The 57,671-nt window shown below is 67.4% G+C and carries 45 protein-coding genes; 25 read left to right on the top strand and 20 right to left on the bottom strand.

Annotated features, from left to right (window positions below):
* Positions 1 to 53 precede the first annotated feature (53 nt).
* From R1L06_RS04085 to R1L06_RS04070, 4 genes are all read right to left on the bottom strand, one after another.
* Entirely contained in the window at positions 54 to 4,760 is a 4,707-nt protein-coding gene (locus tag R1L06_RS04085; protein ID WP_317216975.1) for an RHS repeat-associated core domain-containing protein, read from the bottom strand.
* A gap of 337 nt (positions 4,761 to 5,097) precedes the next feature.
* On the bottom strand, positions 5,098 to 6,453 hold the full coding sequence (locus tag R1L06_RS04080) for a Gfo/Idh/MocA family protein (protein ID WP_317216974.1): 1,356 nt from the start codon (positions 6,451 to 6,453) through the stop codon (positions 5,098 to 5,100).
* 65 nt (positions 6,454 to 6,518) lie between these two features.
* Entirely contained in the window at positions 6,519 to 9,494 is a 2,976-nt protein-coding gene (locus R1L06_RS04075; RefSeq protein ID WP_317216973.1) for a TonB-dependent receptor domain-containing protein, read from the bottom strand.
* 133 nt (positions 9,495 to 9,627) lie between these two features.
* The gene (locus R1L06_RS04070) at positions 9,628 to 12,987 is read right to left on the bottom strand and encodes a TIM-barrel domain-containing protein (RefSeq protein ID WP_317216972.1); all 3,360 of its coding nucleotides are present in this window, start codon (positions 12,985 to 12,987) and stop codon (positions 9,628 to 9,630) included.
* A gap of 322 nt (positions 12,988 to 13,309) precedes the next feature.
* Between R1L06_RS04070 and R1L06_RS04065 the strand changes: the two genes are divergently transcribed.
* The 6 genes from R1L06_RS04065 to R1L06_RS04040 all read left to right on the top strand — a co-directional run bounded on the left by R1L06_RS04065 (position 13,310) and on the right by R1L06_RS04040 (position 20,664).
* Positions 13,310 to 14,464 carry an SIS domain-containing protein gene (locus tag R1L06_RS04065; RefSeq protein WP_125895461.1) on the top strand — a complete coding sequence of 385 codons (1,155 nt, stop codon included), beginning with the start codon at positions 13,310 to 13,312 and terminating at the stop codon, positions 14,462 to 14,464.
* Positions 14,457 to 15,395, top strand: a complete 939-nt coding sequence (locus tag R1L06_RS04060) for an ROK family protein (protein ID WP_317216971.1) — start codon at positions 14,457 to 14,459, stop codon at positions 15,393 to 15,395. Before R1L06_RS04065 ends, R1L06_RS04060 begins: the two co-directional genes overlap by 8 nt.
* A 16-nt stretch (positions 15,396 to 15,411) precedes the next feature.
* Entirely contained in the window at positions 15,412 to 16,746 is a 1,335-nt protein-coding gene (locus R1L06_RS04055) for a D-tagatose-bisphosphate aldolase, class II, non-catalytic subunit (protein ID WP_317216970.1), read from the top strand.
* A 33-nt stretch (positions 16,747 to 16,779) separates the two neighbouring features.
* The gene (locus tag R1L06_RS04050) at positions 16,780 to 17,556 is read left to right on the top strand and encodes a DeoR family transcriptional regulator (RefSeq protein WP_014038836.1); all 777 of its coding nucleotides are present in this window, start codon (positions 16,780 to 16,782) and stop codon (positions 17,554 to 17,556) included.
* A complete protein-coding gene (gene nagA / locus R1L06_RS04045) occupies positions 17,553 to 18,668 on the top strand; it encodes an N-acetylglucosamine-6-phosphate deacetylase (RefSeq protein ID WP_317216969.1) in 1,116 nt (371 codons plus the stop codon). Before R1L06_RS04050 ends, nagA begins: the two co-directional genes overlap by 4 nt.
* Positions 18,669 to 18,861: 193 nt before the next feature.
* On the top strand, positions 18,862 to 20,664 hold the full coding sequence (locus R1L06_RS04040) for an MFS transporter (RefSeq protein WP_317216968.1): 1,803 nt from the start codon (positions 18,862 to 18,864) through the stop codon (positions 20,662 to 20,664).
* 51 nt (positions 20,665 to 20,715) lie between these two features.
* Here the strand turns inward: R1L06_RS04040 and R1L06_RS04035 are convergent, their stop codons facing one another.
* The 5 genes from R1L06_RS04035 to R1L06_RS04015 form a co-directional block, all read right to left on the bottom strand.
* Positions 20,716 to 21,186 (bottom strand): SecDF P1 head subdomain-containing protein, encoded by a 471-nt coding sequence (locus tag R1L06_RS04035; RefSeq protein ID WP_049422588.1) that lies wholly within the window; start codon positions 21,184 to 21,186, stop codon positions 20,716 to 20,718.
* Positions 21,183 to 21,734, bottom strand: coding sequence for an HdeD family acid-resistance protein (locus R1L06_RS04030; RefSeq protein WP_006399985.1), 552 nt, complete (start codon positions 21,732 to 21,734; stop codon positions 21,183 to 21,185). The genes R1L06_RS04035 and R1L06_RS04030 overlap by 4 nt, the downstream gene beginning before the upstream one ends.
* Positions 21,735 to 21,792: 58 nt before the next feature.
* Complete coding sequence (locus tag R1L06_RS04025) at positions 21,793 to 22,482, bottom strand: ComF family protein (RefSeq protein ID WP_317216967.1); 690 nt, start codon at positions 22,480 to 22,482, stop codon at positions 21,793 to 21,795.
* A gap of 96 nt (positions 22,483 to 22,578) precedes the next feature.
* On the bottom strand, positions 22,579 to 23,748 hold the full coding sequence (locus R1L06_RS04020) for an L-dopachrome tautomerase-related protein (protein ID WP_317216966.1): 1,170 nt from the start codon (positions 23,746 to 23,748) through the stop codon (positions 22,579 to 22,581).
* 147 nt (positions 23,749 to 23,895) lie between these two features.
* A complete protein-coding gene (locus tag R1L06_RS04015; RefSeq protein ID WP_317216965.1) occupies positions 23,896 to 25,221 on the bottom strand; it encodes a chloride channel protein in 1,326 nt (441 codons plus the stop codon).
* 341 nt (positions 25,222 to 25,562) lie between these two features.
* Here R1L06_RS04015 and R1L06_RS04010 point away from each other — a divergent pair, with 341 nt between their 5' ends.
* The 6 genes from R1L06_RS04010 (at position 25,563) to bioC (ending at position 31,965) form a co-directional block, all read left to right on the top strand.
* Complete coding sequence (locus R1L06_RS04010; RefSeq protein WP_317216964.1) at positions 25,563 to 26,969, top strand: hypothetical protein; 1,407 nt, start codon at positions 25,563 to 25,565, stop codon at positions 26,967 to 26,969.
* A 158-nt stretch (positions 26,970 to 27,127) separates the two neighbouring features.
* Entirely contained in the window at positions 27,128 to 28,171 is a 1,044-nt protein-coding gene (gene bioB / locus R1L06_RS04005) for a biotin synthase BioB (RefSeq protein WP_317216963.1), read from the top strand.
* 67 nt (positions 28,172 to 28,238) lie between these two features.
* Positions 28,239 to 29,462, top strand: a complete 1,224-nt coding sequence (gene bioF, locus R1L06_RS04000) for an 8-amino-7-oxononanoate synthase (RefSeq protein ID WP_317216962.1) — start codon at positions 28,239 to 28,241, stop codon at positions 29,460 to 29,462.
* A gap of 17 nt (positions 29,463 to 29,479) precedes the next feature.
* Complete coding sequence (gene bioH, locus R1L06_RS03995; protein WP_317216961.1) at positions 29,480 to 30,259, top strand: pimeloyl-ACP methyl ester esterase BioH; 780 nt, start codon at positions 29,480 to 29,482, stop codon at positions 30,257 to 30,259.
* 29 nt (positions 30,260 to 30,288) lie between these two features.
* Positions 30,289 to 31,068, top strand: coding sequence for an SDR family oxidoreductase (locus R1L06_RS03990; protein WP_317216960.1), 780 nt, complete (start codon positions 30,289 to 30,291; stop codon positions 31,066 to 31,068).
* Positions 31,069 to 31,080: 12 nt separating this feature from the next.
* A complete protein-coding gene (bioC, locus tag R1L06_RS03985; protein ID WP_049400863.1) occupies positions 31,081 to 31,965 on the top strand; it encodes a malonyl-ACP O-methyltransferase BioC in 885 nt (294 codons plus the stop codon).
* Between the two features lie 256 nt (positions 31,966 to 32,221).
* Here bioC and R1L06_RS03980 read toward each other — a convergent pair whose 3' ends face one another.
* Positions 32,222 to 32,866 (bottom strand): YdcF family protein, encoded by a 645-nt coding sequence (locus R1L06_RS03980; RefSeq protein WP_032127185.1) that lies wholly within the window; start codon positions 32,864 to 32,866, stop codon positions 32,222 to 32,224.
* The gene (locus R1L06_RS03975; protein WP_317216959.1) at positions 32,851 to 33,813 is read right to left on the bottom strand and encodes a pyridoxal-phosphate dependent enzyme; all 963 of its coding nucleotides are present in this window, start codon (positions 33,811 to 33,813) and stop codon (positions 32,851 to 32,853) included. The genes R1L06_RS03980 and R1L06_RS03975 overlap by 16 nt, the downstream gene beginning before the upstream one ends.
* A 159-nt stretch (positions 33,814 to 33,972) precedes the next feature.
* Between R1L06_RS03975 and R1L06_RS03970 the strand changes: the two genes are divergently transcribed.
* The 9 genes from R1L06_RS03970 to R1L06_RS03930 all read left to right on the top strand — a co-directional run bounded on the left by R1L06_RS03970 (position 33,973) and on the right by R1L06_RS03930 (position 44,551).
* Complete coding sequence (locus R1L06_RS03970; RefSeq protein WP_019337023.1) at positions 33,973 to 34,458, top strand: hypothetical protein; 486 nt, start codon at positions 33,973 to 33,975, stop codon at positions 34,456 to 34,458.
* A gap of 550 nt (positions 34,459 to 35,008) precedes the next feature.
* Positions 35,009 to 36,898 (top strand): tRNA uridine-5-carboxymethylaminomethyl(34) synthesis enzyme MnmG, encoded by a 1,890-nt coding sequence (gene mnmG, locus R1L06_RS03965; protein ID WP_049400865.1) that lies wholly within the window; start codon positions 35,009 to 35,011, stop codon positions 36,896 to 36,898.
* A gap of 255 nt (positions 36,899 to 37,153) precedes the next feature.
* Positions 37,154 to 37,684, top strand: a complete 531-nt coding sequence (locus R1L06_RS03960) for a gamma carbonic anhydrase family protein (RefSeq protein WP_032129113.1) — start codon at positions 37,154 to 37,156, stop codon at positions 37,682 to 37,684.
* Between the two features lie 123 nt (positions 37,685 to 37,807).
* Positions 37,808 to 38,497 (top strand): RDD family protein, encoded by a 690-nt coding sequence (locus tag R1L06_RS03955; protein ID WP_049400866.1) that lies wholly within the window; start codon positions 37,808 to 37,810, stop codon positions 38,495 to 38,497.
* Positions 38,494 to 39,486, top strand: a complete 993-nt coding sequence (locus tag R1L06_RS03950) for a stage II sporulation protein M (protein WP_032129115.1) — start codon at positions 38,494 to 38,496, stop codon at positions 39,484 to 39,486. The genes R1L06_RS03955 and R1L06_RS03950 overlap by 4 nt, the downstream gene beginning before the upstream one ends.
* The gene (locus R1L06_RS03945; RefSeq protein WP_317216958.1) at positions 39,476 to 41,092 is read left to right on the top strand and encodes a DUF4129 domain-containing protein; all 1,617 of its coding nucleotides are present in this window, start codon (positions 39,476 to 39,478) and stop codon (positions 41,090 to 41,092) included. Before R1L06_RS03950 ends, R1L06_RS03945 begins: the two co-directional genes overlap by 11 nt.
* Positions 41,089 to 42,273 carry a DUF4350 domain-containing protein gene (locus tag R1L06_RS03940; RefSeq protein WP_317216957.1) on the top strand — a complete coding sequence of 395 codons (1,185 nt, stop codon included), beginning with the start codon at positions 41,089 to 41,091 and terminating at the stop codon, positions 42,271 to 42,273. The genes R1L06_RS03945 and R1L06_RS03940 overlap by 4 nt, the downstream gene beginning before the upstream one ends.
* Positions 42,270 to 43,256 (top strand): AAA family ATPase, encoded by a 987-nt coding sequence (locus R1L06_RS03935; RefSeq protein ID WP_005411535.1) that lies wholly within the window; start codon positions 42,270 to 42,272, stop codon positions 43,254 to 43,256. Before R1L06_RS03940 ends, R1L06_RS03935 begins: the two co-directional genes overlap by 4 nt.
* Entirely contained in the window at positions 43,253 to 44,551 is a 1,299-nt protein-coding gene (locus tag R1L06_RS03930) for a DUF58 domain-containing protein (RefSeq protein ID WP_317216956.1), read from the top strand. Before R1L06_RS03935 ends, R1L06_RS03930 begins: the two co-directional genes overlap by 4 nt.
* 561 nt (positions 44,552 to 45,112) lie before the next feature.
* Here R1L06_RS03930 and R1L06_RS03925 read toward each other — a convergent pair.
* Positions 45,113 to 46,291, bottom strand: coding sequence for a glutathionylspermidine synthase family protein (locus R1L06_RS03925; protein ID WP_317216955.1), 1,179 nt, complete (start codon positions 46,289 to 46,291; stop codon positions 45,113 to 45,115).
* A 7-nt stretch (positions 46,292 to 46,298) separates the two neighbouring features.
* Positions 46,299 to 46,871, bottom strand: a complete 573-nt coding sequence (locus R1L06_RS03920; protein WP_014038869.1) for a DUF1190 domain-containing protein — start codon at positions 46,869 to 46,871, stop codon at positions 46,299 to 46,301.
* A 312-nt stretch (positions 46,872 to 47,183) separates the two neighbouring features.
* Here R1L06_RS03920 and ilvD point away from each other — a divergent pair, with 312 nt between their 5' ends.
* Both ilvD and R1L06_RS03910 read left to right on the top strand, forming a co-directional pair.
* A complete protein-coding gene (gene ilvD / locus R1L06_RS03915; RefSeq protein ID WP_049424111.1) occupies positions 47,184 to 49,022 on the top strand; it encodes a dihydroxy-acid dehydratase in 1,839 nt (612 codons plus the stop codon).
* A 138-nt stretch (positions 49,023 to 49,160) separates the two neighbouring features.
* Positions 49,161 to 49,772 (top strand): hypothetical protein, encoded by a 612-nt coding sequence (locus R1L06_RS03910; protein ID WP_317216954.1) that lies wholly within the window; start codon positions 49,161 to 49,163, stop codon positions 49,770 to 49,772.
* A gap of 57 nt (positions 49,773 to 49,829) precedes the next feature.
* On the opposite strand, the gene dinG is transcribed toward R1L06_RS03910, so the two are convergent.
* The 3 genes from dinG to aroE all read right to left on the bottom strand — a co-directional run bounded on the left by dinG (position 49,830) and on the right by aroE (position 53,302).
* Entirely contained in the window at positions 49,830 to 51,932 is a 2,103-nt protein-coding gene (gene dinG / locus R1L06_RS03905) for an ATP-dependent DNA helicase DinG (protein WP_317216953.1), read from the bottom strand.
* Positions 51,933 to 52,099: 167 nt separating this feature from the next.
* Complete coding sequence (locus tag R1L06_RS03900) at positions 52,100 to 52,453, bottom strand: hypothetical protein (protein WP_049400872.1); 354 nt, start codon at positions 52,451 to 52,453, stop codon at positions 52,100 to 52,102.
* Between the two features lie 3 nt (positions 52,454 to 52,456).
* Positions 52,457 to 53,302: a shikimate dehydrogenase gene (gene aroE / locus R1L06_RS03895; protein ID WP_071228545.1), complete on the bottom strand. Its 846-nt coding sequence runs from the start codon at positions 53,300 to 53,302 to the stop codon at positions 52,457 to 52,459.
* A 48-nt stretch (positions 53,303 to 53,350) separates the two neighbouring features.
* Here aroE and R1L06_RS03890 point away from each other — a divergent pair, with 48 nt between their 5' ends.
* Positions 53,351 to 54,223, top strand: coding sequence for a TolB family protein (locus tag R1L06_RS03890; RefSeq protein WP_317216952.1), 873 nt, complete (start codon positions 53,351 to 53,353; stop codon positions 54,221 to 54,223).
* Positions 54,224 to 54,373: 150 nt separating this feature from the next.
* Here the strand turns inward: R1L06_RS03890 and R1L06_RS03885 are convergent, their stop codons facing one another.
* From R1L06_RS03885 to R1L06_RS03870, 4 genes are all read right to left on the bottom strand, one after another.
* Positions 54,374 to 54,643 (bottom strand): hypothetical protein, encoded by a 270-nt coding sequence (locus tag R1L06_RS03885; RefSeq protein ID WP_049400875.1) that lies wholly within the window; start codon positions 54,641 to 54,643, stop codon positions 54,374 to 54,376.
* Between the two features lie 32 nt (positions 54,644 to 54,675).
* Positions 54,676 to 55,665: a porphobilinogen synthase gene (gene hemB / locus R1L06_RS03880; RefSeq protein WP_032129123.1), complete on the bottom strand. Its 990-nt coding sequence runs from the start codon at positions 55,663 to 55,665 to the stop codon at positions 54,676 to 54,678.
* A gap of 19 nt (positions 55,666 to 55,684) precedes the next feature.
* Positions 55,685 to 56,602: a bestrophin family protein gene (locus tag R1L06_RS03875; RefSeq protein WP_010482217.1), complete on the bottom strand. Its 918-nt coding sequence runs from the start codon at positions 56,600 to 56,602 to the stop codon at positions 55,685 to 55,687.
* 122 nt (positions 56,603 to 56,724) lie between these two features.
* Entirely contained in the window at positions 56,725 to 56,973 is a 249-nt protein-coding gene (locus tag R1L06_RS03870; protein ID WP_006475755.1) for a hypothetical protein, read from the bottom strand.
* A gap of 184 nt (positions 56,974 to 57,157) precedes the next feature.
* Here R1L06_RS03870 and R1L06_RS03865 point away from each other — a divergent pair, with 184 nt between their 5' ends.
* On the top strand, positions 57,158 to 57,622 hold the full coding sequence (locus R1L06_RS03865; RefSeq protein ID WP_014038879.1) for a hypothetical protein: 465 nt from the start codon (positions 57,158 to 57,160) through the stop codon (positions 57,620 to 57,622).
* The last annotated feature ends 49 nt before the right edge of the window (positions 57,623 to 57,671 follow it).

Raw genomic sequence — 57,671 nt, 5'->3', positions numbered from 1 at the left:
GCTACAGCCTCCTAGCAATGGAAGAAGGAGCGCAGCCACGCGTAGATTCCCTATCATTTGCACCTCAATCTCTTCTTGATAGCGTCCCGAACCCTATCGTCTGGAACGCCCAGATGCTCTGCCATGATGTTCCCCTCCCACCCCGGAACGGGCTTAGTAGAACGAGAGGGCGCCTGTGACACCACATCGTACATATCAAAACGACCATCGTACTTGAATTTCATCAAATGCCCTGCCTCGTGCGCAGCTGTCCACTCAGTGTTTCCTGCATACCATTTACCGACACTGCCTCCGGTTACAGTCGATACCCCCTTCCCCAGCGGAACCTCAACACGGTTTAACCGCCCTTTCTCCGGCTGGCTAACAGTGACTGTAAATCCGGGCGCAGACCAGGTCGATTCAATTGCATTTATCATTTTACTCAGAGTCTCAGGAGTAGCTCCCTCACCACTGAAACGAATAGGGATGTCGATCTGAACTCCGCCGTCCACACAAGTGCAATTGGCCAGCAGTCCGAGCGGATCAGCTGCCCGCACTGGATCAGCTGATACATAGGAGAAGGTGGACACTCCCCCATCCAACCCAATCGGATCACTCTGCGAATAACGGCCCACCGCCGGGTCGTATTCCCGCTGGTAGTTGTAGAACAACCCACTCGCATCCGTCGCCTGCTGGCCCGGGAATCGCAGAGCCAGCTCGAACACCACACCATCGGCATCCGGGTCGGCACTTGGTATCTGGTTGCCGAACACTTCGCTCTTGTTGTTCCACTCCCAGATCGCGACATTGCGCACCGGGTCGATCACCACGCGCGGTGTGCCCAGATGATCCGGCTGGACGTGGGCCAACTCCGGCACGCCGGTACCCGGCACATTGATCAGCGCCACCGGGTAGTTGTCCAGCCAGATGGCCTGCTGCTGCGCTTGGCCCGTGGCCGAGTAGTTGCCCAGCCACTGTCCTGCCTCGTCGTACAGCGTGATCTGCGCCGCGCCACCGGCCGGGGTGCGCAGCACGCGCTCTCCACGATGGTTGTAGCCATAGGTTTCCAGCACCGCATTGCCCTGCTTCACCGCGTTCATGCGGTTGGCATCGTTGTAGGTGAACGTCTTGCTGCCGATGCTGGTGGTGTTACCCACCGCGTCATGGGTGCGCGCTTCGCCATCCACCGCAGTCAGGCGATGGCTGGTTGCGGGATAGGTGTAGCTGGCGGTGCCTACCGACGTGGTCAGCGCGGTCCGATTACCGGTGGCGTCGTAGGCATAGGTTTCGATCGGCGTGCCGGTCGTGCCGTCCTGGGTCTGGGTCAGGCGGCCCAGCGTGTCGTAGGCGTACTTGGCGAGTACCGTTGAGCCTGTGCCGTTCTTCAGCTCGGTGATCGAACCGACCGGGTCGTAGCCATAGCCCAGCGACAGGCCACCTGCGGCCGGGTCGTGTACCGCCTGCGGGCGATAGTCCAGGTCCAGCGGACGCTGCAGCTGTCGGCCATTGCCATAGGTCCAGCCCGTCGCCGGGCCGAAGGCCGCATAGGTCACGTTGTTCACCACGATCTGGCGTGCCTGGCCGGGCCGGGTCAGGCCGATCTGGCTGATGCGGCCCTGGGTGTCGCGTACGTAGTCGGCCACGCTGCCGTCGGGGTAGGTCAACGCGGTCAGGCGGCCCGACTTGCTATAGGCGTAGCGCAGCGTGCTGGCAACGCCGTTGACGGTCTGTACCTTGCGGGTGACCTGGCCGAAACGGTCATAGCAGTACTGGGTACTGCCATTGGCGTGCAGCACCTGCCCCAGCCGTCCCTTAGCGAAGCGCTCGTCGGCGGCACAGGCGGCAGGCGCCACGTCATAGCTGTAGCCCGCGTCCAGATTGGGATCCGGGTAGGCGATGCCGATCAGGCGGTTGAGTGCATCGTAGTGATAGGTGGCGGTGACGCCACGCGCATCGGTAGCGGTCTTGCGATTGCCGGCCGCGTCCACGGTGTAGCTGCTGGCACTGCTGTCCGGGCTGACTTGCCCGGTCAGATCACCGAAACCGTTATAGGCATAAGTAGTGTGCAGACCCTTCGGGTCGGTGACCTGGGTGACCTGATCCAGCGCGTTGTACTGGCTGCGGATCTCCGCGGCCACGCCGCCGACGTCCTGCAGGGTCTGCGCCAAGCGGTTCAGCGGGTCGTACTGCTGGCTGGTCACGCGCTGCAGTGCGTCGGTGATCGTCTGCGGGTTGCCGTTGGCATCGTAGGCAAAGCCGGTGGCGTGGTTGCCTGCGTCCTTCAATGCGGTCAGCTGACCAAGCGTGTTGAAGGTGCGTGCCAAGGTGCGACGAAGGGTGCCAGCAGCATCCAGCGTGTCCTCCCTGAGGCGGTTGCCGGCGTTGTCCAGCGCATAGTGAATGGTGTTGCCCGCACTGTCCGCGATGTCCGTCAGCCGCTGGGCGGCGTCGTAGAGATAGGTAACGCTGCTGCCGTCAGGCTCGGTGATCTGTTGCACCTGGCCGGTCGGCCAGTAGCTGATCTGGGTTACCCGGTGCTCGGCTGTGGTGGCACCGCGCACGGTGACCGAGGTCGGCCAGCCGCGCGCATGGTAGGTGTAACCAGTGACCACGCCGTTGGCGTCCTTGACCGACAACGGCCGCCCGAACGCGTCGTAGGCCAAGGTCTCGACCGTCTGGCCCAGCGCATTGGTCACGCTGCGCAGGTCGCCCTTGCGATAACTGCAGGCGCCATTGGCCGTGCATCCCGCGTCGTCCGCGGTGTAGTAGGCATAGGTGGAGACATCCGCCACATCACTGCGCGGGCCATCCACGCTTCGCAGCAGTCCCACCAGCGGACACTCCGGCCCTTCGGCCTCACAGTAGGCCTGCGTGGTGACGCGGGTGTCACCGGTCACCATGTCGCGCACGGTAATGGTGGTTGGCTGGAGGCGCGCATTGCGTGTGATGCGGATCTCACGGTTACCGACGGTCTGCTGCACCAGCCGATTGCTGTCCATGGCCACGCGCGTTTCGCTGACGCGCTGGTCCGGAGTACCGGCCGCTTCGGTGGTGGTGGTCACGCTGACAGCACCTGCGGCAGCGTCGCTGGCCTCCGCATAGGCGTAGTTGGTGACGACGCCACGGCGGTCGGTCACCGACTGCAGCCGGCGCCGGAAATCGGTGCCCTCGGGCAGATAGGTGCGGCTTATGCTGCCGTTGCTCTCGGTGATGCCATTGACCTTGCGCGGAAGACCACTGGAGCCGATGGCGGTCAAGGCGTAGGTGCTCTGCTTGCCCAGTGCGTCGGTGACGATGGTGGTTCCTGCCAGGGTGTACTCCAGGCGCACGCCATCAATGCCCACGTCGGCCTGACTGCAGTCGCCGGAGTGACGGCTGCAGGTGACCCGCCCCTTGGCGTCGTAGCCGAACCAGCTGTAGCGCCGGGTGTCTTCGGCGGTCACGCCGGTCAGGTAACCCGGGAAGCGGGTGTCCTCATAGTGATAGGCGCGGCTGGCGCCGTCTGCATAAGTCGCTCTGATCAGTTCGCCGACCGGTGAATAGGCGTAGCTCACCACAGGCTGGCCGGCGACCACCAGCGCAGAAATCAGTGAATCGTCGCCCGACACCAGGTACTGGACATCCACGCGCCGACCGGTCGAATGGGTGATACTGAGCAGGCGGCCGCGGCCGTCGTGTGCATAGGTCAGCGACGTTCCGTCTTCGAAATCGCGGCGCTGCATCAGGCCGGTGGCATCGAACTGAATGCGCTCCCCGGCACGTGAAAGCTGCCAGCTGGCGCCCTGCTGGACAGCACGATCGCCGCTTCCGTCCATGGCTTCGTAGCCTGCTCCCACCTTCTGGAATGCCGTCTGCCCGCCATCGGCGCCGATCAGCCCAACTTTCAGTTCAGGGCTGGGAGGGAAGGTGGCGTCGTCTACGCCTGCGGTAAGCCGCAGATTGTGGGAATGGGTCCAGCCCGTACCCAACGCGCCGCCCGCCGTGCTTGTCAGGGAGTGATAGTGGCGTTGGAAGCTCACCCATCCAATGTTGAAGTCAGGCTCAGGCTGGGATTTGTCGCCAGTGGTCGGGTCGCACGGGTTGCCCACAGGGCACTGCTGCGGCGGCAGCGGCGTGCTGGTATAGGACAGCATGGGCGCCATGTGCGGTTCGTCCTGCTGGGCCAGGGAGCACATCTGCAGGCCCTCATTCCACGTCAGGGACGGACGATTCGGACAAAGCGCCGTTCTGGCCCGGCGCACATGCTCCCACCCCACTATCGACGAGCATTCTTGAGTGCTCTGGTGATAGAAGTTCAAGGTGTAATGGAAATCCTTCTCCTCGTTGGTGACGCTACCGTCGTCGCCCCTGCCAAGTCCAAGGAGCTCCACCCAAGGATCCTCCGTGAGTGAAGTCGCCGGGCACTGCGGGTCGCTGACGCGGGTAGCGAGGATCACGCTACGAATCTGATCTTCGGTTGAGTACTCCTGCCCTGAGTGGGTGTAGACCCAGTCAGTAGTAACGATCTTCTCGGGTCTCACCCGGTAATCGTAGATGACCTTCTTTCCAAGGACGCGTTGGCGTTTGACATGCCAATCGAAGGGTTTGTCCTTTTCGTACTGGGAAAAGAGCGACTTGATGTCCTTCTGCACCGCCGCTTCGGTGGCTCGCGGCTGGCCCATCGACAGGTAGCTCTCCCACTTCTTCTGCACCTCCTGCGCCTGCGCAACCCAGGGAGCCAAGCTCCCCAGCGCGATTATCGCCAGTGCGGCACACGAAATGGTCTTCAGTCGCTCCAACATCCCTGTTCTCCTTCCTGGACGAACACAGCACCGGCGGGAACGAGAACGTGGGGCCAATGCCTCACCACGTCATGTTTCGGATCGTCCCTGTTCCGGAATGCGGGCTGACCGCACGGGGAACGTTATCTCCGATGTGGTTTACACATTCAAGTCAGAAACTGTGGAATAGGTCGGATTTCAGAGTTTTCCGATAATCGAAGGCCATCGTCTGCAGAAGGCCAGCCGAGCATGGCTCGGCTCTACAGGCGACCGCACGCCGCCACAAACAGCAACGCCGGGCATGGCCCGGCGTTGTGTTCAAACCAGTCGAGCATGGCTCGACTCTACACAGAGCAGATCAGTACTTGCCGTCAAACGCAAAAATCGGCTTGCGCTGCTTCCACGCACCAGCGGTGAAGTCCGGGAACTCCAGCGTCTGGAAGCTGTTGGCGATCGACTGCTCGCTCAGCGGGGTGATCGCGCTCCACGTCACTGCGTCGTAGATGTCGATCGGCATCGGCGCCTTGGCCTTCAGCGCTTCCACGAACGCATGGATCACGAACCAGTCCATGCCGCCATGGCCGGCGCTGGCAGCGGTGTCGGCATTCTGCTTCCACAGCGGATGTTCGTATTCGTCCTGGTACTTCTTGAACTCTTCCCACTGGTGCGGTGGGCTGCGGCCTTCGATATGGATTGAATGGTTCACGTCCATCCACAGGCCCTTGGTGCCCTGCACGCGGAAGCCCATCGAGTACGGGCGCGGCAGCGAGGTATCGTGCTGCAGCAGGATGGTCTCGCCGTTCTCGCAGGCCAGCGTGGTGGTCACGATGTCGCCCAGCTTGAACTTCACCTTGGTACTGGGATGCGTGGTGCCGCCACTCTTGGCCACGGTGTATTCGTGCAGGCCGCGCGCCTTGGTCGCGAAGGCGTTGATGTGGGTGAAGCGGTTGCCGCGATTGATGCCGGTGTACATCGCGCACGGGCCGATGCCGTGGCTGGGGTAGAGCTCACCATTGCGCTCCACCGAATGCTCGGTGCGCCAGCGTGCTTCGCTCCAGCCCTTGGGGCCGAATTCCACGCCACTGTCGTAGGGTTGGTTCGGGTCGCCGGAGTTGAACTTCACGCCGCGCAGGTCGTGCTGGTAGCCGGCCTGCAGGTGCACCAGCTCGCCGAACAGGCCCTGGCGCACCATCTGCAGCGCGGCCATCACGTCGCGGCGGTAGCAGACGTTCTCCAGCAGCATGTACGGGGTGCCGGTGCTCAACTGGGTCTTCAACACGTCCCAGTGGTCCTGCAGGGTGATGCCGGCCACCACTTCGCAGCCCACGGCCACGCCAGCCTGCATTGCGGCAATCGCCATCGGCGCGTGGTACTCCCACGGCGTGGCAATGATCACGCCATCGATGCCCTTCTGTTCCAGCAAGCGCTTCCAGGCATTGGTGTCACGGTCCTGGCCATAGGTCTTCGGTGCCGGCTTTCCGGCCTTTCTGACCATCTCCACGGCGCGGCCAAGCATGATCGGCTCGATGTCGCACAGGGCGACCACCTCGACATCGTCGCGGCGCACCAGCTCCTTCAGCAGCACCAGGCCACGCATGCCGGTACCGATCATGGCCAGGCGCACCTTGCGCCCACGTGCCCAGGCCGGGGTCTGCGGCAGCAGGCTGCTGGCGGCGACAGCGGCACTGGCCGCAATGAATTCCCTACGCTTCATGGCAAACATCTCTCCTCTTGGCAGCGTGCCGGCCGCAGCCGCCACGCCAGGTCACGCAAACGGAATTACTTGAACCGGTAACCGACAGTCACACTGTAACCACGACCGAAGATGGTCGCGTAGTCACTGGAGTCACCCAGGAAGCTGTTCGGGTCGTAGAACGGCAGGCGATTGAACAGGTTCTTGACCGTGAAGCTCAGGTTCCACGCATCATCCGGGCGCCAGGTGACGCTCATGTTGGCGGTCCACCACGACGGTGCACCATCGCACTTGCTCTTCTGCAGGGCCAGGTAGCCGCCGGTGCAGGTTTCCTTGTTGTTGCTCTTTTCGTCGATCTGGTCGGTGGCCCACTTGGTACCGCCCACGTAGTTGACGAACATGCTGGTGGTGACCTGCTTGTAGGTCCAGTCGGCATTGAGCGTGGCACGCAGGCGCGGGTTGTTGTAGTAGCCCACCACGTCGCCGTAGTACCAGCCGTTGGCTTCATCCATGTAGAAACGGTTGCGGTTGGCGATGGTGGCAGCCAGGCCGATGTTCAGATTGCCCCAGTCCCCCAGCGAGAAGCGGCTGCGCGCATCGATATCGAAGCCGTCGATCAGGGTCTTGCCACGGTTCTTGTACTGGCCCACCACGCTGGCCACATTGCCGGCGGAGTAGCCCGGCAGCACCGACGGGCAGCTCACGCCGCTGGCTGGGTCGGCACACATCGCCGCCAGCTGCGCCAGGTTGGCGCGGTCGCTGTCGGTGATCGGCGAGCGCGACGAGGAGATGATGTCTTCCATGCGGCGGTAGTCCGGCGCGACGATTTCATTGTCGCGGTAGATGAACCAGTAGTCGGCCGACACCGACAGCCAGGTTGCCGGCTCGTAGACGAAGCCGAGGGTGGCGATCTTCGCCTTCTCCGGCTTCAGGTCCTTGTTCGGCTGGGTCATGCGTGCCACGGTGCGGCTGCAATCGACGTTCAGCATGGTCTTGCCCAGATCGACATCACCCGGCCGCTGCGACTTCAGCAGCAGGTTGGCAATGGCGTTGGTCTCGTTGCAGCGCAGCTCGTCACGGTAGCCGCCCAGCTGCGCGAACACGCCGCCGTTGCCGGATTCGGCCAGGCTCGGTGCACGGAAACCGGTCGAATAGGTGCCGCGCAGCATCAGCTGGTCGAACGCCTGGTACTTGAAGCCGATCTTCGGCGCGACGTTGGCGCTGAAGTTCGGGTACTTGTCCACGCGCACCGCCGCATCCAGTTCCAGCTTGTCGGTGATCGGCGCCACGGTCTCGGCGAACAGCGCGTAGGTGTTGCGCTTGCCATCGAACCAGGAACCACCCTGCTGGGTGATCAGGCCGTTGGCCGCATCGGCGTTGCCCGGGGTATAGAAGGTCTCACGGCTGGCGTTGAAGCCAAACGCGGCGCGCATCTCACCGGCCGGCAGCTGGAACAGCGGGCCTTCGATCTTGCCGTCCAGGGTGTGCAGGCGGGTCCACGACTGGATGTCGAAGGTCGGGAACGCTTCACGGATCAACGCAGCGTTGGCTTCGCTGATTTCGCCGAATTTGTACGCCGGGTGATCGGAGATGATCACGCGGCCGGTACCTGGATCGATCGTGTACGGACCGAAGGCCTTCTCGAAACCCTTGGTGTTGACGTTGATCGTCTGGTACGTGGTGGAGTGGGTACCGGCGCTGGCGAACGCAGTCTCCCAGCTCCAGTCACCCCGGTTGCCACGCGCACCGGCCAGCACGCGGTAGCTCTTGTCGGTGTTGCGCTGGCCGAAGTAGTTCGGGCCAGCATCCTGCAGCAGGTAGTTCAGGCCGACCACACCGCCCATCATCGCCTTCATTTCCGGGCTGGCGTGGTTGTACTCGTTGTTCGGGCCCAGGAACGGGTACAGGAACTGGTTGACGTTGTTGCCGGTGTTGCGCGAGAACCAGCTGGTCGGGTTGCCGGTGGTGGTGCCGTAGGTGCGCGGCGTACCGCCGTTGGCGCGCAGGTCGATGTCGGTGTAGGTCGCCTCGGCGAAGATCTCGGTGCTGTCGCCCACCAGGAAGGTGCCGTTGAGGTAGGCAGTGTTGCGCTCGGACTTGGCGCCGGCATCGATCTCGTTGTTCATCCAGGTTTCCCAGACACAACGCGGACCGGCCGCTTCACTGGTCAGCACGTTCTTGCAGCCCGGCGCAGCTTCCTGCACACGACGGCCGGTGACCGGATCGAAGGCGAAATAGCTGCCCGGGTTGAACTCGCCCGGCCTGCTGCCCACGCCCAGGCGCAGGTTGTTGAGGTAGTTCGGATTGTTGACGTAGTACTGGTCGGGGCGCTTGTCGTAGAAATCGCTCAGCGGGATCGCGTCGCGGCGGTACATGTTCACCGCGCCGTAGATGTTGAAGCGGTTCTCGGTCAGGTCACCGAAGCCGGCGGTGATGCTGGCCTGGCGCTCGCCGTAGGAATCGATGCGTGAGGAGGTGTCGTTGGTGAAGCTGACCTCGGCACCCTGGAAGTTGCGCTTGGTGATCACGTTGATCACGCCGGCCACTGCGTCGGTGCCGTACACCGCCGAGGCGCCGTCGGTCAGCACTTCCATGCGCTCGATGGCTGCAGCCGGGATCGCATCGATGTTGACGAACTGGGTCTGGAAGCCGGCCGGTGCGCCGTAGTACGACAGGCGACGGCCGTTCAGCAGCACCAGCGTGCCCTGGGCACCCAGGCCGCGCAGATTGGCCTGCGAAGCACCGTCGGAACCGGTGAACAGCGAGCGCGCATCCTGCTGCGCCGGGCGTGCGGCCGGCAGGTTGTCGAGCACCTGCAGCAGCGTGCGTGCACCCATGTTCTGGATGTCCTGCTTGCTGATCACCTGCACCGGCGAGGCGGTTTCAACGTCGGTGCGGCGGATGTTGGAGCCGGTGACCTCGATGCGGGCCAGGTCGGTGGCCTTGTCCTTGCTCTCCTGGGCGAAGGCAGGAACGGCGACCGACAGCAGCACGCCGGCGATGGCCAGCGTCAGCGGAGCGATCGAACGACAGGGGGGGCGGTGGTGGCGGGCGGGCAACATCGGGGTTCTCTCCTGGCAGGGGTGCGGCGCAAAAAGTGAGCGCGTGGGCGTTCGGCGGGCAAAACGCTCCCGGGCCACGGCCATGAGGGCCGTAGTCGGAATGGGCGGGGGGAGGAGCGGTGTTACGTAGGGGTCATGGGGCGACGATGCTGGCGGAGTCGCCCTCCTGGCCGATCAGCACGGCGTTGGCCCAGTTGGCACAGACCTGGGCGGGTTGGCTGCCCTGGGCACCCAGCGTGCGCAGGCTCAGGGTGGAAAGGCCACGGATGTCCAGCTCCGGCTTGACCACGCCGGGCGCCTTCACCAGGCCGCTGTCGTACAGCAGGCGGTTGTCACCCCAGACCTGGAACTGCAGGCCACCGGCAGTGCGGCAGGCGTCGTCGATGCCGAGGTCGGCACGCAGCAGGTGCCAGCCTCCCTGCAGGCGCAGGTCGATACGGCTGTTGGCGCTGACGCCCAGGCCACGGCGGAACTGCAGGCCGTTCATACGCATGCCGGCGTCGCCACGGAACGACTGGTCGGTGCGTACCTGGCTGGCCAGCGCGGCCGGCACCGGCAGCTCGGAGAGATAGCGCTGCCGGGCCGGTCGCTCCGGTTCCTGGTGTTCAAGAATGTGGAAGGTGGACAAGGCGATCGGGCCGACATCGCGCGGCTGCAATGCATCGAAGGCGCGGGCGCTGCCCTGTGCGGCGGTCACCATCGGGTCGGTGCTGCTGGCGCCGTCGCCTTCGGGGTTCTGCACGCTCAGCACGCGGAAACGCAGCAGGCGGCCGGCGTGGGCCGGGAAGTCGATGCGCTGCACGCCTTCCTTCAGCTGCAGGCGGCCGCGGGCGATCGGCTCGCCCCACTCGCCATTGCTGTCGCCCAGGTACACCTCGTAGTCGCGTACCTGGCCGTGCTTCCAGTTCTTGTCGTTGCGCGGCGCGATGTCGATGCCGTCGATCATCCTGCGCTCGCCGAAGCCGATCACCCACTCGTGCGCACCGGTGCGGACGGCCTGGTTGCGCACGCTGCGGAACCAGGTGCCCGGATCATCATCGAAGGCATTCTCCAGCGCATGGCCGGGTTCTTCGGCCGGGCGATTGACCACCAGCAGGCTGTCGGCCGGCAGTTCGCGGCCCAGCACCGGTGCGGCCGGATAGGTATCGTCGGCGGCTGCAGCAGCCACGGCAAAATCCAGCTGCAGCTGCAGCGGTTGGCGGATGTCCTGCGCGGCGGTGCGCACATGCACGGTGCCGCGGCGTTCACTGGCATCGAAGTACCAGCCCTCGCTGGCGCCGTTGAAGGCGGCGGCATCGGCCAGTACCGGCAGCGCGCGACCACCGGCCTGCACCGCACGCGGCGCCTGGCGGCTGAGCACGCGCAGGCCATAGCGACGCTGCGCCAGCTGGCCGTTGTACTGGCCCTGCACGGCATCAATCTGCACCTGCACCGGGCCACTGCCCTGCGCCGGCGCCTGCACGCGGATCTGCTGCGTGCTCGATTCGCCCTGCTGGTAGCGGCGGGTGTTGCCGTCGTCTTCGTACAGCGTGTACTGCGACTCGCCCTGCGGGTACAGGTCGAACGTCACTTCATCGAGAGGCTTCTCGCCATCGAACAGCATCGACGGGTACATCGGCAGGATCGCACCGGCACGCACGAACACCGGCAGCGTGGCCAGGTCCACCTGGCGGTCGAGCTGGCGGCCATCGGCGGCGGCCTGCACGCGGCGGCCATCCCAGTAGTCGATCCAGCCGCCGGCCGGCAGATGGATGTCGCGGCGCCAGCCACGGCTGGCGGCCTGGCTGCGGTACACCGGCGCCACCAGCAGGTCGCGGCCGAGCAGGAACTGGTACTTGTAGGTTTCATCCTGCGCATGCGGATCGCGCGGGTTGTCCCACATCAGGCCACGCACCGGCGGTGCGCCGGTCTGCGCAGCCTCGTGCACCAGCCCGTACATGTACGGGGTCAGGCGCATCTTCAACTTCAGGTAATCGCGGTTGATGCTGCGGTAGGGCTCGTCGTACCACCACGGGTGCTTGCGCGCGTTCGACGACCAGCCGCTCATGCCCATCAGCACCGGGGTGAACGCCTTCCACTGCAGGTCGCGGGTGAAGGTCTCGGCGCTGCCGCCGAAGATCGCATCGACGTCGCCACTGGCGTAGGCCATGCCGGACAGGCCCGAACCGACCAGGGTCGGTACGTGCCAGCGGATGTAGTCCCAGCTGCTGCTCTGGTCGCCGGTCCATGCCACCGCATAGCGCTGGATGCCGGCCCAGCCCATCACCGTCCACAGGAACGGGCGCGAATCGGAATTGTCGAGGATGCCGTTGAAGGCCTGGCGGTTGGCGTCCATCGCGAACTGGTAGCCCTTGCCGGTCCAGGCCACGTCCAGCTTCTGCACGCGGCTGCCGGCCTTGCCCACTTCCCAGGCGATCTTGTCGACGCCGTTCTCCGTCCACAGACCGGTGCGGAAACCGTACTTGGCCAAGCCCTTCACCGTTTCCGGCAACTGCTTGTAACCGCAGCCGTAACCATCATTGGGCAGGATCCAGCCACCGGGCATGTCGTGGGCGCGGTACTGCTTGGCCACGCTGTCGATCACATCCGGGGTGGTGCCGGTCGGGCCGTCGCTCCAGCCTTCGGGCACGGTGCCGGGCTTCTTGCTGTTGTCGCCGTCGTTGTAGCAATCGGCATCGCCGTAGGACAGCGCCCAGCGCGCGACCATGTTCGGGCGGCCGGTCAGCTGGGTGTAGCGCTCGATCAGCTTCGGCAGATCGGCGCCGACGAAGTAGTACGCATCGAAGCGGTCTTCGCGGTGCAGCAGCGTGGCCTGGTCAGCCTCGCGCAGGTCGTAGCTGCCATCGCTCCACGTGTTGCGCAGCATGCCCCAGCCGCGGCTGCTCAGCAGCATCGGTGCCGGGCTGGGGCGGTCGCCCTCTTCCCAGCCGCCGGAATAGGACACTTCCAGCTCGCGGCCCTTGAACTGGTAACGGCCATTCTGCTGGCCACCACCGTAGTAGCCTTCATCGGCCTGCGAGGACAGCACCTGCACGCTCTGCGTGGCATCCAGGTCCAGCGGCTGCAGTTCCTGCCACAGCGTGGTGGGCTGACCGTTGTCCAAGCGCTCCAGGCGCAGGCGCAGCGGTTGCCGCTGCACATGCAGCACCAGCGCATCGGTGCGTACGCGGATTTCCTGCGCGTCTTCTTCCAGCTGCGCCTGCACGTTCGCCTTGGGCTGCGGCAGCACGATCGGCGCGGCCTTGTCGCCTGCACCGGTGAGCTTGCCGTTGCGGCCGGCCTGCACGCGGATGATGTCGGTGGCCGGCAGTTCGATGCGGATGCGCGCGCCCTTGTCGGTCTGCAGATCCCAGCCCTGCACGCCGTCGCGGCTGGCGCTGGCGCTGACCGAACGCAGGTTGCCGACGGGCTCGGCCCGGGCCGGCATGGACGCCAGCATCAATGCCGGCAACAGGGCCAGCATCAGCGGCGAGCGACGAACGCAGATTTCCACGCGGACTCCCAACCCGTTCACCGGGCGTTTCGAAAGCGATTGGGCCGACTCTAGGGCAGCGATTCGAAAGATGTCAACAAATTGAAAGGAAAAAGGAAGATATATTCCATTGAAACGAAAGTTGTTGCGCCGCAACACTTTGTGTAAGCGCTTGCAGGCGCCTGTTAAGTATTGTGCGATACGGCATTCGGCTCGTTCTTTCGTTTTTCGGAGCACTCCACGGCGGGAAAAGTCATCCCCCCATTTTCTTTCTTTTTACTTTCGCTATTTGACATTTCGAAAGAAAACACAGATGGTGCGCTGGCCCAACTGGAACCTCCGAATGGACGTCACCCTGCTTTCCGATGTGTCCGCCTGGCAGCGCCTTGGCGGAGCCGATACCGCTACCGAAATCGCCCAGCAGCCTGCGCTGTGGGACGCCCTCGCACAGGACCTGTCGCGTGCCCGCGACCGCCTGCAGGCCTTCCTCGGCGACAGCCTCAACGATCCCAACCAGCGCGTGCTGTTCACCGGCGCCGGCAGCTCCGGTTTCATTGCCGAAATGGTGGCCGATGCCATCAACGCGCAATGGCCGGCCGATGTGCGCGTGGTGCATACCACCAGCCTGCTGACCCACCCGGCGCTGTACCTGCAGCGCGAGCGCCCGACCCTGCTGGTCTCGTTCGGCCGCAGCGGCTCCAGCCCGGAAAGCGTGGCGGCGGTGGACCGCGTGCGCAGCGACGTGGATGACGCGCGCTTCCTCGACATCACCTGCAATGCCGATGGCGAACTGGCCCGTCGTGGCGCCGGCCGTGCCGATACCTGCACCCTGCTGATGCCGTCGGCCAGCTGCGACCGCGCCTTCGCCATGACCAGCAGCCTGACCTGCATGCTGCTGGCCGCACTGACCGTGTTCGACCGCTCGCCGTGGGATGCGCGTGTGGCGCGCCTGAAGCAGATCGCCGCGCTGGCCCGCGAAGGCCAGGCGCAGTGGGATGCACCGGTGGCGGCGCTGGCACAGCGCCCGTTCAACCGCATCATCTACCTCGGCAGCGGCCCGCTGGAAGCGCTGGCACGCGAGTGCGCGCTGAAGGTGCTGGAACTGACCGCCGGCCGCGTGCTGGCGCTGGCCAACACCCCGCTGGGCTTCCGTCATGGTCCGAAGTCGACGCTGGATGGCAACACCCTGGTGGTGGTGCTGCGCAGCGTGCAGCCACTGGCGCGCCGCTACGAACAGGACCTGCTGGAAGAACTGCGCCGCGATGGCGTGGCCGGCCAGGTGCTGGCAATCGGCCCGCATTCGGACATCGGCGCCGACGACGAGTACACCCTCACCGTACCGGCACTGGATGATCCCTGGCTGGCACCGGTGTGGCTGGGCTTCGCGCAGCTGTTCGCGCTGCAGCGCTCGGCTGCGCTGGGCCTGACCCCGGACAACCCGTTCCCGGATGGCACCGTCAACCGCGTCGTCAAGGGCGTCACCATCCACCATGGCTGAGCTGATCGCCCACGCCTGCTACGGCATCGACATCGGCGGCACCAAGATCGAGCTGGTGGCGTGCGATGCGGCGATGCAGGTCACCTGGCGCCGCCGCGTGGCCACGCCGCAGGGCGACTACGACGGTTTCCTGCAGGCGGTGGTGACCCTGGTCGCCGAGGCCGATGCCGCGCTGGGCCGCAGTGATGCGGCGATCGGCATCGCCCTGCCCGGCGTGCGCGACCGCCGCAGCGGCCGCCAGCTCAGCGCGAACGTGCCGGCGTTGACCGGCCACAGCGTGGCGGCCGACCTGCAGGCGCGCCTGCAGCGGCCGCTGCATTTCGGTAACGACCTGCAGTGTTTTGCCCTGTCGGAAGCACACGGCGGTGCCGCCGACGGCTATCCCAGCATGTTCGGCGCCATCCTCGGCACAGGCGCGGGTGGTGGCTTCTGCCTGCACGGCCGCCTGCTGTCCGGTTTCAACGGGCTGGCCGGCGAATGGGGCCACTGGAGCGTGCCCGGTCATCTGCTGCAGCGCCACGGCCTGTCGCTGATCGACTGCGCCTGCGGCCTGCAGGGCTGCGTGGAGCGCTATGTGTCCGGCAGTGGCGTGGCGATGATCGAGCGTCACCTCGGTGGCAGCGCCGCCGACGCCAGCGCGGTGATCGCGCTGGCCGAAGCCGGCGATGCGCGCGCGCGCAAGGCGCTGGACATCCATCGCGACCTGCTCGGCCACAGCCTGGCGGCGCTGGTGCTGGCGCTGGACCCGCACGTGATCGTGCTCGGCGGCGGCCTTTCGCAGTACGCGCCGCTGTACGAGCACCTGCCCGCCGCCATCGCCGCCCATCTGTTCAAGGGTGTGCAGGTGCCACCGATCGTGCCGCCACGCTTCGGCGATGCCGGTGGCGCACGTGGTGCTGCCCTGCTCGCCTGCCAACCCTCGTTTTCCTGATGTCCGGAGCCTGACCATGTCCCCGTTGCAGACCCTGCTTGCCTCCCACCGCGCCGGTGCCAACGTCGGCCTGTACAGCGTCTGCTGCAGCAACGAGCAGGTGCTGCGCGCGGCCATGCACGTGGCGCTGGCACACGGCACCGTGCTGCTGATCGAGGCCACCTCCAACCAGGTCGACCAGTTCGGCGGCTACACCGGCATGACCCCGCCGCAGTACCGCGATTACGTGGGCACGCTGGCCGATGAGGAAGGCTTCCCGCGAGAACGGCTGATCCTGGGCGGTGACCACCTCGGCCCGAATGCCTGGCAGAAGCGCCCGGCCGCCGAAGCGATGACCCACGCGCGCGTGCTGATCGAGGCCTACGTCGCCGCCGGCTTCCACAAGATCCACCTGGACTGCAGCATGTCCTGCGCCGATGACCCGGTGCCGCTGCCCGATGCCATCGTCGCCGCGCGTTCGGCCGAGCTGGCCGAGATCGCCGAGCGCACCGCCGCCGAGCACAGCCTGCCGCCGCCGGTCTACGTGATCGGTACCGAAGTGCCGATTCCCGGTGGCGAAGCCTCGCTGGCCGAAGGCCTGCAGGTGACCACGCCGGCCGCCGCCGCGCAGACCCTGGCCATCCACCAGCAGGCGTTCGACACGCCGCAGCTGCGCGATGCGTGGCAGCGCGTGATCGCGATGGTGGTGCAGCCGGGCGTGGACTTCGACCACAGCAGCGTGCACGAGTACGACGCGGCCGCCGCCAGCACGCTGGCTGATTTCCTGGAACAGCAACCGCGCATCGTGTTCGAGGCGCACTCCACCGATTACCAGCGCGAGAGTGGCCTGCACGCGCTGGTGCGCGACCACTTCGCCATCCTCAAGGTCGGCCCGGCGGCGACCTTCGCCTATCGCGAGGCGCTGTTCGCGCTGGCCGCGATCGAGGCCGAACTGCTGCCAGCCGCGCAGTGCTCGCGCCTGCCGCAGGTGCTGGACGAGGTGATGGTGGCGCAGCCGAAGTACTGGCAGTCCTATTACCAGGGCGATGAGGCGGCGCTGCGCCTGCTGCGCAGTTACTCCTTCAGCGACCGCTGCCGCTACTACTGGGGCGAGCCCGCGCTGGTACAGGCGGTGCAGACCCTGTTCGCCAACCTGGAGCAGCATGCGCCGCCGCTGGTGCTGCTCAGCCAGTACCTGCCGGAGCAGTACCGCGCCGTGCGCGAGGGCCGTCTGGCCAACACCCCCACCGCCCTGGTGCAGCACCGTATCGGCCTGTGCCTGGGCGAATACGCCCGCGCCTGCAGCGCCAACCAGGCCGGCCCCCGCGCGCAGAACGCAGGTTCGGCTGCCGCCGATCTTGCGAACGGCTAATCTCTACCTTTTCCCGCGAAACCGAGAATGGCCATGCGCAACACCCGCTCCCGCCGGCAACAGATCCTGCAGCTGCTGATCGAGCACGGCTCGGTGCAGGTGGCCGATCTGGTCGAGCGCTTTGGCGTGTCGGCGGTGACCATCCGTGCCGACCTGACCCACTTCGAGTCGCAGGGCCTGGCCAACCGCACCCACGGCGGCGCCACCCTGGTGCGCACGCCTCCACAGGAACAGGACATCCACGAGAAGGACGCGCTGAACCTGCCGCTGAAGGAATCGATCGGTGCGCGCGCCGCACGCCTGGTGCAGCCTGGTGACAACATCATCATCGACTCCGGCTCGACCACGATGACCTTGGCCCGCCACCTGCGCGCGCATCGCGATGTAACGGTGATGACCAACGGCCTGAACATCGCCTGGGAGCTGGCCAATGCGGCGGGCATTACCGTACTGCTGACCGGTGGTCTGCTGCGCCAGCAGTCGCTTTCGCTGCAGGGCAGCCAGGCCGAAGCCAGCCTCAACTCGTACAGCTTCGACACCCTGTTCCTGGGCGTGGATGGCCTGGACCTGCAGTTCGGCCTGACCACCCACGACGAAGCCGAAGCCCGCCTCAACCATCGCATGGTCGAGCGCGCACGCCGCATCGTGGTGCTGACCGACGCCTCCAAGTTCGGCCGCGTCAGCCTGCACCGCATCGCTCTGCTGGATCAGATCCACGCCATCATCACCGACGCCGGCATCGACGATGCGACCCGTGAGGGGCTGCAGCGGCTGGGCATCGAAGTGATCATCGCCGAGCCCACCGCATGACCGACACCCGCACCCTGCATGGCCGCATCCTCACCCCGCTGGGCTGGCGACGCGGCCACGTCCACTTCGATTCGCAGGTGCGCCAGCTGCAGGTGGACGACCACAGCGGTGCCGATGATCTGCAGCTGCCGGTGATCCTGCCCGGCTTCATCGACCTGCATGTGCATGGCGCCGCCGGCGTGGACCTGATGCAGGGTGGCGACGTGGCCCGCACCATCGCCCGCACCCATCTGCGCTTCGGCACCACCACGCTGCTGGCAACCACCATGACCGCCGGGCTGGACGAGATCGAGCACGCGCTGCAGGGTGTGGCCGCCACCATGGCGGCACCCGACGCCGAAGCCGCCTGCATTGCCGGCGTGCATCTGGAAGGTCCGTTCATCAGCCCGCAGCGTCTTGGCGCGCAGCCGAACCGCACGATCGAGGCGACGCTGGCACTGGTGCAGCAGCTGCATGCGCTGGCACCGATCCGGGTGATGACGCTGGCTCCGGAGATCGGCGAGCACACCGCGTTGATTCCCGCGCTTTCGGCAATGGGCATCCGCGTGCAGCTTGGTCACAGTGCTGGCACCTACGAGGAAGGCGTGGCCGCGCTGCAGGCCGGTGCCTCCGGCTTCACCCATCTGTTCAACGGCATGACCGGCGTCGATCACTATCGCCCCGGCATTGCGGCGGCGGCGCTGGCACATGCGCAGTACGCCGAGATCATTCCCGACCTGCAGCACATTCACCCCGGCGTGATCCGCCTGGCCGCGCGCGCGATTCCGCGCCTGTACGCGGTGACCGACGCCACCGCCGCCACCGGCATGCCCGATGGCGAGTACGCCCTGGGCGAACAGCGCGTGCACAAGTGCGGCGGCTGCGTGCGCCTGGCCACCGGTTCGCTGGCCGGCAGCGCACTGACCATGGACCAGGCGCTGCGCAATCTGGTGCATGTGGGCCTGGACCTGGCCGATGCCTCGCAACGTGTTTCCACCTTCCCCGCCGCGTATCTCGGCCTGGACGATCGCGGCCGCATCGCGCCCGACGCCCGCGCCGACCTGGTGGTGCTGGATGCCGAACTGCGCCTGCAGCAGGTGGTGGTTGGTGGGCGCGTAGTTGATTTGACCTGACGCACGCGATGCGGCCCGGACGCCGCGCGGGCTCCCTGTAGAGCCGAGCCATGCTCGGCTCACCGCGCGAAGCGCGGCATGGAGAACCTCGATATCGGAACGGAAAGCAGCCGAGCATGGCTCGGCTCTACATGAAGCGCGCAAGCGCAATGCATCAGCCACGCACCATCCCCGTTATTCCAGGAATACGCCGATGACCGCAGCCGCCGCACCTGCCGTACCCGTTTCCACCGCCTCGCGTTGGCCCGTACGCTACCTGCTCTTCATCGGCGGCCTCGGTGGCCTGCTGTACGGCATCGACATCGGCATCATCGCCGGTGCCCTGCCCTATCTTGAAGCGACCGCCAGTCACGCCTGGCAGCTCAGCAGCCAGCAGCTCGGCTTCGTCGTGGCGGCGGTGCTGCTGGGCAGCGTGCTGTCCTCGCTGTTCGCCGGCATGGTCGCCGACCTGATCGGCCGCCGCGGCGCGATGCTGCTGGCCGGCCTGCTGTTCACCGCCTCGATTCCGATCATGGCGCTGGCCTCGGGCTACACGCCGTTGCTGCTCGGCCGGCTGCTGCAGGGCATCAGTGGCGGCCTGATCGGCGTGGTGATTCCGCTGTACCTGGCCGAAGTGCTCAGCCCCGAGCGACGCGGGCGCGGCGCGGCCATGTTCCAGCTGCTGCTGACCGTTGGCCTGGTGCTGGCTGCCCTGATCGGCCTCTACCACGCCCACGCCGTGGATGCCGCCGCCGAAGCCGTGCGCTCACTGCCGGTCGCGCAGCAGGCGCAGGAGCTGTTTGCGGTGAAGGACCACGCCTGGCGCACCATCTTCTGGACCTGCCTGGCGCCGGGCCTGCTGTTCTGCGCCGGCATCTTCTGGTTGTCCGAATCGCCGCGCTGGCTGGTGCGTCGCGGCCGCATCGATGATGCGCGCCGCAGCCTGCAGCGCGTGCTGCCCGCTTCGGAGGTGGAGCCGACGCTTGCACAGATCCAGGCACCGGAATCGAGCAGCGGCAGCGGCAAGCGCGACCCGCTGCTCAGCCGCCGCTACGTGGTGCCGTTCCTGCTCGCCTGCGTAGTGCTGGCCTGCACCCAGGCCACCGGCATCAACTCGGTGCTGGCCTACGCGGTGAACATTCTCAACCAGGCCGGCCTGTCCGGCTCGGTGGCCAATGGCGCCGACGTGGCGATCAAGCTGCTCAATGCGGTGATGACCGTGGTCGCGCTGCTGCTGGTCGACCGCAAGGGCCGCAAGTTCCTGCTTATGCTCGGCAGTGGCGGCATCTGCGTGGCCCTGCTGGCCGCCGCCACCCTCTTCTTCCAGGCCGAACGCGGCCGCACCGACGTGCAGCCGCAGCTGCAGGCGGCAGTCAGCGGCGACGGCCTGCAGCTGGTGCTGGATGATGCGCAATGGCAGCGCCTCGGCGCTGGCATCGACAGCCAGGGCCGACCGATGCAGCTGACCGTGTCGTATGCCTACGGCGACTTCACCAATGTGCGCGCCCTGCGCAGCGACAACCTGACCGACCGCGAGCTGCGCATCGAGCGTGCCGGCACCGTGCAGCCGGACAGCGTGATCGGCGCGTTCTTCCGCAAACTGCACCTGAATCCGTTCGCCGACCCGGCCAAGGCCGCGCAGGCTCCGCTGCGCATCGAGCAGGCGCGCATCGGCCCGGTGCCGCCACCGGCGCACGGCTGGGCCGTGGCCGCCTGCATCCTAGTGTTCGTCGCGTTCTTCGCGGTCGGGCCCGGCGTCTGCGTGTGGCTCGCGCTGTCCGAGCTGATGCCGAACCGCATCCGCTCCAACGGCATGAGCATCGCGCTGCTGATCAACCAGTTCGTGTCCACCACTATCGCCGCGATCTTCCTGCCCACGGTGGGGCACTACGGCTACGCCAGCATGTTCGTGTTCTGGGCGGCGTGCACCTTCGTGTTCTTCCTGGTAGCCGCGTTCTGGCTGCCGGAGACCAAGGGCAAGTCGCTGGAAGAGATCGAGGCCCGCTTCGCCCGGTAGCGGTCGACTTTGGTCGACCTCCGCGCGCAGCGCGGGTTCATGGCGCGCCCGTCATTCGCCAGTGATGTGCTTCGCCAGCTCCCGCGCTTCGGCAACGCTGGACAAGCCGCTCAGCATCATCGATTCGCCGAACGGCCCCTGCACCGTCGCCACCATCAGCACGCGGCCATCCACGCTGATCGCCGCACGCTGGCCCACCAGTGCCGCGGTGCCATCGTGGATGCGCTGATGCGCCTCCGGCCGATAGCGGATCTGCAGGCCCGGCTGCTTGCCTTCATCCAGCACATAGCGCACATCGGCAATGTCGGCACTGCCGGCAATCGGCGGCTCGCGCAGGGCCAAGGTCTCGCCCTGCCACTGCGCCGGCGTACCTTTGCCCGCCGCATCGACCGCACTCAGGCGCACGTCCACGCCGGGGCGTGGCGCATGATCCTTACCTGCCAACGCACCGGGTGTAGCGCCCGGCATGCATCCGGTCAGGGTCAACGCCATGCCCAGCAACAGGGGAAGCGCAGCCCTCACTTCAGCTTCCGCAGCTTGAACGCCACCAGCACCTGCAACAGCCCGTACAGCAGGCTGCCGATGCCGATCCACAGCGTGGTCACCGCAACGCCTGCATACGGATTGGCCGCGAACAGCAGGCCCAGCACCACCGCCAGCACGCCACTGAGGATCAGCAGCCACTCACCCTGGATCTGCTTGCGCACGCGGATCGCGAACACGATGCGATAGATGCCGGCCACCAGCAGCCACGCTGCCAGGAACAGCACCAGCACGCTGGCGGTGGCCAGCGGATTGATCACCGCCAGGATGCCGAAACCCAGCGAGGCGATGGCATACAGCGCCAGCCAGCCACGCGAGGCACCGCTGCCGCCGCTGACCAGTGCGAACAGGCTGATGACACCTTCAACGATGGCCATCACGCCCAGTGTCCACGCCAGCGCCATCGCTGCGGACAACGGCCAGCCGATGGCAACGATGCCGAAACCCAGTGCGACGAGCCCGTACAGCAGCAGTATCCACCAGCTGCGCCCAACCGCCGACAACAGGGGAGACAAGGGGGAATTCATGGCCACTCCTTCGATCCGGAACCGGGCTCATCCTAGCCCCTGGGGATGAAGAGGGCGATCACGGCGCCCGCGCACAGACCCATACCCGCACCTCGTCCGCTCCCACCCACCGCAGCGTCTCCGCCACCTCCATCACCGTGCTGCCGGTGGTCATCACATCGTCCACCACTGTCAGTCGCGGCGGCACCGGACCACGTACATCGAACGCATCGAACAGGTTTTCCCTGCGCTGTTCGGCCGTACGCTCAGACTGCGGCGCGGTATGCCGCCGTCGGTACAGCCCCTGCCAGACCGGCATCGGCAGCAGGCGGCACAGTTCTGCCGCCTGGTTGTAGCCGCGCTGGCGCAGGCGGCGCCGGTGCAGCGGTACCGGCACCAGCGGTAGGCATGACCACGGCGGCGGTGCGCGCTGCATCAACTGCGCCAGCAGGCGACCGGCCGCCAGATCCTGATGGAACTTGTAGCGCACCAGCAGCTGGTCGACCGGCGGCAGGTACAACAAGCTGGCATGGGTAGCGGCCTGCGGTGGCGCTTCCTCGCGGCAGCTGCCGCAGACGATCAGGGCGTTGTCCGGCAACGGCAATGCGCAGCGCAGGCAGGCGCGGCCGGCCCAGGGCAGTCCGTCCAGGCAGGCATCACAGAGATCGAGTGCATCGTGACCTGGGTCACCGCAGACCAGGCAACGAAGCGGTAGCAGCACGCGAAGTGCGGCCTGCACGTGGCGGACTGGGTTGAAGAAGGCAGACATGCACTTCAGCATGTCGCCGCCCTCAGCGGGTTGCTATCGGGGGTGCCCTCAACGACCCGTAGGCATTTTCATCGCCCGCCTCCTGCCCCGATCACTTCACCGCGTTGGTGCAGGCTTCGCGTCCACCCGGGTGCGATACACCATGTACGGCGTCTGCCGGTGATCCACGCCACCATTGAATCCGGCCTGCCGATGCAGCTGGTTGGCGGTGAAGTACAGATAGCCATCGGGGCCCATCGACAAGGTATCGGGCCACAGGATGCGTGGATCGTGCACCACGGTCGTCCAGCGCCCTTGCGCATCACGGGCATGGATGGCGTTGTGCTCGTAGTCGCTGGCATACAACCGGCCGTTGGCGTCCATCTCCATGCCATCGGACGCGCCCTTGTCGCCTAGGTCGACCACGGCTGCCGCCAGCGCCGCTTCACTTACGTTGGGATCGCGCAGCAAGGCGGTCGGCACGCTGTACAGATGCCGGCTGGACAGCGGGGTGTAGAACAGCGTGCTGCCATCGGGCGACAACGCAATGCCATCGGCAGCCACGGTAAACGGCTGCGTCGTTCCATCGGCGTTACGCAGCCGCATCTGCTGTCCTTCCACGATCGGTATGAATGCCGGATCGGCCGATGTGGACACATGACCGATCAGGCGCTTGGACGCGGCGCCGGAAGCGAGGTCAATCACGATGATGCCGCCGATGCCGCTCAGCGACGAGTCGGTCACGTAGGCGACGCCCTCGCGGCCGACACGGAAATCGAAGCGCACATCGTTGACGTAGGTGCGCGCGTCGATGACGTTGGCCGGGAACACCAGCGTTCTGGCCACGGTATTGGTGGCCAGATCGATCGCCACCAGCTTGGCGCCGCCGGCCTGTGGTGCAGAGAACCCGGGCGCGGCGGTGTCCAGCACCCACAACCGACCCTGGCCATCGGCCACCACACTCTGCACGCTGATGAAGTGGGCCGCCGGATCGGGACCGTCCTTGCGGTTGATGCGCGCATCCGGATAGGGCACGGCGCGGCCTTCGCGCCATTCGGCCACGCTGTAAGGCACCTCATCCCCCCAGCGCGGAAAGTTGACAAAGATCCTCCCGGTCTCGGACACCGCCACGCTGGTGGGCATGGCGCCCTCGAAACGCGCCACCGGCTCGATGATGCCGATGCTGCGTTCGCTGGGCAGCACAGGCGTGCCTGCCAGCGCCAGCGCGGGGGAACTGGCCAGGGCCAGCACGGCAGCCGCCACGCGGCGGATACGGCAGTTGATCATGGTTGCTCTCGATTCAGGTCCGGGTGCAGCCCCGGCGTGGGTGCATCTTCAGCAGCGCACCTGGCATCGGGTAGACGGTGCAACGGGAAATCAGCTTCACTGCGAAAGTGAAGATTGCGGCCTGATTGATCCTGTCGATCAAGGTAATCAGCGATGCCTATCAGCTGACTCTGCTTGCGGCACCATCAACAACTCCGCCAGCCCGCGATAGATCGGCACCCGGCACACCAGCCCGGACACGCCACGTGCGACCAGCACCGTGGCCAGGATCGGCAGCAGCAGATCGCCGCTGTCGGTCAGCTCCAGCGAGATCACCGCCGAGGTCAGCGGTGCCTGGGTGACGCCGGTCAGATAGGCACACATGCCCAGCAGCACGAACGCACGCGGATCCACACCCGGCATCAGCACCGCCAGGTTGTGGCCGAGGCCGGCACCGACCGCCAGCGCCGGCGAGAACAGGCCGCCGGGGATGCCCGCCACATAGGACGCCAGATTCGCCAGCAGCTTCATCAGACCGAATTCATGGCCGACCATCGCCTGCCCCTGCACCAGGCTGCGCGCCTGCTCGTAGCCGGTGCCGAACGCGCCTTCGCCGAAGACCAGGGCGAGCAGTACCACCACCAGGCCGCAGCCTGCGGCCAACAGAACCGGATGCCGCTGCCGCAGTTGCCCGAGCCAACGCGGGCGGCCCGCCGCACTCGCCAGCACCGCACGCGCGAACAGGCCTCCCAGCAACCCGGCCACCACGCCACACAGCAGGATCGCCAGCCAACCCTGGCCCAGCGGCAGCCGCGCGCTTACATGGCCAAAGTAGGTGTAGTTGCCCAGCAGTCCGAGCGATACCACGCCGCCGACGATCACAGCGGTCAGCAAGGTGCCTGAGAAACGATGTTCGAAGCGGCCGCTAAGCTCCTCGATGGCGAAAACGATACCGGCCAACGGCGTGTTGAACGCCGCCGCGATACCCGCTGCACCACCGGCCAGCAGGAAGTGCGAGAGCTCGCGCGGATCCTTGAAGCCGAACCAGCGGCCGAACAGATACATCAGGCTCGCGCCCACATGCACGGTGGGCCCCTCGCGCCCGACCGAGGCGCCACCGAGCAGCGACAACGAGGTCAGCAGCAACTTGCCGGCCGACACCGCAGGCGAAAGGTTGGTTTTCCGGAACGACTCATCTGGCTTGTCCAACGCAGCGATGACCTGCGGAATGCCGCTGCCGCGGGTGGGTTTCAGCACGCCCGCGGTCAGCCAGGCCAACAGCGCGAAGATGCCGGGCGTAAGCAGCAGGGCCCACCACGGCGAGTGCGCGGTGATGCGCTGGAACAGATGGAAGGCCGCGTCGCTGGCCTTGGCGAACAGGATGGCCACCAGTGCCACGGCCACGGCGCCGCCCCAGAGCGCGGCGCGGCGACGCCAGGCCTCGCTGAGAACCAGCGCGGTGATGCGGCCGCGGAGGCGATGGAGATCGGTCATGCAGGGCAGTCTGGACGCTGCGGAGGAAGGCGGACAGCGGCTACTGTGGCCGAAGGCCTTGCAGGATGTGGTGAATACGCTCACGCGCCGGGAACCGCATGCTTTGGCAGCAATGGCACGCCGTCCCACATGCGTGAAGGCCGGCCGATTCCTACCGGGTTCGTCCACCGCGCCTCGTGGAGGTAGCATTGCAGCCGCTGCCCTCTGGGGAGGGGTGCAGCTCCGCCGGCAACGAAAGGCCGCCACCGCTCGTCATCGCGGTAGCGCTTGCCAGCACCTGCGTGCCGACATCTGCGTGAATTGCTTCGTTCTCGACATCCTCAATGACAATGGAGTGTGAGATGAACGCCTACGACCCGCTGGATCACATCATCCATCTTCGTGATGGCACGTTGCAGGAATCAGACCTTCGCCGGATTGTCGGTCGCGCGCTGCAGGCCAGGTCACCTTCCGGAATCGTCATCCATGTACATGGCGGCCGCGTTTCGCAGAAGCGTGGACGGCGCATCGCAGAAACCCTGCATGACCCCTATGTGCGGGCACAGGCCTACCCCTTGTTCTTCGTCTGGGAAACGGGTGACATCGAAGCTCCGTTGAACAACCTGGGCGAGATCCTGGGTGCAGTACTCGCCAAACTGCTCTTCAGGAAAGTCCAGAACAAGATCCTGGAAAAGCTCGGCGGTGAACAGGCGTTCACGCCCGGCATGAAGATCCTCAACGCCGCGCCACCCGACGAGGATAACCTTTCGGCAGATCTCGCACAGGAGTTCGCTGAAGATCCCGAGGTGAACCAGGCCATTGCCGAGGCTCGTGAGGATTACAGGGAGGCGACGCTGGCGCCCGCCAACAAGATGCTGGCACACGAACCGCCAGTCGAACACGCGGCCATCGTCAACGAGCGCACGGCCAGGGAACTGTTTGGCACTCCGTCACCCAACAAGGCCATGGCATTGAACTGGATCGCGCTGGCCATCAAGGTGGCCAGACTGGTGATACGCGTATGGCAACGCCAGCACAATGGCCGGGGGCGTCCAGGTGCCGTCTCCGCCGTGATCGTGGAAGAAGTACTGCGAGAGTTCTATCTCGATGACGTGGGGCGCATCGGCTGGTGGAATCCCATGAAGAAGGATGCACAGGATTCATTCGACGGCCCGGCATCGGGTGGCGTCAGATTCCTGCGCGAGCTGCACAGGCAGTTGCAGTCCGAAGCCTCTGTTCCCCGCATCACGCTCGTCGGCCACAGCGCCGGCAGCATCTTCCTGTGCGAGCTGTTGGACCAGGCGGCGCAGATCCTTCCGGATCTGAAGTTCGACCTTATTCTCGAAGCGCCTGCGGTGACGTGTCGTCGGTTCGCGCGTGCCATCTCGAAGCACGAGGACCGAATCGGGAGGTTCCGGCAATTGGCGATGAAGGATGCCGACGAAGCCAACGAGCGTTCACTGTTCTTTCCCGGTTCGCTGCTCTACATCGTGTCCAACATCTTCGAAGATGCCGCCGATGAGCCTCTGCTCGGCATGGAACGCTTCTTCACCCGGGAGAGCGTCTATAGCAACTCTGCGGCGTGGGCAGACATCTCGGCCTGCCAGGCGTTCTTCGCCCGGAAAGGAGAAAGCGCGGTGAGCTGGTGGACCCTTGATGACCTCAATGCCGACCAGCGCGAAGGTTGGGGCCACGGCTACTTCGATGACGGTCCCTTCATCCTCGGCAAGGTGACCGCGTTGATCAGCGAAACACCGCACACGCCTTGATGCCGATCACTTTTCGCGCTCGACGACAGAAGCAGCGCTCCGGGCGGGATCGCCCGGAGTGCAAACACTGTAAACCATGTGAACATGAATATTGTTGACAGCCTGCGCACGCCCACCCACACTGCCGCCCTCGCTCCACTCGTACCCAAGGTCCCGCCATGGCTGCTGCCATCCGCCACGACTGGCAACACGACGAACTGCAGGCGCTGTTCGATCTGCCGTTCCCCGAGCTGCTGTTCCGCGCCGCAGCGGTCCATCGCGAGCATTTCGACCCAGCGCAGGTGCAGGTCTCCACGCTGCTGTCGGTGAAGACCGGCGGCTGCCCGGAAGACTGCGCGTACTGCCCGCAGGCGCAGCGCTACAACACCGGCGTGAACGCGCAGAAGCTGATGGAGACCGATGCGGTGCTGGCCAAGGCACGCCAGGCCAAGGCCGCCGGTGCCTCGCGCTTCTGCATGGGCGCCGCTTGGCGTTCACCGAAGGACCGCGACATCCCGAAGGTGGCGGCGATGATCGCCGGGGTGAAGGCACTGGGCCTGGAGACCTGCGCCACGCTGGGCATGCTCAGTGGCGAACAGGCACGTGCGCTGAAGGACGCCGGCCTGGACTACTACAACCACAACCTCGACACCGCGCCGGACTACTACGATTCGATCATCCACACGCGCCAGTACCAGGACCGCCTGGATACGCTGGAGCACGTGCGCGATGCCGGTCTGAAGACCTGCTGCGGCGGCATTGTCGGCATGGGCGAGACGCGCGCGCAGCGTGTCGGCCTGCTGCTGGCACTGGCCACGTTGCCGTCGCATCCCGATTCGGTGCCGATCAACAAGCTGGTGCAGGTGGCCGGCACGCCGCTGCATGGCAGTGCCGAGCTGGACCCGTTCGAGTTCGTGCGCATGATCGCGGTGGCTCGCATCGCCATGCCGCGCTCGATGGTGCGGCTGTCGGCCGGGCGCGAGGCGATGAACGATGAGCTGCAGGCGCTGTGCTTCCTGGCCGGTGCCAATTCGATCTTCTATGGCGACAAGCTGCTGACCACCGGCAACCCGGAAAGCGAGCGTGACCTGGCGCTGTTCGCGCGGCTGGGACTGCAGCCGATGGCGGTGCAGGTGGATGCCGAGGGCCACGACCACGGCGGCACCGTGCACGCCGATATCAGTGCCGATACGCCCGGCTGTGGCTGCGCTCACGCGGCCTGAGACGGGCCGCAAGCAGGCGTCGCGGCAACGCGCTACCCTAGCCGCCCCGTCGTCGCATTCAGCCACCATGGCCCGCCCCGACCTGACCGCCCGCCTCCACGCCCAACGCGCCCTGCGCGATGCCCAAGGCCGTCGCCGCACGCGGCGCACGGTCAGCCGTCGTGATGGCGTACGCCTGGAAGTGGACGGCCAGTGGCTGACCGGCTTCTGCAGCAACGACTACCTGGGCCTGGCCCAGCAGTTCAGCGTGGTCAACGCGCTGCAGGATGCTGCCGCGCGCGAAGGCGCCGGCGCCGGCGCCTCGCACCTGGTCTGCGGCCACCACGCCCTGCACGAGGCACTTGAACGCGAAGTGGCCGAGTGGCTGGGCTATCCGCGTGCGCTGCTGTTCGGCAGTGGCTTCGCCGCCAACCTGGCGGTGCAGCAGGCATTGCTGAGCGAAGAGAACGATGTCTGCGTACAGGACAAGCTCAACCACGCCAGCCTGCTCGATGCGACGCGGTTGGCCGGTGCACGCCTGCGCCGCTATCCGCATCTGGATGCGGAAGGCGCGATGCGTCAACTCAAGCACGCGCCCGATGGCGCGGCGATGCTGGCCACCGATGGTGTCTTCAGCATGGATGGCGACATCGCACCGCTGCGCGCTTTGTCGCTTGTGGCACGCCTGCAGCAGGCGCTGTTCTACGTCGATGACGCGCACGGCGTGGGCGTGGTCGGTGATGGCCGTGGTGCCGTGGCCGCCGCCGGGCTGGGTGTGGACGACGTACCGCTGCAACTGGTCACGCTGGGCAAGGCACTGGGCGGTTCCGGTGCACTGGTGCTGGGCCGTGACGACCTGATCGAGCATCTGGCCGAAACCGCGCGCCCGTACATCTACACCACCGCCGTGCCACCGGCGATGGCCGCTGCGGCGCTTGAAGCAGTGCGCCTGGCGCGCCGCGACCACTGGCGCCGCACCAAACTGACCGACCTGATCGCGCTGTTCCGCAGTGAAGCGCGTCGCCACGGCCTGGACCTGATGGCTTCGGAAACGCCGATCCAGCCGCTGCTATGTGGTGATGACCATACCGCCGTGGCGATGTCCACGGCGCTGGAGCAGGCCGGCTGGCTGGTCGGCGCGATCCGCCCACCGACGGTGCCGGAAGGCAAGGCACGCCTGCGCGTCACCCTGTCCGCGCTGCATACGCCGGAACAGGTGCGTGGCCTGGTGGAGGCCATCGCCAGCGCGCGCGATCGCGTGACCCTGGCCGTGCGTGAAGCCGCGCCACCGCCGCTGCCCGCTTTTGCCTGAGTTCCGTGTCGTTGCCCATGCATATTGAAGTGACCGGCCGTGGGCCGGACCTGGTTCTGATCCACGGCTGGGCCCTGCAGGGCGGTGTGTTCGCACCACTGGTGCAGCGCCTGGCGGACCAGTTCACCCTGCACCTGGTAGACCTGCCCGGCCATGGCCACAGCCGCGAGGACACCACGCCGCTGCGCCTGCCGTTCGTGGTCAATGCCATTGCTGCGGCCACGCCGCCGGCGGTGTGGTGCGGCTGGTCGCTGGGCGGCCTGTTCGCGCTGCATGCTGCCGCGACGCTGCCAAAGGTGCGCGGGCTGGCGATGATCGCGGCCACGCCGCGCTTCGTGCGTGGCGAAGACTGGCCGGACGCGGTGGAACCGGCCGTGTTCGAGCAGTTCGGGCGCGAGCTGGCGACCGACTTCGGCGGCACGCTGGAACGCTTCCTGGCGCTGGACGTGATGGGCTCGGCGCACGCCCGCGAGGAGCTGCGCACGCTGCGCCAGCGCCTGGTCGAGCGCGGTGCACCCACCGAACGCGCGCTGCTGGAGGGCCTGCGCCTGCTGGAAAGCACCGATCTGCGCGGCGCGCTGCCGACGCTGGGCAGGCCCAGCCTGTGGATCGCCGGCCAACGCGACCGGCTGGTATCTCCGGCGGCGATGCAGGCCGCCGCGGCACTGGCCCCGGGCGGGCAGGCGCTGACCATCGCCCACGGCGGCCATGCGCCCTTCCTCGGCCATGCCGACGAGGTCGCCGCCGCCCTGCAACACTTCGTTGCCGGCCTGTCACCGGCCGATGGCGGACAATGAGCGCCTTCCTCATTCCGCGGGATTGACGCATGGATCTGGGTATCAATGGCCGCTGGGCACTGGTCTGCGGCGCAAGCAAGGGGCTGGGCCTGGGCTGCGCGCGTGCGCTGGTGCGTGAAGGCGTCAACGTGGTGATCGTGGCCCGCGGTGAAGCCGCCCTGCAGGCCGCCGCTGAAGAGCTGCGCGCGCTGGCCGGTGCCGCCGAGGTGCGCGCGATCGCCGCCGACGTCACCACCGAAGCCGGCCGCGTCGCGGCGCTGGCCGCATGCCCGCAGGTGGACATCCTGGTCAACAACGCCGGTGGCCCGCCGCCCGGTGATTTCCGCAATTTCGAGCGTCGCGACTGGATTGCCGCGCTGGACGCCAACATGCTGGCGCCGATCGCGCTGATCCGCGCCACCGTCGACGCGATGATCGAGCGCGGCTTCGGCCGTATCGTCAACATCACCTCGTCGGCGGTGAAAGCCCCGATCGATATCCTGGCGCTGTCCAACGGCGCGCGCAGTGGCCTGACCGGTTTCGTCGCCGGCCTGTCGCGCCGCACCGTGGCCCACAACGTCACCATCAACAACCTGCTGCCCGGCCAGTTCGACACCGACCGCCTGCGCGCCAACTTCGCCCACAGTGCGGGCAAGGACGGCGACGCCGACGAAGTGGCCGAACGCCGCCGCCAGCAGATCCCCGCCGGCCGCTTCGGCACACCCGACGAATTCGGCGCCGCCTGCGCCTTCCTGTGCAGTGCACAGGCCGGTTACCTCACCGGGCAGAACCTGCTGATCGACGGCGGCGCCTACCCTGGTACGTTCTAAGAGACTTTCGCAATGCCGTCCCACTTCGATGCCCGCCACGTCCGCCGCGCGTTCGCCCGTGCCGCCAACAGCTACGACGCCGCCGCCGCCCTGCAGCGCGAAGTGCAGTCGCGGCTGATCGAATCGCTGGACTACCTGGAGGCACGCAAGCCCGAGGTGGTGCTGGACATTGGTGCCGGCACCGGCCATGCCAGCGCGTTGATGAAGAAGCGCTGGCCGAAGGCGCAGGTGATCGCGCTGGACGTGGCGCTGCCGATGCTGGACCAGGCCAAGCGCCAGGCCGGCTGGTGGAAGCCGTTCCAGCGCCTGTGCGGTGATGCCGCCGCGCTGCCGCTGGCCGACAACAGCGTGGACGTGATCTTCAGCAACCTGTGCCTGCAGTGGGTGGACGACCTGCCGGCGGTGTTTGCCGGGTTCCGCCGTGTGCTCAAGCCAGGTGGCCTGCTGGTGTGTTCCACCTTCGGCCCGGAAACCCTGATTGAACTCAACGAGGCATTCGCCGCCGCCGATGACCGCCCGCACGTGAGCCGCTTCGCGCAGATCGCCCAGTTCGGCGATGCGCTGATGATGGCCGGCTTCCGCGACCCGGTGCTGGACCGCGACCTGTTCACCCTGACCTACGACGACCTGCCGTCACTGATGCGCGAACTGCGTGCGATGGGCGCGACCAATGCACGGGTGGACCGACGCCACACGCTGACCGGGCGTGGCCGTTTCGCCGCTGCGGCAGCGGCGTATGAACCGATGCGCCGTGCCGACGGCAAGCTGCCCAGCAGCTGGGAAGTGATCTATGCGCACGCCTGGGCACCGGACCCGGGCGCACCGATCCGCGAAGGCGGGCATGACGTGGCCTCGGTGCCGGTGTCGGCAATTCCGATCCGGCGCAAGCAGACCTGATCGTCCGGTAGTGCCGGCCGCTGGCCGGCAACTTCATGATTCCATGCTGGGCATCTGCCGGCCAGCGGCCGGCACTACCGCATTCCACTCCGCACGCGAATCGCTCTGGTAGGTGCCAACCTTGGTTGGCACGCCCCATCAGATCGCGGTGCCGCCAGCAGTGTGCCGACCAAGGTCGGCACCTACCAAAGGCGGGTATGGGCCGGCACGTGAACCGGGTAGCGCCGGGCCATGCCCGGCGAGCGCAGCGGCACCCTCAGGTATTGGCCGGCGAACTCAGCGGCGGGCGCACCAGGTCGCGGTGGAAGAAATAGATTTCCTGCACCAGGAAGCGCCAGCTGGTGTGGAAGCTGCGGAAGCGCGTGCTGGGCGTAGACGAGGCCAGCGCATCGATGCCCAGCGCCTTGCTCAGGCGCAGCGCGCGCGCCATGTGCAGCGGATCGCTGACGATGATCACCCGGTGCAGGTCGCGCTGGTCCATCAGCCGCTTGGCTTCAACCAGGTTCTGCACGGTATTGCGCGAGGCGGTTTCGATCAGGATCGCATCGTCCGGCACGCCATGTTTCAGCGCATAACGCCGCGCCACCTGCGATTCGGAAAAACGCGCACCGGTGCCACCGTAGCCGCCGGTGAAGATCAGCAGCGGCGCGTACTGGGCCTCGTACAGGTCCAGCCCATGCCGGATACGCTCTTCGAACACCGGTGACGGTTTGGCGTCATAGGCGGCCGCACCCAGCACGATGATGGCGTCGGCCTTGGCGGCCTGGTCACGCTCGCCGACCCAGACGATCCAGGCAGTCACGCCCAGCAGCCAGATCACCAGCAGGACAAACAGCCGCCACAGCCAGCCCAGCAGGCCGGTGCGAGGCCGCTGCCGGTCGCGGCTCACGGCGCGCCCCAGCGCAGCGCTGGCAGGTCGACGTTGCCGCCGGACAGCACCAGGCCCACGCGCAGTCCGGCGAAACGTTGCGGCTGCGCCAGCACCGCAGCCAGCACGGTGGCCGAGGACGGCTCGACCACCTGCTTGAGCACCTCCCACAGCAGGCGCATCGCGGCCATCGTCGCCGCGTCATCGACCACGATCACCTCGGCACCGGCCGCGCGCAGCAATTCGAAATTGGGCGCGCCGATCAGGGTACGCAGGCCATCGCAGATCGTGTCCGGGGTGAACGCGTCCTGGCGCTCGCCAGCGACCAGCGAGCGCGCGGTATCGTCGGCACCGGCCGGCTCGGCCAGCACCAGACGGGTCTGCGGGCTGGCGTGCTGCAGCGCCAGCGCAGTGCCGCTGGCGAGGCCGCCGCCGCCCACCGGTACCACCAGCACGTCGAACGGGCCGTCGCTGTGCAGCAGTTCCAGGGCGGCGGTGCCCTGCCCGGCCATCACCGCCGGATTCGTATAGGGATGCACCAGGGTCGCACCGGTGTCGGCCTGCACCTTGGCGCAGGTGGCCTCACGGTCGGCAATGGTCGGCGGGCAGTGCCAGAGCGTGGCGCCATGGCGCGCAATATTGGCCAGCTTGGCCGCCACCGCACCTTCCGGCACCACCACGTGACAGGGAATGCCTCGGGTACGTGCGGCCAGCGCCAGGGCGGCGCCGTGATTGCCGGAGGAGTGGGTGACCACGCCGGCACTGGCGGAATCGGACTCCAGCGACCACACCGCGTTGCAGGCACCGCGGAACTTGAACGCACCACCACGCTGCAGGTGCTCGGCCTTGAACGCCAGCTGTGCCCCGGCGAGCGCATCGAGCGTGTGCGAGCGCAGCACCGGGGTCACGCTGGCATGCGGGGCGATCCTCGCGGCAGCAAGCAGGACGTCGTCGGCGCGGGGCAACAGTGAATCGCTCATGACGCAAGATTAACGTATGCCCCCGCGCTGGCGACCGGGACACAGGTCATGCCAGCATGCAGCCCTACGCCTCCATTCATCCTGGCCGGCGGAATTAAGGGCCGATTCAACGCTGGCGCCCGAAGCTGACTGCACACCCGTCCTCTGGGGGGACCCACCATGAAAATGCGCCTGATGCTTGCCGGTGGCCTGTTGCTGGCCCTGACCGGCTGCACCACCTACGACTATGTCGGCGGCGGCCGCAGCGGCAGCTACTACCACGGTGCGCCGTCGGTGGAATACCGCTACCCGGCCGGCTATCCCTACAACTACGGCCCCTACTACGGTGGCTATGGCGGCTACTACGGCGGCTACGGCAACCCGTATTACTCGCGCCCGATCTACCGCCCGCCGCACAACCACCGCCCGCCGCCGCGTCCGGGCAATGGCGGCGAGCACCGTCCGCCGCCGCCGTCGCGACCGTCGTACAACGGGGGTTCGCCGTGGCGGAACATGGACTCCATGCGCCGCCCGCCGCAATCGAACGCCCAGCCGTCGGCGCCCCCGCCGCAGGCCCGTCCGGCACCGGCACCGAGTGCGCCGAGGATGAACGGTTCCCCCTGGCGCAACATGGATCGTGCGACGCAGCGCACAGTTGAGCGCTGAACCGTCTTGCATTTCACACGGTCTAAGCCGCAATCTACGCGGACAGTGACGGCCCGCGTCACAAAGTGACAAAAACGACACGGGCCGCCGCAAAAAGCTCTACGTCGATATCCGACAGGAACATCTGGATCCCCCCTGTTCCGGCCCTGTCGGATGTCGGCACCTCTGAAGACAAACGGCCCCGCAATGCGGGGCCGTTTGTTTTGTTGGGTCGCCAACCGGCGCGGGCCCCAGCGTCAATAGATCCACGCCATGCGTGGATGGCGCCTTCCCGACAGCCGCAAAAAAACAGGGCCGGACAGTCCCCCGACTGCCGGCCCTCTGCTCCCCCACCGTGCGCCTGTACCGGCCCCTGTTCCAATTCCGGTCACGGGCGCCTACGGCGCCAGCCACGGTGGGTGCTATTGGGTTATCTGCAAAAATCCTGCCAACTTTAGGGCTGATTTCGACGCCGGCCGGCCGGCACCGACGTCCCGGCCCCGAATGGCGCTAAAATCGCCACCCCGGCGCCGCCCCCGGTCCGCGCCCGCCCCCAGCTGAACAGCCCCCCATGAACCCGTCCTTCCATCGTTACGACGTCATCGTCATCGGCGGTGGCCACGCCGGCACCGAAGCCGCGCTGGCCGCGGCCCGCACCGGCGTGCGCACCCTGCTGCTGACCCACAACATCGAAACGGTGGGCGCGATGAGCTGCAACCCGGCCATCGGTGGCATCGGCAAGGGCCACCTGGTCAAGGAAATCGACGCCCTGGGTGGTGCGATGGCGCATGCCGCCGACCGCGCCGGCATCCAGTGGCGCACGCTCAACGCCTCCAAGGGTCCGGCCGTGCGTGCCACCCGCTGCCAGGCCGACCGCAACCTGTACCGCATGGCGATCCGCGCCATCGTCGAAGGCCAGGCCAATCTGACCGTGTTCCAGGCCGCCGTCGATGACCTGGTCATTGAAGGCGACGCCGTGCGCGGGGTCATCACCCAGACCGGCCTGCGTTTCGACGCCGAAGCGGTGGTGCTGACCGCCGGCACCTTCCTGGCCGGCAAGATCCATGTCGGCCCGACCCAGTACGCCGCCGGCCGCATGGGCGACCCGCCGGCCACCACACTGGCCGCGCGGCTGCGCGAGCGCCCGTTCCAGGTGGACCGCCTGAAGACCGGCACGCCGCCGCGCATCGATGGCCGCTCGCTGGACTACAGCGTGATGGACGAGCAGCCCGGCGATTCGCCGCGGCCGGTGATGTCCTTCCTCGGCTCGGTGGACGAGCATCCGCAGCAGGTCAGCTGCTGGATCACCCACACCACCGAACAGACCCACCAGATCATCCGCGACGCGCTGCACCGTTCGCCGCTGTACAGCGGCCAGATCGAAGGCATCGGCCCGCGCTACTGCCCGTCCATCGAGGACAAGGTGGTGCGCTTCGCCGAGAAGGCCAGCCACCAGATCTTCGTCGAACCCGAAGGCCTGGGCATCGTCGAGATCTATCCCAACGGCATCTCCACCTCGCTGCCGTTCGACGTGCAGCTGGAGATGGTGCGCAGCATCCGTGGCTTCGAGAACGCACACATCACCCGCCCCGGCTACGCGATCGAGTACGACTTCTTCGACCCGCGCGGGCTGAAGGCCTCGCTGGAGACCAAGCTGGTCAACGGCCTGTTCTTCGCCGGCCAGATCAACGGCACCACCGGCTATGAAGAAGCCGCCGCGCAGGGCCTGCTGGCCGGCCTCAACGCTGCGCGCCAGGTGCGCGGGCTGGACGGCTGGTGCCCGCGTCGCGACGAGGCCTACCTGGGCGTGCTGGTGGATGACCTGATCACCCACGGCACCAACGAGCCGTACCGCATGTTCACCAGCCGCGCCGAGTACCGCCTGCAGCTGCGCGAGGACAATGCCGACCAGCGCCTGACCCCGACCGGCCGCGAAATGGGCCTGGTGGATGATCGCCGCTGGAGCGCGTTCGAGACCAAGCAGGCCGCCGTCGCTGCCGAGCGCGCACGCCTGGGTGCGCTGTGGGCAACCCCGGCCAATGCACTGGGCCGCGAAGTGAACGAGACGCTGGGCGTGGCGGTCAGTCGCGAGACCAACGTGCTGGACCTGATCAAGCGCCCCGAGCTGGATTACGCCAAGCTGATGCAGGTGCCCTCGCTGGGCCCGGCGGTGGCCGATGGCAAGGTTGCCGAGCAGGTGGAGATCGGCGTGAAGTACGCCGGCTACCTGGACCGCCAGCGCGAGGAGATCGAGCGCCAGCAGCGGCACGAAGCCACGCCGATCGCTGAAGCCTTCGATTACGCGACGGTGCGCGGGCTGTCGGCCGAAGCGCTGCAGAAGCTGGAGCGCGTACGCCCGCAGACCATCGGCCAGGCACAGCGCATTCCGGGCATGACCCCGGCAGCGATCTCGCTGCTGCTGGTGCACCTGGAGCGCGCACGTCGGGGACGCGTGGCATAACACGAGCGCGGTAGATGCCATCTACGCATGGCGTGGATCTACTGCAATGCTGCGCGCGATCCGCTGTTCCGCATACAGCATCGGCTACAGCTACGAACCGTAGCGGGTAGTGCCGGCCGCTGGCCGGCAATCGCAGAACTCCAGACACGCCCATGAGGTTGCCGGCCAGCGGCCGGCATTACCCTGCGGTGCGCGCGCGGCGTGCAGACCACGCAGGTATCATCGTCGTGAACGCCCTGATTTCCGGAGACTTCGATGAACCCGCTGCGCCCCTTCCGCGACAAGATGCCCGTCCTCGGCGAACGCGTGTACATCGATCCGGCCTGCACCATCATCGGCGACGTGGAGCTGGCCGATGACGTGTCGGTGTGGCCGGGCACGGTCATCCGCGGCGACGTCAACCATGTGCGTATCGGTGCACGCACCAACGTGCAGGACGGCACCATCATCCACGTCAGCCACCACAGCCCGTACAACAAGGCCGGCTACCCGACCCTGATCGGCGAAGGCGTGACCGTCGGCCACGGCTGCATCATCCATGCCTGCACGATCGGCGATTACAGCCTGATCGGCATGGGCGCCTGCATCCTCGATGGCGCCCGCGTGGAGCGCCATGGCTTCGTCGGCGCCGGTGCGGTGATCGGCCCCGGCAAGGTGGTGGGCGAAGGCGAGCTGTGGGTCGGCAACCCTGCACGACCGGCACGCACGCTCAGTGACAAGGAGATCGAGGCGCTGCATTACTCGGCCGACCACTACGTGCGGCTGAAGGACGAATACCGGGGCTGAGCCCCCGACGCTGCCATGCGGCTCTGCTAAAGTCTTGGCCCGACCAGGACCTGTCGAGACCCCCATGCCTGTGGCTGCCCGCCGGAGAGGACTCCGGCGCCCACAACGAAGGCCATCGCGCTGATGGCCGCACCGATGCTCGATACCTACCGCGAGGTGGTGACGCCGGAGGGTGTGCCGCTGCAGTTGCCTGCCGCCGGCCCGGTACCGCGGGCGATGGCCTGGCTGGTCGATCTTGGCGTGCGCATCGCGGCACTGGTGCTGGTGTCCATTCCGCTGGCGCTGCTGGACAAGTTCGGCTCCGGCCTCTACCTGGTGCTGATGTTCCTGGTCTACTGGGCCTACCCGATCGTCTGCGAAGCGTTGTGGGGGCGCACACTGGGCAAGCGTGCGCTGGGGCTGCGCGTGCTGTCCCGCGATGGCGCGCCGGTAGGCTGGATGGCGGCGATCACCCGCAACCTGCTGCGCACGGTGGACATGCTGCCGTTCGGCTATGCGCTGGGCCTGATCAGCAGCCTGTTCGATCCGCATGGCCGCCGCCTTGGCGACCTGGTGGCGGGCACCGTGGTGGTGCACGCACCCGCGCTGTACCTGCCACCGCCGCCGACCATCGACAGCGTGCTGGCTCCGCCGCAGCCGCTGCGACCAGAGGAACAGGCTGCGCTGATGGCCTTCGCCGAGCGCGCGCCACGGTTGTCGGCGGCACGCCAGCAGGAGCTGGCCGGTATTGCCGAGCCACTGACCGGCACCCATGGCCAGGTCGGCGTGCTGCGCCTGTATGCGATGGCCAACTGGCTGCTGGGGCGGCGATGAAGCAGGAACAGTTCGTCGCCCGCTACCAGCAGGAATGGCAGGACCTGGAGCAGTGGCTGCTGCTGCGTGCTGGTGCCTCACGCCGCACGCGCCGCAAGGCCAGCGGCCTGGCACTGGACGACACCACCTTCCCGCAGCGCTACCGGCGGCTGTGCCAGCAACTGGCGCTGGCCCGCGAACGCGGCTACAGCCCGCAGCTGGTGCAGCGCCTGCAGCAGCTCATGCAGCAGGGCCACAGCGTGCTGTACCGCACGCCGCCGACGCGCTGGCGGGGTGCCCTGGAGTTCCTGGTGGCCGATTTCCCGCTGCTGGTGCGCAGCCAGGCGCGCAGCATGTGGGTGGCGCTGGCGATGTTCGCGCTGCCGGCGGTGGCCTGCTTCGTGCTGGTGCAGGTCTATCCGGACCTGATCCACATGCTGATGGACAACCGCCAGATCGCCGAGATGGAGCGCATGTACGATCCCGCCGCCGAGCGCCTGGGGCGTGACAGCGGCACCGACTGGATGATGTTCGGCCACTACATCATGAACAACATCAGCATCGCCCTGCGCACCTTCGCCAGCGGGCTGCTGGCTGGGCTGGGCACGCTGCTGGTGCTGTTGTTCAACGGCGTGATCATCGGTTCGGTGGCCGGTCACCTGCAGCACATCGGCCATGGCGACCCGTTCTGGCGCTTCGTGGTCGGCCACGGTGCCTTCGAGCTGACCGCGATCGTGATCGCCGGCGGTGCCGGTCTGCAGCTGGGCATGAAGCTGCTGGCACCGGGCCGGCGCAGCCGCCTGGATGCACTGGTCGAAGGCGGCCGCATCGGCGCACGGCTGTGCCTCGGCGTCGCCTTCATGCTGCTGGTGGCCGCCTTCATCGAAGCCTTCTGGTCCTCACTTGCCGAAGTACCGGCGTGGGGCAAGTTCAGCGTGGCCGGTGTGTTGTGGGCCGGCGTGCTGCTGTGGCTGTGGCGCGGCGGACGTGGAGGCGGCCATGCGCATTGACCGCCTGGACGTGGCGCTGCGCGCCCGCAGTGGCTGGGAAGCGATGGAGCTGGGCACCGCCCTGTCCCGCCGTCACGCGCGTGCGCTGTGGGGCAGCTGGCTGCTGGCCAGTGCACCGCTGTTCGTGATCTTCAACGCGCTGGGCTGGTGGCTGGATGCCTTCGGCTGGGCCTGGCTGGCGATGTGGTGGTGCAAGCCGCTGTTCGAACGCGCGCCGCTGTACGTGCTGTCGCGCGGCATTTTCGGTGAGCCGGTCGGCACGCTGGCCGCGCTGCGCGCGCAGCGCCACTGGGGCAACACCGGTTTCTGGGGCTACCTGGGCTGGCGTCGCTTCAGCGTTCTGCGCAGCCTGTGCCTGCCGGTGAACCTGCTGGAAGGCAACACACCGGGCCAACGCGGCCCACGCCGTCGTGCGGTGGCAGCCGGCGCAGTGGGCGCGGCACTGGTACTGACGGTGACCTGCCTGGCGTTCGAAGCCGTGTTGGTATCCGGCGCGATCGGTGCGGTGTTCATGTTCATGCCACTGGAGCTGATGTCCGAATCGTGGCGTGCGGCGTGGGACATGATTGGCAAGGACACGCCGGCATGGGCACGGCTGGGCTTCAACCTGGCGTGCTGGCTGGCCTCGGTGCTGATCGGCCCGTTCTTCGTCGGTGCGGGCTTTGGCCTGTACCTGAACCGTCGAACGCAGATGGAAGCCTGGGACGTCGAAATCGCCCTGCGCCGCCTGCGCGAGCGGCTGCTGCCGGCAGCATCGACGCTGGCGCTGCTGCTGTGGCTGGCACTGCCGCTGGTGTCCGCACCGGTGCATGCGCAGGACGCGCAGACGGTCGCGGAGCAGGCAGGCGATGCCGAAGAGGACGAAGACAGTGCGGAAGAACCGGCCACCGCGGCCAACGACCCCGCCAATACGCCGGCAATGATCTTCGGTACAGCGCCGGTGGACACCGCCGGTTTCCGTCAGGCAGTGAACCGCGCCTATGAAGACCCGCTGCAGCGCCCGACCCGCCAGGTCACCCGCTGGAAGCCGATCGAGCAGGCCGAGGAAGAAAAGAAGGAAGACAAGCAGCTGCAGCGTGACACCAACAGCAAAGGTGAACGCAAGGCGCGCAAGGACGGCATCGCCTGGCTGGCACGGCTGGCCGAATGGGGCCTTTGGGGCCTGCTCGGCATCCTGCTGCTGGTGCTGCTGCTGACCGCGCGGCTGTGGCTGCCGTGGCTGCGTGGCAGTGGCCGGCGCAAGGCCGACGCTGCACCGAAGGTGCTGGAGGAGCAGGTGGAGTTGCCGGTGGTGCTGCCGCCGGACGTGGCCACCCAGGCCGGCCTGCTCTGGGACCAGGGCCGGCCGCGGCAGGCGCTGGCCCTGCTGTACCGCGCCAGCGTGCGCACGGTGGGCGAGCGCAGCGGTATCGCGCTTCCACCCGGTGCCACCGAAGCGCAATGCCTGCGCGCATCGCGACGCATGCCCCAGGCCAGCGACCGTGACCTGTTCGCGCGCATTGTGCGCATGTGGCAGTACGCCGCCTACGGTGGCCGCCTGCCCAGCCGCGCCGATTTCGATGCATTGGCCGATACCCTGCGCCAGCAGTACGGATGGCAGGCATGAGTCCGCGCCTGTTCTGGTCGCTGCTGCTGGGCTTGCTGGTGCTGCTCGGTGTGCCGCTGACCATCCTCTACCTGCGCACGCACGAGCGGGTGACCGAGACGATCCGGCTGCCGCCACAGGGCGAGGCCGCCTACAACCCGCTGTACGTGCTCGGCCAGGCCCTGCGCGCCGATGGCATCGACGTGCATTCGCGACCGCGGCTGGAGTTGCAGCAGATGACGCTGGGGCGCCACGACACGGTGGTGCTGCTGCAGGACAGCAGCGAACTGCCGCCGCCCGTCGCCAGCGCACTGCTGGACTGGGTGGACGGTGGTGGCCACCTGCTGGTACGTACGCCGCCGCCGGCCGAGGACGATGCCGGCAGCACACAGGGCCCCCTGCTGGACCGGCTGGGCGTAGACAGCCTGTTCCAGCGCAGCGACTGCCAGGCCTTCCATGTCGACGACGATCCGGGCCACGTCGAATTCTGTGGTGGCCGCCGCTTCACCCTGGGCTTTGCCGCCAGTGCGCAGGCCGAACGCCGCTGGGGCACTGATCGCGACCTGGTGTTCGCGCGCCTGCGCCACGGCCAGGGCAGAGTGAGCGTGCTGGCCGACATGGAGTTCATGCGCAGCGAAGTGGACTCACCGGCAGCGCGCCTGGCGTCGGCAGGTGGCGGGGCCAGCGACGGCCTGCACGACGCGTCGCATCGCGACCTGACCCGCTACCTGCTCGATCCGAACTATGGCAAGGGTGCGGTCTGGCTGGTCTATGCCAGCCGCCCGCCGTCGCTGTGGTCGCGCATGTTCTATCAGGGCTGGCCGTTGTGGGCACCGTTGCTGCTGGCCCTGCTGGGCTGGCTGTGGGGCCGCTCGCAGCGCTTCGGCAGCCTGCTGCCGTCGCCGGTGCTGGAACGTCGTTCACTGCTGGAGCACGTGCGCGCCAGTGGCGAACTGCTGCTGCGCTTCGGTCACGGCATACGCCTGTACGAGGCGGTGCTCGCCCTGTTCCTGCACCGCCTGCGCCTGCGCGCACCGATTGCCGCCGCGCTGGATGGTGCGCCGCGCGATCAGGCCATCGCCGAGCTGCTGAAGTGGCCGCAGGGCCGCGTCGCCAGCGCGCTCACGCCCCCACCGCCGCACGATTCCTCCGCCCTGCGCGAGCGCATCCGCTTGCTGCTCCAGATGAGATCCCTGCTATGACTGAAGTCCCCGAGCTGCCGGCGGCTGCCAACGCCCGCCTGATCGAACGCGTCGATGCCATCCGCGATGCCGTCGGCCACGCCTTCATCGGCCAGGCCGATGTGCTGGACCAGATCCTGGTGGCCCTGCTCGCCGGTGGTCACGTGCTGATCGAGGGCGTGCCCGGGCTGGGCAAGACCCTGCTGGTGCGCGCACTGGCACAGGCCCTGGAACTGGATTACGGCCGCGTACAGTTCACCCCCGACCTGATGCCCAGCGACGTCAGTGGCCACGCGGTGTACGACCCGAAGAGCGAGAGCTTCAAGATCCGCCGCGGCCCGGTGTTCACCAACCTGCTGCTGGCCGACGAGATCAACCGTGCACCCGCCAAGACCCAGTCGGCGCTGCTGGAAGTGATGCAGGAAGGCCAGGTGACCATCGAAGGCAAGGCCTTCACCCTGGCGCCGCCGTTCATGGCGCTGGCCACGCAGAACCCGCTCGAGCAGGAAGGCACCTACCCGCTGCCGGAAGCACAGCTGGACCGCTTCCTGCTGAAGGTGCTGATCGACTACCCGCAGCTGGAGGACGAGAAACGCATGGTGACCGCGATCACCAGCGGCCGCGCCGCCAGCGATTTCGACCTGAGCCAGGTGCCACGCGTGCTCGGTGCTGGTGAGCTGCTGGAACTGCAGCGCGCCACTGCGGCGATCACCGTCGACGACGAAGTGATCGACTACGCGGTGCGGATTGTGGCGGCCACGAGGCAGTGGCCGGGTATCGCGGTCGGCGCTGGCCCGCGTGGCAGCATCGCGCTGGTGCGTGCCTCGCGTGCACAGGCGGTGCTGGCCGGTCGTGATTTCGTCACCCCGGATGATGTGCGCGACATCGCACGCCCGGCGCTGCGCCACCGCATCGCGCTGGCCCCGGAACTGCAGATCGAAGGCCAGGACGCCGACGACGTGCTGGGCGCGCTGCTGGCCAAGGTGGAAGCGCCGCGCCGATGAGGCCGGCCCCGCTGCTGCTGGCACTGCTGCTGGCCTGGGCTGCCCTGGGCGGTCTGGTGCTGGGCGGTCTGCTGCCGCGCTGGAGCTGGGCGCTGGCGGCGCTGGCGATTGCCGTGCCGGCGCTGATGGATCTGTGGCGCCAGTGGCGGCGTCCGTCGCCGCAGGTGCAGCGCGAACTGCCCGAAGCGCTGGCACTGGGCGTGCGCCGCGAGGCTGCACTGCGGCTGCAGGCGGACGCACTGATGACGGTGCAGGTGTTCGACCTGGTCCCCGGCGGCTGGCCGCTGGAATCACTGCCGCAGCGCGTGCGCCTGCAGGCCGGCAGTGCCTCCACCCTGCACTACCACCTGCAGCCGCTGCAGCGTGGGCATTTCCGCTTCGAAGGCGTGCACCTGCGCATGCGTTCACCGTGGCGGCTGTGGTGGCAGCAACGCACGCTGCCGCCCGCACTGGACGTGCGGGTCTATCCGAACTTCGTGCCGCTCACCCGCTTTGCATTGTTCAGTGCCGACCAAGCCTCGCGGCTGGTCGGTGCACACGTGAAGCGCCGCCGCGGCGAAGGCACCGACTTCCACCAGATGCGCGAGTACCGCATCGGCGACAGCCTGCGCCAGCTCGACTGGAAGGCCACCGCGCGTGCGCGCAAGCTGATCTCGCGCGAATACCAGGACGAGAAGAACCAGCAGCTGCTGCTGATGCTCGACAGCGGTCGGCGCATGCTGGCCAGCGAAGGCGGGCTCTCGCACTTCGACCATGCCTTGAACGCCTCGCTGGTGGTGGCTTACCTGGCGTTGCGCCAGGGCGACGCCGCCGGCCTGTTCGCCACCGGTGGCGAGCGCCGTTGGGTGGCGCCGCAGCGCGGCATGGGCACCGTCGAGCACCTGCTGCGCGCCAGCTACGACCTGCAGCCACGCGCGGTGGCCACCGACTACCTGGCCGCCGCTACCGAAGTGTCGCTGCGCCAGCGCCGGCGCGCGCTGGTGATGCTGGTCAGCAACGTGCGCGACGAAGACATCGAAGACCTGCTGGCGGCGGTGCGCCTGCTGCAGCAGCGCCATCTGGTATGCGTGGCCAGCCTGCGCGAGCGTGAGCTGGACGGCGTGCTGGACAGCGAAGTGCAGACACTGGAAGACGCCACCCAGGCAGGTGCAGCGGCGCTGTACCTGCAGCAGCGCGCGAAGGCACATGAGGCGCTGCGCAGCGAGAAGGTGATGGTGCTGGACGTAACCGCCGATGCCCTGCCCGGTGCGCTGGTGGAGCGCTACCTGGCGGTGAAGCGCGAAGGGCTGCTCTGATACCAGCGATCGCTCTGGTGGGGGCCAACAACGGTTGCCGGCCAGCGGCCGGCACTACCCCTGCAACAACCGACGCACCGCTCTGGTAGGTGCCAACCTTGGTTGGCACGAAACCCACAGCGCCGACCAGGGTCGGCATCTACGCACGGCGGTAGCCGGCCAGCGGCCGGCACTACCCCTGCAACAACCGACGCACCGCTCTGTTGGGTGCCAACCTTGGTTGGCACGGAATCAACGGCGCCGACCAAGGTCGGCATCTACCAACGCCGATTGCCGGCCAGCGGCCGGCACTACCCCTGCAACAACCGACGCACCGCTCTGGTAGGTGCCAACCTTGGTTGGCACGAAACCCACAGCGCCGACCAGGGTCGGCATCTACGCACGGCGGTAGCCGGCCAGCGGCCGGCACTACCCCTGCAACAGCCGACGCACCGCTCTGGTAGGTGCCAACCTTGGTTGGCACGGAATCAACGGCGCCGACCAAGGTCGGCCACTACCCACAGCGGTTGTTCTACGACCGGCGTCGGTTGCCCACGCCGGCCCGGGGGCGCCGCACTGTCATCAGACGTAGATCCGCGTCGGCGCCTCGTCAACGATCGCGTGCGGCACGAAGCGCGCGCTGTCGCGGGTGATCGCGCTGTCGTCTTCGCGGATACCGATGCCGCAGGCGTGGTCACCCACCACCCAGCTGCCGATCAGCGGGTAGCCGCCTTCGAAGCGGGTCAGCGGATGCGCACGCTGGATGATCGCCGGGCCGTCGTAGGGACCGTCGCTGCGTTGGGTGCTGCCATCGGCCAGGTGCATCTCGATGTTGGCGCCTTCGCGCGAGAACAGCGGCTTGCGCACCCAGCCCGACGCCAGCGTGCTGCCGTCATCGAAATGCGCTTCCAGCAGGTTCGGATGGCCCACGTTGCGCTGCCACAGCAGCGGCAGGATGCCCTTGTTGCTCAGCACCGCCTTCCACGCCGGCTCCAGCAGCTGCACGCCCGAGCCGGGCAGCGCGCGGCCGAACTCCTCGGCCATCAGGTCTTCCAGTGGGTACAGCTTGAACAGCGTGCCGATCACCGAATCGTCCAGCGCGGTGAAGCGTCCATCCTCGGACAGACCGATATCCTCGATGGCGATGGCCTGGCCATGCAGGCCGGCCTGCGACGCACAGTCGCGCAGGTACTCCACGGTGCCGCGGTCTTCTTCCGAACTGCCCACGGCGCTGAAATACAGCGGCGGCGGCAGCTGCGTGGCCAGTTCGCCGAAGCGTTCGACCAGCGCTTCGTGGATCGCGTTGAACTGGTCGGCATGCTGCGGCAGGCGACCGGTATTGCGCTGGTCTTCCAGCCATTGCCACTGGAAGAAGCTGGCCTCGAACAGCGAGGTCGGCGTGTCGTAGTTCAACTCGTACAGCTTGGCCGGGCCGGTACCGTCGTAGGCCAGGTCCAGGCGACCGTACAGATGCGGCTGGCGCTGGCGCCAGCTGTCGGCGATCCAGTCGCGGTAATGCGACGGAATCGCCAGCTGATCCATCAGGCGTTCGCTGCCGATGACATCGCCGACCAGGTCCAGCGCCATCTGGTGCAGCTCGGCGCTGGGGTCTTCGATGTCCTGCTCGATCTGGCGCAGGGTGAAAGCGTAATACGCGCTTTCATCCCAGTACGGCTGGCCGTCGATGGTGTGGAAGCGGAAACCCGCCTCTTCCGCGCGTGCCCGCCACTGGGCACGCTCGGCAATCCGGATACGCTGCATGGGTCGATCAGCCGCCGTAGCTGCCGCTGGTGCTGCGGCGTGCGCTGGTGTTGCCGAAGCCACCACGGCTGGCGGTGACCGCACGGTTCGGTTCGCTGGTGACCGGCGCCAGGCCCGCCTTGCCGGCGCCGATGCCGCTGGCGGTGTTCAGGCCGCCGCTGCCGCCCGGTGCCGGACGCGCCCAACCAGCGCTCTTGTCCTGGTAGGCCGGCGACGCCGCCGGCGCCTGCGGCGCGAGGCCGCCGCGGTTGCTCAGCATCTGCGACATGAAGAAGCCCATCATCATCGGGCCGATGAACGAGGTACCGGCCGAGGTGTGCTGCTGCACGCACTGTTCCGGCTTGTAGTCCTTCTCGCAGGCTTCCTTGCTGGCGTACTTCGGCGCCGCATCGGCGGCCTGCTTCTGCGCTTCGGCGAACGCATTGCGGCACGACGACGGATCGCCGGTGGCCTCGGTGCAGGCCTCCACCGAGGTGTACAGGCCTTCCTGCACCTTCACCTCCGGCTCCTTCTGGCAGGCGGTGAACAGCAGCGGTGCGGCGCTCATCAGCAGCAGCGCGGTGGTGCGGGAACGTTTCATGGCCTCATGCCCTGTCGACGGATCAATGCCCCAATGATGCCAAATCCGGACCAGCAACCGGAATCGGCAAAGTCCGAAAGATGAACGGACTTTCATTTTCGTCGGGCATTGGGGTCAGAGCCCATCGCACCGCGATGGGATCCGACCCCGGGCGGCTCACCGCTCTGGTAGGTGCCAACCTTGGTTGGCACACACGGCACGGCGCCGACCAAGGTCGGCATCTACCGAAAACGGGTGGTTGCAGCAGCAACCGAAAAAATTGGCCATGATCGGGCGACCCCCACGTTGTACGGCCCGCCCGTTCCGCCAGCCATGCCTGAATACCGCTCCCGCACCTCCACCGCCGGCCGCAACATGGCTGGCGCCCGCGCCCTGTGGCGTGCCACCGGCATGAAGGACGGCGACTTCCACAAGCCGATCATCGCCATCGCCAACTCCTTCACCCAGTTCGTGCCCGGCCACGTGCACCTGAAGGACCTCGGCCAGCTGGTCGCGCGCGAGATCGAACAGGTCGGCGGCGTCGCCAAGGAATTCAACACCATCGCCGTGGACGACGGCATCGCGATGGGCCACGACGGCATGCTGTATTCGCTGCCCAGCCGCGAGATCATCGCCGATGCCGTGGAGTACATGGTCAACGCGCACTGCGCCGACGCGCTGGTGTGCATCAGCAACTGCGACAAGATCACCCCCGGCATGCTGATGGCCGCGCTGCGCCTCAACATCCCGGTGGTGTTCGTCTCCGGCGGGCCGATGGAAGCAGGCAAGACCAAGCTGTCCGAGCACAAGCTGGACCTGGTCGATGCGATGGTGGTGGCCGCCGATGACAGCGCCTCCGACGAGAAGGTCGCCGCGTTCGAGCGCAGCGCCTGCCCCACCTGCGGCTCCTGCTCGGGCATGTTCACCGCCAACTCGATGAACTGCCTGACCGAAGCGCTGGGCCTGTCGCTGCCGGGCAATGGCACCACGCTGGCCACCCATGCCGACCGCGAGGCGCTGTTCCGCCGCGCCGGCCGTCTGATCGTCGAACTCTGCCACCGCTGGTATGGCGGCGAAGACCCGAGCGCGCTACCGCGCGGCATCGCCACCCAGGCCGCGTTCGCCAACGCGATGACCCTGGACATCGCCATGGGCGGTTCCACCAACACCATCCTGCATCTGCTGGCTGCCGCGCAGGAAGCGGAGGTCGACTTCGACCTGACCCACATCGACGCGCTGTCGCGGCGCGTACCGCAGCTGTGCAAGGTGGCGCCGAACACGCCGAAGTACCACATCGAGGACGTGCACCGCGCCGGCGGCGTGTTCGGCATCCTCGGTGAACTGGACCGCGCCGGCCTGCTCGAAACCACGGTGCCGACCGTGCACAGCGCCAGCCTGGCCGAAGCACTGGAACGCTGGGACGTGGTGCGCAGTGACAACGACACCCTGCATACCTTCTTCAAGGCTGGCCCGGCCGGCATCCCCACCCAGGAAGCCTTCAGCCAGGCCACGCGCTGGCCGACGCTGGACGTAGACCGCGCCGAGGGCTGCATCCGTTCGCTGCAGCACGCGTATTCGCTGGAAGGCGGGCTGGCCGTGCTTCGCGGCAACCTGGCCATCGATGGCTGCGTGGTGAAGACCGCCGGCGTGGACGAGTCGATCCATGTGTTCGAAGGCCCCGCGCGCGTCTACGAAAGCCAGGACGCCGCCGTCGCCGGCATCCTCGCTGACGAGGTGCAGCCGGGCGAGGTGGTGGTCATCCGCTACGAAGGCCCGAAGGGCGGTCCCGGCATGCAGGAGATGCTGTACCCGACCAGCTATCTGAAATCGAAGGGGCTGGGCAAGCAATGTGCGTTGCTCACCGATGGCCGCTTTTCCGGCGGAACCTCGGGCCTGTCGATCGGCCACGTCTCGCCGGAAGCCGCCAGCGGCGGTGTCATCGGCCTGGTGGAAAACGGCGACCGCATCCGCATCGACATCCCGGCCCGCCGCATCGACCTGCTGCTGGATGAGGCCACGCTGGCCCAGCGCCGCGCCGACGCCGATGCCCGCGGCTGGAAGCCGCGCGCACCGCGCCCGCGCAAAGTCACCAGCGCGCTGAAGGCTTACGCGCTGCTCGCCACCAGCGCCGACAAGGGCGCCGTACGCAACACCGCGCTGCTCGGCGATTGACCCCCGTGCGGTAGTGCCGGCCGCTGGCCGGCATCTGCACAATGCGTCTGCACATCAATGAGGTTGCCGGCCAGCGGCCGGCGCTACCCCTCCTGATCCGTTATGGTGGTCCAGGAAGTCACCAACACGGAGGTTGAGATGATGTTGCTTTCCTTTGCGCTGGCCGCTGCCCTGGGCACGTCGGCAGAACCGTCCAAAGCCCCCGACTGCAGCTACGACCGTGCCGCGATGCTGGCGATGGAACCGGATGCGTTCGATCAGGACATGGAAGGCGGCTGGCGCACGCTGGCCGACCGTGGCTGCCACCGCGAAGCCGCTGACCTTCTCGCCGCCTATGCTGCGTTGCCGAAGGCTGCAGGCAACTCCATGATTCTGTGGCATGAAGGCCAGATGCGTGCGGAGGCGGGCCAGTACCCGCAGGCGGTGGCGCTGATGCAGCGCACCTACAAGCCCACCGACACCGATCCCGGTTACTGGAACGCCTACGTGGACGGCACGATCGCCTTCCTGCAGCGCGATCGTGCGGCGCTGGAGAAAGCGCGTGCAAGGTTGATCGCGATTCCTGCGCCGGAGCAGATTGCCAGGGCGCTGAAGGATGGGCGCTATCACTTCACGACCGCCGGCGGGCAGAAGGTGGATGCGCCGTGGCCGCCGAACCTGGACGTGCTCGATGGCTTCCTGCGCTGCTTTGATCGCGATTACCACAATGCGATGGGCAACCAGTCCTGCCGGAATCCGGAGGGCGGTTGAGCGACAGAGTGCGTGGTGGGGTTAGAGCCTTTCCTGCGGAAGGGATCCGACCCCGTGTCAGCCGATCACACGCTTGAACGGTGGCAGCGCGTCGATGATGCGCTTGCCGTAGCGGCGGGTCAGCAGCCGCGAATCGAGGATCACCACGCGGCCGGTGTCGGTGGAGGTGCGGATCAGGCGGCCGGCGAACTGGGTCAGCGTGCGCAGCGCGTGCGGAATCGCGATCAGGTTGAAGGCGTTGAGCCCACGCCCCTCGAACCATTCACTGAGCGTGGCGGTCTGCGGATCGGTCGGCACCGCGAACGGCACCTGGGTGATCACCACCGTGGTGCAGGCCTCACCGGGCAGGTCGAGGCCTTCGCCGAACGAATTCAGCCCGAACAGCACCGAGCCTTCGCCTGCCGCCACGCGGCGCAGATGCTCGTCGATCAGCCGGGTCTTGGACATCTCGCCCTGCACCAGCACCTGCTTGCGGCGCGCGGCCGACATCAGTCCGGCCACCTTCTCCATCTTCCAGCGCGAGGTGAACAGCACCATCGAGCCCTTGGCCCAGTCCAGTTCGGTGTCCAGGTAGCGCGCCACTTCGCGCGGGTGGCCTTCGCGGTCGTCCGGCGTGACCGGGAACTTCGGCACGATCAGCTCGGCCTGGTTGGGCAGGTCGAACGGCGACGACAGCGAGACCATCTCGGCCTCTTCGGGAATGCCGTTGTCGATCGCCAGCGACTGGAAATCGCCACCGCCGGTCAACGTCGCCGAGGTCATCACCACCGAATCCACTTCATCCCACAGCAGCTTGCGCAGCACGTGCGCGGCCGATACCGGCGAGCCGTGCAGCACCAGATCGCCGTCGCGGGTGGCGGTGACCCAGCGTGCCATCGGCGGTGCGCCGTCCTTGTCTTCGCGGCGCCACGCCTGCCACAGGTTGTACTGCTGCTCGATCATTTCCAGCGCCATGCCCAGGTTGCGCTGCAGGCGCTCGCGCGCGGCATCGTCCTGCTTGCCCTTGGCAACCTGCGCGGTGGCGGCATGCGCCCAGTTGTAGAGGCTGCGGGTATCGTCGGCCAGGGCCTCGATCGGCTCGCGCCAGGCCTCGGGCAGGCGCCCGTTGGCCGCGCGCCACATCGGCTCTTCGTCCGCCGGTGCCGGCATCCATACCCGTTCGATGTGGTCGCGGAACGCACGCAGCTGCTTGGCCACGTTGCTGGCGACGTCGATCGCTTCGTTGGGCAGCAGGTTGCCCAAGCGATCCTTGTCGACCGCGCGGTAGGCGCCGGCAATCAGGATCTGCAGGCGACCGGTGCGCTTGGCCATCTCGTCCAGCGCCAGGCTGGCCGCGCCCTGATCGATCGCCACGTTGCCGATGTGATGACCTTCGTCCAGCACCAGCAGCATGTCCGACGGCGGCGCGATCAACGGCTGGCCGTTGTCGCTGTCGCCGATCGACAGCGCTGACAGCAGCAGCGCGTGGTTGGTGACCACGATCTGCGCATCGCGCACCGTGTTGCGCGAACGCAGCACCGCGCACTGCGCCGAATAGGCACAGCGGCGCCCGGCACAGCCCGAGGCCGGCGTGGTGATGCGGCTGCGCAGGCCGGGACTGATGGTCTCCGGCGCGTTGTCGATGTCGCCATCCCAGCTGCCACCGGTGAAGGCATCGGTCAGGCGCTTGGCGATGTCCATCTCGATCGGCGCCAGCGGCCGGTCGAACAAGGGCGCGTCATCCTCAAACATGCCGCCCTGGGAGCCCTCGCCCTGCGCTTCGGCAGCGTTGCGCGTGCACAGGTAGCGGGTACGGCCCTTGGCCAGCGCGACGGTCGCTTCCAGGCCGGTGGCTTTCAGGAAATTCGGGATATCGCGCTCGACCAGCTGCGACTGCAGCGCCACGGTGCCGGTGCTGATCACCAGCTTCTTCTTGCTGGCCAGCGCGATCGGTACGCCTGCGGTGAGGTAGCCCAGGCTCTTGCCGACGCCGGTGGGCGCTTCGACCACGCCGACGCCACCGCTTTTCGACAGCGCACGCGACACCACGCCGATCATCTGGCTCTGCGAGCGACGGGTGGAGAAGCCGGGGGTATTGGCCTGCAGCGTCGTGTACGCCTTGCGGATCGCGTCCTTCAAGGTGTCATCAAGCGTGCGCGGAGCGGCGACGGTTTCGGTCACGCCGGGAAGTACCGTGGCTGGATCAGGCCGGTCATTGTCGCATGGCCGGCCGCGTTCACCGTCGCTGGCACTCTGAACGGGCCAGCGACGACGCCAGGCGGCGGTCACGGTCCGATGGGCGGACCACCCAAGGGCCAGATACGCCGGGCATGGCCCGGCGCTACCGGTCAGGATGCCGGGATCGTGCGGGTACGCAGCAGGCGCACCAGCGCCCACACCAGCAGCACCACGCCGATGGCCTCGACCATCGCCAGCGCGAAGTGCAGCACGCCAAGGATGGCACTCATGCCCGAGATGGCGTCGAAGTTGCCGCTGTTGATCAACCACATCGGCAGGATGCCGGCGGCCATGCTGCCGAGGCTGGACAGCAGCAACAGCACCAGGCCGACCAGGGCGCCGGTGCGGGTGGCATCGCGCGGTGCGCCGACCACCCAGACCAGGCCCACGCACAGTGCGATCAGCACCGGCAGGCGCACGCCCACGATGCTCAGCACCGTCACCATCAGGGTCGTGTTGTCCATCGATCAGTCCTCGCCGGCCAGCACGGCCGAGCCCTGCCGCAGCGTCTGGTAGACCTCGTCGGTCTGCGGACGCACACCGTGCCACTGCAGGAAGCTCTCGGCCGCCTGCTCGACCAGCATGCCCAGGCCATCCACAGTATTGCGGCAGTTCGCTGCGCGCGCCCAGGCCAGGAAGGCGATGGCGGCCTCGCCGTAGTTCAGGTCGACGGCGGTGGTCATCGAGTTGACCAGCGACAACGGCAGCTTGAACTCGACGTCGCGGTCGCGGCCGGCCGAGGTGGCATTGACGATCAGTTCGAAGTCGCCCAGCTCGCGCAGGTCTTCCCAGTAGCGGCTGATCGCGCGGCCCGGTTCGCCCATCGCGTCGATCAGTTCATCGGCGCGTTCCGGCGTGCGGTTGACCACCACCAGCTCGGTGATGCCGGCATCAAGGAAGGCCGGAGCGACGCTGCGCGCGGAGCCGCCGGCACCGATCAGCAGCATGCGGCGGCCACGCAGGTCCAGGCCATGGCGGTCGGTCAGGTCACGCACCAGGCCGATGCCGTCGGTGGTGTCGCCATGCCAGCGGTCGCCCTTGCGCAGCAGCGTGTTGACCGAGCCGGCGCGGCGCGCACGTGCAGTCAGCGTGGTGCACACCGAGAACGCGGCTTCCTTGTGCGGCGAGGTGACGTTGGCACCGACACCGCCGTCGGCGGCGAAGGCTTCCAGGCCGGCCAGGAACGCATCCGGGGCCAGGTCGATCGCGCGGTAATCCACCGCGATGCCTTCCTGGCGACCGAACGTCGCGTGGATCTGCGGCGACTTCGAGTGGGCAACGGGGTGTCCGAAGACGGCGTAACGGTCGGTCATGGAATCCTCAAGCTGGCTAGACTGATGCTCTTTCGTGCACGGACCCGGATGATGCGCATCACCCCGCCCCTGCTGGTGCTTGCCGCCAGTCTACTCTCTGCCCCCGTGGCGATGGCGTTGAACGAGTACGGCATCGAAGGCATGGGCGTGGTCTCGACCCGTGCCGACGAGGGCCGCGCCACGATCAGCGCCGATGGCCAGCGCATCGTCTTCGCCCGCCGTGGCGAGGCCGGTTGGGGGCTGTGGGAGGCGCGCGTGGTCGACGGCCGCTGGCAGCAGGCGCAGGCACTGCCGGTAGGCGTGGCCGGTGAGGCCCGTGATCCCTACTTCAGCCGTGACGGCCGCTGGCTGCTGTTCACGGCCGGCGGCGAGGGCAAGCTGGCGCTGTATCGGGCCGCGCTGGCTGCCGATGGCCGGCTGGGCAGCGCGCAGGCCCTGGCCGGTGATGGCGGGCGCCGGGAAGAGCGCGGGCCGGCTCTGAGCATGGACGGCCAGCGGCTGTTGTTTGCTCGGCAGCAGGGCGGTGGCGCGGGCTGGGACCTGTTCGTGACCACGTTGGATGCCCAGGGCAGGCGTGGCCCTGCAACGGCGTTGACCGCGTTGAACAGCGCCGATGACGAGACCGATGGCGATTGGCTGGGCCATGACGGCGCGGTGGTGTTCAGCCGCGGCAGCGGCAGCACCGCGCAGGTGTGGAGCAGCGGCTGTGCGTGGACCGGTGCGCCGCTGCAGCCATTGGGGCTGTCGTTCAACCAGGCCGGCGGCTGGACCGGCGCGCCGGTGATCGACAACGCCAAGCCCGGCGAGATGATGGTCGCCAGCAGTGCGGCGAAGGCACCGCGTGCCGGTGGCGTGGACGTGTACCGGTTGGCCGTGCCGAAGGTGGCGGCGGTTGCGGGGTGCGTGCCGGGCGCACGTTGACGGCAAACGCCAACCAAGGTTGGCGGCTACCAGGGCGATGGAGGCGCCAGGTGCGTGCGGTAGATCCACGCCGTGCGTGAATGGCCGCTTGGTAGATGCCAACCTTGGTTGGCATGCGGGAAAGTGCCAACCAAGGTTGGCACCCACCCGTCAGCGCGACAACACCTTGGCGCGCTGCTGCTCGTACTCGATCTCGCTCAGCTGGCCATTGTCCTTGCGCTGGTTCAACGCGGCCAGTTCGGCCTGCACGCTGTCCGGCAGGGCCTGCTCACGGGCGACATGGCGGGCGGCGGAGAGCTGCTCCGGCGGGCGCTTGCCGGCCCGCCAGGCAGCGATGAAGACACCGACGATGATGGCGCCGAACACCAGCGTACCGATGCCCCAGATCAGCCATTGCATCCATCCCAGTTCGGGTCCCATCGCGTAATCCTCCGTCTATCGTGGCGCTATTGTCAGCGCTCGCGCAGCCATCGCGCCACCTGCGGCGCGAAATAGGTCAGCACGCCATCGGCGCCGGCCCGCTTGAAGCCCAGCAGTGACTCCAGCACGCAGGCGCGTTCGTCCAGCCAGCCATTGGCGAAAGCCGCCTTCATCATCGCGTACTCGCCACTCACCTGGTAGGCGAAGGTCGGCACGCCGAATTTTTCCTTCACCCGGCGCACCAGGTCCAGGTACGGCATGCCCGGCTTGACCATCACCATGTCGGCGCCCTCTTCCAGGTCCAGCGCGATCTCGCGCAGGGCCTCGTCGCCGTTGGCAGGGTCCATCTGGTAGGTCTTCTTGTCGGCCTTGCCGAGGCTGGCGGCGCTGCCCACCGCATCACGGAACGGACCGTAGAACGCCGAGGCGTACTTGGCCGAGTAGGCCATGATGCGCACGTTGATGTGGTTGTCGGCATCCAGCGCACGACGGATCGCGCCGATGCGGCCGTCCATCATGTCCGACGGCGAGACGATGTCCACACCGGCCTCGGCGTGCGATACCGACTGCTTGACCAGCGCCTCGACGGTGATGTCGTTCAGCACATAGCCCTTGTCGTCGATGATGCCGTCCTGGCCGTGGGTGGTGTACGGGTCCAGCGCCACGTCGGTCATCACCCCCAGTTCCGGGAAGCGCGACTTCAGCGCACGGATCGCACGCTGCGCCAGGCCGTCCTCGGCCCACGCCGCCGACGCGTCCAGCGACTTCAGCGACGGGTCGATCACCGGGAACAGGTCGATCACCGGAATGCCCAGCTCCAGCGCCTCTTCGGCCACCTTCAGCAGTTCTTCGATCGACAGCCGCTCCACGCCCGGCATCGACGGCACCGCGGTGCGGCCAGCCAGTTCGTGCACGAACACCGGGTAGATCAGGTCGTCGGTGGTCAGCGTGTTCTCACGCATCAGGCGGCGCGAGAACTCGTCATGGCGCATGCGGCGCGGTCGGTAAAGCGGGTGGGACATGGCAGGCTCCGAGGAGTGGCTATTGCAACAGGTAGCCCTGCGGCAGCAGGGGTTCGGGCAATGGGCGTTCGCCGAGCGCGTCGAGCTGGTCGATCTCGATCGTGCGCACCAGCGCGTCCAGCGGCAGGTCGTTCGGCTCCAGGCCGAACGGGTCTTCCATTTCTTCGCCCAGCTGGTCCAGGCCGAAGAAGGCATAGGCCAGCACCGCCGACAGCACCGGCGTGCCCCAGCCCAGCGAACTGGCCAGGCCGAACGGCAGCAGCACGCAGAACATCCACGCGCAGCGGTGCAGCAGCAGGGTGTAGGCGAACGGCAGCGGTGTGGTGAGGATGCGCTCGCAGCCGGCCTGGATCGACGACATCGCATGCAGGCGCTCTTCCAGCTGGGTGTAGAGGATCGGGTCGAGGTCACCGGCGCGCAGGGCCTGCGCCAGTTCCGCAGCGATCATCGAGAGCAGCGCGTCGGGCACGTTCTCGCGCTGCCCGAGTTGTTCGCGCTGGCGCTTGTCCAGCCACGGCAGGGCCATCAGCGCCACGATGCGCCCGCGCAGGCGACCGGCCAGTGCATGAGCGAAGGCGGTGGTGAGGTAGGCGATGCGGCGGCGGCGGCCGGTGTCATCGGCCAGCAGCAGGTTCACCTGGCGGGCCAGCGAGCGCGATTCGTAGACCAGCTGGCCCCACAGCTTGCGGCCTTCCCACCAGCGCTCGTAGCAGGCGCTGTTGCGGAAGCTGAGGAAGATCGACAGGACCAGGCCGAGCAGGGTGAACGGCGTGACGGAAACGCGTTCGATGCCGGTGGGCGGCGCCAGTTCCACCACCGCAGCCACGGCAATGGACAGGATCAGGATGGCCAGCACCTTGGGCGCGATCGCTTTGACGATCGAACCGCGCAGGATGTAAAGCAGTTGCCAGCCGTGGGGACGGGGTCGGATGATCATGAGGCAGCCGCGCCGGGCGCGGATTCACAGGCACGCGGGGGGCTCGCGCAGCCATTCATTGTACGCCCCTGCCCGGCCATGGACCGTGCGCCTGCGACGCCCTGTCGCACCCGGGTGTGGGCTCAGATCACGCCGCCCCCCAGGCCGAGGCGGAGGATGCCCACCACCACCACGATGCCGTTCAGGACCAGGCCGGCCCAGGCCCGGCCACGCTTGCTCGGGTGGGTGAACAGGATGCCGAGCGCGGCGATGACCGCGCCCACCGCAGCGAACGGGATCAGGAACCAGTTGCCCCAGCCCAGCAGTGGAATCAGCGCCAGGATCATCCACAACAGCGCCAGTACGCCCCACAACAGACTGATCACACCCATGCCGCTCTCCCGCAGTTGGTTCCTGCCCCAACCATAGACGTTCCCGCTGCCGCCGCCTACTGCCATTGGCGGGGCTGTCACCCCCGCCGTGCTAGCGTGCTGCCGTGCGTGCCCTGGCCCGGGTGTTGGCGCCGATTCAGAGTGGCCCGCCGATGATCGCAACCAGTCCTACAGGGGTCGTGCCATGAACATCCGTTGGGCCGCGTTGGCGGCCATCCTGCTGGTCGCCGCTGGCTGTGCCAGTACCTCCAAGGTGATGCTGGGCCGCGCCCGCGCACCGATCGATCCGGCGCTGGTGCAGATCTATTCGACGCCACCGGCCGGTTCACAGGAAATCGCCCAGCTGGAATCGGCGTCCGCCGTCGGCTTCGGCACCCAGGGCCAGACTGATGCCGCCGTGGCACGCCTGAAGCGTGAGGCCGCCGCGCTCGGCGCCAATGGCGTGGTGTTGATGGGCGTGGGCAGCAGTGGCTCGCCGGTGGGCATGTCGGTCGGCGCCGGCACGTTCGGCTCGCACGTCGGTGGCGGCGTCGGCATCGGTATTCCGACCACGCAGAAGCGCGCCGCCGGCGTCGCGATCTGGGTGCCGAATCCGGCACCGCCCGCGCGGTTGCCGACACAAGTGATTACGCCGCAACCGCAGCGGTGACCCGAGAGGGTCACCGCCGGTAGTGCCGGCCGCTGGCCGGCAACCTCAT

The sequence above is a fragment of the Stenotrophomonas mexicanensis genome, from assembly GCF_032911605.1.
Taxonomy (GTDB): Bacteria; Pseudomonadota; Gammaproteobacteria; order Xanthomonadales; family Xanthomonadaceae; genus Stenotrophomonas; species Stenotrophomonas maltophilia_A.
This window is presented reverse-complemented; position numbering and strand designations above follow the sequence as displayed.

Bases quoted from the DNA above. Each gene is read 5' to 3' on its own strand.
- R1L06_RS04085 (WP_317216975.1), bottom strand. From the start codon at position 4,760: ATGTTGGAGCGACTGAAGACCATTTCGTGTGCCGCACTGGCGATAATC.
- R1L06_RS04080 (WP_317216974.1), bottom strand. From the start codon at position 6,453: ATGAAGCGTAGGGAATTCATTGCGGCCAGTGCCGCTGTCGCCGCCAGC.
- R1L06_RS04075 (WP_317216973.1), bottom strand. From the start codon at position 9,494: ATGTTGCCCGCCCGCCACCACCGCCCCCCCTGTCGTTCGATCGCTCCG.
- R1L06_RS04065 (WP_125895461.1), top strand. From the start codon at position 13,310: ATGGACGTCACCCTGCTTTCCGATGTGTCCGCCTGGCAGCGCCTTGGC.
- R1L06_RS04060 (WP_317216971.1), top strand. From the start codon at position 14,457: ATGGCTGAGCTGATCGCCCACGCCTGCTACGGCATCGACATCGGCGGC.
- R1L06_RS04055 (WP_317216970.1), top strand. From the start codon at position 15,412: ATGTCCCCGTTGCAGACCCTGCTTGCCTCCCACCGCGCCGGTGCCAAC.
- R1L06_RS04050 (WP_014038836.1), top strand. From the start codon at position 16,780: ATGCGCAACACCCGCTCCCGCCGGCAACAGATCCTGCAGCTGCTGATC.
- nagA (WP_317216969.1), top strand. From the start codon at position 17,553: ATGACCGACACCCGCACCCTGCATGGCCGCATCCTCACCCCGCTGGGC.
- R1L06_RS04040 (WP_317216968.1), top strand. From the start codon at position 18,862: ATGACCGCAGCCGCCGCACCTGCCGTACCCGTTTCCACCGCCTCGCGT.
- R1L06_RS04030 (WP_006399985.1), bottom strand. From the start codon at position 21,734: ATGAATTCCCCCTTGTCTCCCCTGTTGTCGGCGGTTGGGCGCAGCTGG.
- R1L06_RS04025 (WP_317216967.1), bottom strand. From the start codon at position 22,482: ATGTCTGCCTTCTTCAACCCAGTCCGCCACGTGCAGGCCGCACTTCGC.
- R1L06_RS04020 (WP_317216966.1), bottom strand. From the start codon at position 23,748: ATGATCAACTGCCGTATCCGCCGCGTGGCGGCTGCCGTGCTGGCCCTG.
- R1L06_RS04015 (WP_317216965.1), bottom strand. From the start codon at position 25,221: ATGACCGATCTCCATCGCCTCCGCGGCCGCATCACCGCGCTGGTTCTC.
- R1L06_RS04010 (WP_317216964.1), top strand. From the start codon at position 25,563: ATGAACGCCTACGACCCGCTGGATCACATCATCCATCTTCGTGATGGC.
- bioB (WP_317216963.1), top strand. From the start codon at position 27,128: ATGGCTGCTGCCATCCGCCACGACTGGCAACACGACGAACTGCAGGCG.
- bioF (WP_317216962.1), top strand. From the start codon at position 28,239: ATGGCCCGCCCCGACCTGACCGCCCGCCTCCACGCCCAACGCGCCCTG.
- bioH (WP_317216961.1), top strand. From the start codon at position 29,480: ATGCATATTGAAGTGACCGGCCGTGGGCCGGACCTGGTTCTGATCCAC.
- R1L06_RS03990 (WP_317216960.1), top strand. From the start codon at position 30,289: ATGGATCTGGGTATCAATGGCCGCTGGGCACTGGTCTGCGGCGCAAGC.
- bioC (WP_049400863.1), top strand. From the start codon at position 31,081: ATGCCGTCCCACTTCGATGCCCGCCACGTCCGCCGCGCGTTCGCCCGT.
- R1L06_RS03975 (WP_317216959.1), bottom strand. From the start codon at position 33,813: ATGAGCGATTCACTGTTGCCCCGCGCCGACGACGTCCTGCTTGCTGCC.
- R1L06_RS03970 (WP_019337023.1), top strand. From the start codon at position 33,973: ATGAAAATGCGCCTGATGCTTGCCGGTGGCCTGTTGCTGGCCCTGACC.
- mnmG (WP_049400865.1), top strand. From the start codon at position 35,009: ATGAACCCGTCCTTCCATCGTTACGACGTCATCGTCATCGGCGGTGGC.
- R1L06_RS03960 (WP_032129113.1), top strand. From the start codon at position 37,154: ATGAACCCGCTGCGCCCCTTCCGCGACAAGATGCCCGTCCTCGGCGAA.
- R1L06_RS03955 (WP_049400866.1), top strand. From the start codon at position 37,808: ATGGCCGCACCGATGCTCGATACCTACCGCGAGGTGGTGACGCCGGAG.
- R1L06_RS03950 (WP_032129115.1), top strand. From the start codon at position 38,494: ATGAAGCAGGAACAGTTCGTCGCCCGCTACCAGCAGGAATGGCAGGAC.
- R1L06_RS03945 (WP_317216958.1), top strand. From the start codon at position 39,476: ATGCGCATTGACCGCCTGGACGTGGCGCTGCGCGCCCGCAGTGGCTGG.
- R1L06_RS03940 (WP_317216957.1), top strand. From the start codon at position 41,089: ATGAGTCCGCGCCTGTTCTGGTCGCTGCTGCTGGGCTTGCTGGTGCTG.
- R1L06_RS03935 (WP_005411535.1), top strand. From the start codon at position 42,270: ATGACTGAAGTCCCCGAGCTGCCGGCGGCTGCCAACGCCCGCCTGATC.
- R1L06_RS03930 (WP_317216956.1), top strand. From the start codon at position 43,253: ATGAGGCCGGCCCCGCTGCTGCTGGCACTGCTGCTGGCCTGGGCTGCC.
- R1L06_RS03925 (WP_317216955.1), bottom strand. From the start codon at position 46,291: ATGCAGCGTATCCGGATTGCCGAGCGTGCCCAGTGGCGGGCACGCGCG.
- R1L06_RS03920 (WP_014038869.1), bottom strand. From the start codon at position 46,871: ATGAAACGTTCCCGCACCACCGCGCTGCTGCTGATGAGCGCCGCACCG.
- ilvD (WP_049424111.1), top strand. From the start codon at position 47,184: ATGCCTGAATACCGCTCCCGCACCTCCACCGCCGGCCGCAACATGGCT.
- R1L06_RS03910 (WP_317216954.1), top strand. From the start codon at position 49,161: ATGATGTTGCTTTCCTTTGCGCTGGCCGCTGCCCTGGGCACGTCGGCA.
- R1L06_RS03900 (WP_049400872.1), bottom strand. From the start codon at position 52,453: ATGGACAACACGACCCTGATGGTGACGGTGCTGAGCATCGTGGGCGTG.
- aroE (WP_071228545.1), bottom strand. From the start codon at position 53,302: ATGACCGACCGTTACGCCGTCTTCGGACACCCCGTTGCCCACTCGAAG.
- R1L06_RS03890 (WP_317216952.1), top strand. From the start codon at position 53,351: ATGATGCGCATCACCCCGCCCCTGCTGGTGCTTGCCGCCAGTCTACTC.
- R1L06_RS03885 (WP_049400875.1), bottom strand. From the start codon at position 54,643: ATGGGACCCGAACTGGGATGGATGCAATGGCTGATCTGGGGCATCGGT.
- hemB (WP_032129123.1), bottom strand. From the start codon at position 55,665: ATGTCCCACCCGCTTTACCGACCGCGCCGCATGCGCCATGACGAGTTC.
- R1L06_RS03875 (WP_010482217.1), bottom strand. From the start codon at position 56,602: ATGATCATCCGACCCCGTCCCCACGGCTGGCAACTGCTTTACATCCTG.
- R1L06_RS03870 (WP_006475755.1), bottom strand. From the start codon at position 56,973: ATGGGTGTGATCAGTCTGTTGTGGGGCGTACTGGCGCTGTTGTGGATG.
- R1L06_RS03865 (WP_014038879.1), top strand. From the start codon at position 57,158: ATGAACATCCGTTGGGCCGCGTTGGCGGCCATCCTGCTGGTCGCCGCT.